The sequence below is a fragment of the Streptosporangiales bacterium genome (assembly GCA_009379955.1).
Lineage (GTDB): Bacteria > Actinomycetota > Actinomycetes > Streptosporangiales > WHST01 > WHST01.
Map to the genome: position 1 here is coordinate 1 of WHST01000009.1, position 56,550 is coordinate 56,550.

The following is a 56,550-nucleotide window of genomic DNA, read 5'->3' on the forward strand; positions in this document are numbered from 1 at the left end:
CGCGAGGCACCGCCCGCAGCGACGCACCACCATCCACCCACGACCAAGCTCAGCGGCATCCAGCCGGTGAGCCAGCCCACCATGCCCAAGCTCACCTCAAGCCCGGACTTGACTTCGACCTCATAGGTTGGTCAGGCGGCGTCGGAGCGTTCGCCGAGCCAGGGCTCGAACCCGTCGTCCGTGGCGGACCAGTACCGCTGCCCCCGCGCGACCTCGGTGTCGGTCAGCACGCAGTCGGCGAACGCGGCACGCACCGGCACGGCGTCGTCGAGCCCGGTGATCACCAGCCGGGTGCTCGGCGCCGTGCCACCCCAGCCACCGGCGGTGCCGATGCTCAACTGGCCGCCCGCGCCGTCCCACTGGCACACCGATCCCGGCCTGGTGGGGAGCCAGAACCGTCCCCGGCCGCGCAGGCGACCCATCGCCAGCGCGGACAGGTTCGTCCGCAACCGGTCGGGGTGCAGCGGCCGGTCCGACCGCAGGTCGAGGGTCCACGGTGGACGGGTCGCCTCCCCCGGCGCCGCCGGTCGCACCCTGGGGTGGACCCGGCGCGGGTCGATCCGCGCCGCCGCGACCGCCGGGTCGTGCCTGCGGCGGAAGAGTGCCCCGACGTCGTACGACTCGACCCCCGCCGACACGGTCATGCGGTCACCGGCCAGATGGGCGATCACGTCGACCGAGCCGGGGCCGGCGCCGGGGCTCAGGACCGCCGCCACCACGTCGGCGTGGTCGAGCTGTCCGGCCAGCGTCTCGCCGACCGATCTCCTGTCGGTGGTCGCGAGGTGCAGCCCGCGGTCGGCCAGCAGGTCGTCGCCGAACACGTCGTCGAGGAGGGTGGCCGCGTCGACGACGCCGAGCACACAGGCCACGACCGTCGCGTCACCGGCGGAGGCGATGCCGCCGACCGCGACGGACGGGTCGGTCGCGAGCGGCAGGGCGAGCACGATGCCGCGCCACCTGCCGCTCCTCGCGAGGCGACGCAGGGAAGGGACGATGTCCTCGCGCAGGGCGCAGGTCAGGCACGGATGGTCGAGATGGACGACCTCGTCCTCGACGAGGCCGGCCGCGGAGTAGGCAGTGCGCCGCATCTCACCCGTCGCGGCCGCTCGCGTGAGGTCGTGGCTCAGCACGACGACGTCGGGGCTCTCACAGGTGGCGCAGAACGACACCGCGTCGCGGAGCACGGGGTCGACGGCCGCGACGACGACCACGGGAACCTGCCTCACACCGAACCTCCTACCACCGGTCACATCGGGTTCGTCCCGGTGACCGATCCTCTCATAAGTTTGACAACCGTTTCCATTAGCGGGAGGCTTTTCGACGTCGCTCTGTTCGTGTCACTCCCCGAGGAGGACCTGTGCCCGGTCCGCATCGCCGCCGCCTCCAGCAAGCTGCCGTGCTCGCGTCGGCCCTTGTCATGGCGCTGCCGTTCGCGGCGGCGTGCGGATCGGGCCAGTCCGCCACCACCGACACCGGCGGCAGGCTGCGCGTCGTCGCCACAACGACCCAAGTGGCCGACTTCGCCCGCAACGTCGGCGGCGACCGCGTCCATGTCACGCAGCTGCTCAAGCCGAACGTCGACCCGCACGACTTCGAGCCCGCGCCCGCCGACCTGCAGGCCATCAGCAAGGCCGAACTCGTGATCGAGAACGGCGTCGGCCTGGAGGAGTGGCTCCACGAGACCATCGAGTCCGCCGGCTTCGACGGCGCCACGGTCGACGCGAGCAAGGGCGTGACCCTGCACGAGGGCGGCGCGGAGCACGAGGAGGGAACGCAGGAGCATGAGGAGGGCGGCGAGGAAGCCGAGCACGAGCACGGCGAGGAGGACCCGCACATCTGGCAGGACCCGCGCAACGCGAAGAAGATGTCGGCGACGATCGCCGCGGCCCTGGAGAAGGCGGACCCGTCGCACAAGGCCGAGTACCAGGCCGACCTCGAGTCGTACGAGGACAGGCTGGACCGGCTCGACGCCGACATCGCGAAGCAGATCTCGTCCATCCCGAAGGACCAGCGCAGGCTGGTGACGAACCACGACGCCTTCGGGTACTACGTCGAGCGCTACGACCTCACGTTCGTCGGCTCGATCATCCCGAGCTTCGACACCTCCGCCGAGCTCTCCGGCAAGGAACTCGACACGCTCGTCGGCAAGATCAAGGCCCAGCACGTCAAGGCGGTGTTCTCCGAGGCGAGCCTGCCGCCGAAGACCGCGGAGACGATCGGCACCCGCGCGGGCGTCACCGTCGTGGCGGGCGAGGACGCCCTCTACGGCGACACCCTGGGACCTGCGGGCTCCGACGCCGCCACGTACATTGCGATGATGGAGCACAACACCAAGACGATCGTCGGAGCGTTGCGTGGCTGAGGCCGAGACCGCACTGTCGCTCGACGACGCGTACCTGGCGTACGGAGCCACCCCCGTCGTCGAGCGCGTGCACGGCCGGATCGGCGTGGGCGAGTCGGTCGCCCTCATCGGTCCGAACGGTGCCGGCAAGTCCACCCTGCTCAAGGGCATCCTCGGCCTGGTACCTCTCGTCAGCGGCAGCATCACCGTTCTCGGCACGACCCCGGCCAGGGCCCGCGGGCGGGTCGGATACGTCCCGCAGGCGGACACGCTCGACGCGGAGTTCCCCGTCACGGCCGCACAGGTGGTCCTGATGGGCAGGTACCGGTCGATCGGCTGGCTGCGCAGGCCCGGACGGCGCGACCGTGCCCTCGCACTCGACGCTCTCGACCGCGTCGGGCTGCGCGACCGTGCCGCCGACCGGTTCGGCTCACTGTCCGGTGGCCAGCGCCAACGGGTGCTCCTCGCCCGCGCCATCGTCGGCCGGCCCCGGCTGCTGCTGCTCGACGAGCCGACCGGCGGGCTCGACGCCGTCAGCCAGGCGGCCCTGCTCGACGCGCTCGCCGAGCTGAAGGACGACGGCGTCACGGTCGTCGTCTCCACCCATGACCTGTCGCTCGCCCACCTCGCCTGCGACGAGGTCTGCCTGCTCAACAAGCACCAGTTCGCGTTCGGACCGGTGAAGTCGACCCTCACGCCCGACAACCTGCGCGCGACGTACGGCGGTCACGCCCTCGAGCTGCGCGGTGACCAGGTCATCGTGGCGCAGGGCGGCTGAGCGTTGCCGCACCGATGAACCCCGGCCTGCTCTACCAGACCCTCATCGAACCGTTCCAGCTGCCGTACATGGCACGGGCGCTCGTCGAGCTCGTCCTGCTCGGCGTGCTGGCCGGCACCGTCGGGGTGTTCGTGCTCGTCCGCCGTCTCGCGTTCGTGTCCGACGCGCTGACGCACACCGTCTTCCCCGGCGTGGTGATCGGCTACCTGCTCGCCGGCGACAACGGCATCTTCGTCGGCGCGCTCGTCGCCGGCGCCGCCACCGCGGTCGCGCTCACGCTGCTCACCCGGAACCGCAGGGTGACCGAGGACGCGGCGATCGCCGTCCTGCTGACGAGCATGTTCAGCATCGGCGTCGTCGTGGTCTCGCGACGCAGCTCGTACACCGCCGACCTCACCGCGTTCCTCTTCGGCCGGCTGCTCACCGTCTCGGTCACGGAGATCGTGCAGACGGCCGTCGTCGGCGTGGTCGTGGCCGCCGCCCTCCTGGTCGCCGGCAAGGAGCTTGTCCTCCGCGCGTTCGACCCGGAGGGGGCCCGCGCCCAGGGGTACCGCGTCGGCGTGCTCGACCTCGTGCTCAACGTCCTCGTCGCGCTCGTCGTCGTCGCGGCCGTCCGCGCCGTCGGGTCGGTCCTCGTCATCGCGCTCCTCATCGTGCCCGCTGCCGCGGCCAGGCTCCTCACCCACCGGCTCGGCGTCCTCGGCCTCCTCGCGGCCGTCATCGGGGCGGTCGGCGGGTGGCTGGGCCTCGTCGCCAGCTGGAACGCCTCGATCTACGGCGGGGTGCGGCTGGGCTCGGGAGCCACGGTCGTGGTCGCGATCGTCGCGATCTACCTGGTGATCCTCGGCATCTCCCTGGTCGGCCGTCGGGTGCTGCGCCGCCGTTCGGTGACCCGCGCCGACGAGCCCGTCGCGGCCCCGCTGGTGGGGGCGGGGAGGTAGCCGGTGCTCGACAGTTCGCTCACCTACCCGGTCGTCGAGGTCGTCCTCGTGGCACTGCTCGCATCGGCCGTCGGCGTCCACGTGGTGCTGCGTCGCCGGGCGTTCTTCACCATGGCGATGACGCACGCGACGTTCCCCGGCGTGGTCCTCGCGTCGATGCTCGGGCTCAACCTGTACCTCGGCGGGGGCCTGTTCGGCCTGCTCGTCGTCGCAGGCATCGCCGCGCTCGACCGGCGCAGGGATCAGGACTCGACCGCGACGACGGGGGTCGTCCTCTCGGCCGGCTTCGCCCTGGGCGTCCTGCTCGTCTCGACCCAGCCGGGGTTCACCAGGGACCTGTCCGGCTACCTCGTCGGCTCGATCCTGACCGTGCAGGCGTCCGATGTCGTCATCACGTCGGTCATCTGCGTCGCGGTGCTCGGGACGCTCGCTGCAACCGGCCGGGTGCTGCTGTTCGCGGCGTTCGACCCGCTGGGCGCCACGGCCGCCGGCTACCGGGTCGGGCTGCTCGACGCCGTGTTCCTCGTCGTGGTCGAGCTGACCGTCGTGACCTCGGTGCCCGCCGTGGGCACGATGCTGGCGGTCGCCCTGATCGTCGGGCCCGCTGCGGCGGCGCGGCTGTGGACCACCAGCACGCTGACCATGACCCTCAGCGCCGCCGTCATCGGCGTAGGGTCGGGACTCACGGGCCTGCTGCTCTCCGAGTACGTTCGGGTGCCGGCGGGCGCCGCGATCACCCTCATCGCCACGGGCGCGCTCGGCGTCTCCCTGCTCGCGGCGGGGGCGCGCCGAGTCCTGGGTCGTCCGCGACCGGCGGCGACGGTCGAGAGATAGTGGGAGCCGCACGACTATGAGCTATGGGAGGACGGCCGTGCCAACAGCATCGCGGAACGCCGACCCCGAGTCGCGCACCCGCCGCAGGACCCGGCAGGGCTCGCTCGTCACCGAGGCCCTCGGCAGGGCCGACGAGTTCCAGAGCGCGCAGGAGGTCTTCGCCACGCTGCGCGCCAACGGGCACAACATCGGCCTGACGACGGTGTACCGCCACCTCACCGACCTCGCGGAACGCGGAGCGGTCGACGTCCTGCGGTCGGCGGACGGCGAGAACTGGTACCGCCAGTGCGAGATCGAGGCCCACCACCATCACCTCGTCTGCCGGTCATGCGGCCGTACGGTCGAGATCAAGTCGAGCTCGGTCGAGAAGTGGGCCCAGCGGGTCGCCGAGGCCGAGGGCTTCTCCGAGGTCAGCCACACGGTCGAGGTCTTCGGCCTGTGCAGCGCCTGCAGCCGATGACGACAGGCGTCGTACGACACGTCGGCTATTGACAACGAATCTCGATCTCTATACTGACGCGGGTGTCGACACGCACGCTGCCCGAGGAACGGGTCACCACCACCCGCCGCTGGCCGGTCGTCCTGGCCGCGGCAGTGGTCCTCGTCGCGGTCGTCGTCCGTCTCACCGGCACGAAGGTCGGCTTCCTCGATGTCCCGGCCGTGCAGGCGTGGACGACGGTGTTCGTCGCGATCGTCATCCAGGCGACACCCTTCCTCGTGTTCGGGGTGATGGTGAGCGCGCTGATCGCGGTCCTGGTCCCACCGAGCTTCTTCACCTACGCGCTGCCGCGCAACCAGGCGCTCGCGGTCCCCGTCGCCAGCCTCGCGGGCGCGGTCCTGCCCGGCTGCGAGTGCGCGTCGGTCCCGATCGCCCGTCGCCTCGTCTCCCGAGGAGTTCCGCCGGCGGCGGCACTGGCATTCCTCCTGTCGGCTCCGGCGATCAATCCCATCGTCATCGTGGCGACGGCCGTGGCCTTCCCCGGTCGACCCGAGATGGTGCTCGCCAGGCTCGTGGCGTCGGTGGCCGTGTCGATGACCGTCGGATTCATCTGGATCAAGCTGGGCCGCCCCGCGTGGACGATGGTCAAGCAGCGCCCGGAATCGGTCGGACGCACCCGGCTGGAACGGTTCGCGTACGAGACCAGACACGACTTCCTCCAGGCCGGCGGGTTCCTCGTGATCGGGGCGATGGCCGCCGCCGCGCTCAACGTCCTCGTACCCCAGAGCATCCTGACCTCCATCGCCTCCTCACCGTGGCTCAGCGTCCTGGCGTTGGGCCTCCTCGCGGTGCTGCTCGCGGTGTGCTCAGAGGCCGACGCGTTCATCGCCGCGAGCCTCACCTCGTTCTCCCCCACCGCCCAGCTCGCCTTCATGGTCGTCGGACCGATGGTCGACGTGAAGCTGATCGCCATGCAGGCGGGCACCTTCGGCCGCGCCTTCGCCCTGCGGTTCGCGCCGCTGGTGTTCGTGACGGGGATGGTCGCCACCGCGGTGGTCGGCCTGGTGCTGCTGTGAACGGGAGGACGTCGTGAACCGCAACGCGCAGAGCCTGCTGCTCGTCGCCGCCGGCGGGGTGCTCATCTGGATCACCGTCGACGGCACGTACGTGCGCTACGTCAGGGAGTCGGCGCTCCCGTGGATCCTCTCGTCGGCGATCGCCCTCGTCGTGATCGGGCTCGTGCTGCTGTGGGCCGACAACGAGGCGAAGCTGGCGGCCAGGGTCCTCGGCGAGGCTGAGCTGGCGAGACGCGCCGCACCGGTACACGAGCACGCCGACGACGACCACGGGCACGGCCGGATGAGCGGCATGGTCCCGTGGTTGCTCGTCGTCCCGCTGCTCGCCCTGTTCCTCGTGCAGCCGCGCGAGCTCGGCGCGTACACCGCGGAGCGCACCAGCAGCAAGAGCGTCGAGAAGCCCGCCGACGAGTACGCGTACGGGCCGCTCGTGGGCAACGACCCGGTCGAGGTCCCGCTGATCGAGCTCAACCAGCGTGCCGTCTACGGCGGGGAGAAGACTCTCACCGGCCGCACCCTCCTGGTCAGCGGCTTCGTCACGAAGCGAGCGGACAGCGAGACCGGCGAGTTCTACGTCAACCGGCTGTTCATCGCGTGCTGCGCCGCCGATGCCCTCCCGGTGCGCGTGCACATCACCGGAGCGCCGCAGGCGTACAAGACGGAGACCTGGGTCCAGATCACCGGCCGCTACGTCGGCAACGAGTCGTTCCCCGACCCAAACCTCGACCCGTTGCCCACGATCGAGGTCGACAGCATCAAGCGCATCGCCGTGCCGGACGAGCCGTACGCGACCTGAGCAGCTTCGGAGAAGGCAACGGCCACGACCGCTGCGACACTGAACCGATGGACATCAAGAAGCTGCGGGCCTGGTGGGCGCACCGGCAGGGACTCGACGGCACCCTCCTCGGCGCTGATCCGGGCGAGGTGCTCGCCCGGACGGGATGGGCGCGGTCGGTCGGCGGCGTCAATCCATACCTCACCCTGTTCAGCCGCGCCGGCACCGGCCGCGACGACGTCGACCGAGCCGTAGCCGATCTCGCCGTCCACGAGCTCCCGCGGCCCGCGGCTGTACGTACGTCGTCCCGGCGGCGCACTTCGCCCTCGCGCTCACGGCGGGTGCCGGCTTCGCCGGTGTCGACGTGGCCAAGGTGGAGAAGCTCGGCGTGCCGCGCGAGGAGATCGACCGGCTCTGCGACGCGGTGGTCCGCGCGCTCACCGGCGAAGGCCCGCTCGACCCGCGCGGGCTGCGCGAGGTGCTCGGCGACGCCGTCCGCAGCCTCGGTGACGAGGGGAGGAAGAAGGGCGTCACGACGACGCTGCCCGTCGCCCTCGGCCTGCTCCAGGCGCACGGCGATATCAGGCGCGTCCCGCTCGAGGGGCGCCTCGACCGGCAACGGTTCGCCTACGCGCACTGGTCGCCGTCCCCGCGCGCCGACTTCACGCTCTCCGCGGCGGAGGCGCGCACCGAGCTCGCCCGCCTCTACTGGACGTGGACGGGTGGCGCGACGCTGAAGCAGTTCCGCTGGTTCTCCGCCTACACCGCGGCCTTCGTCCAGGCGGCCGTCGGGCCGCTCGGTCTCGTCCCGCTCGTCGACACCGACGTGCTCGCCCTCCCCGACGATGCAAAGGCGTACGAGGAGTTCACGCCACCGGCGACGCCGCACTACGCGGTGGTCGCCTGGATCGACGGCATCTCGCTGCTGCGTCGCGACCTCGCCTCGCTGCTCGACGAGGGCGACACCGCGCGCGACCTCGGCTCGATCGACAAGCGAGCGCTCGGCGCGCTGTCCGACCTACCCGCACAGGGCATCGTCGACCGCGGACGCCTGGTCGGCCTGTGGGACTTCGATCCCGACACCGGCGAGATCGCCTGGACGTCGTTCGCTCCCGCCGACGACTCCCTGCGTGCCGAGGTCGCGCGCACCGAGGCGTACGTGCGCGACCAGCTGGGCGACGCCCGCGGCGGCAGCCTCGACACGCCGTCGTCGCGGCGGCCCCGCCTCGACGCCCTGCGCGCGATGGGGCACTGACCGGCTCAGTACACCGGCACCTGCACGGCGGCGCCACCCGCGAGTGCGGACCGGTGCGCGCAGATCCCCGGTGCCGTCCAGCGGGCCGCGGTGCGCGCGTCGACCAGGGGCGCCCGGTCCTCGACGATGCTGCGGACGAACTCGTGCGCCAGGAACGGGTGGGAGCCACCGTGGGCCGCGCCGACGCTCGCCGGTGCGGGCATGCCGGCGAGCTGGACCTCGCACGGCCGGGTGAACCGGGTGAGCGGTGCGGGCAGCCGGTCGGGACGGTCGGGCGGGTCGAGCTCCCGGGCCGCTACCTGGTTGCCCCTGCTCCCCTCCGCCGGGCCGGTCATGTCGTACAGGGTCAGGGGCCCTTCGTTGTCCGGCGGCCACTCGACGCCGAGGTGCTCGCCGTAGAGGGCGAAACCCTCGACGTAGCTGCGCGCGGTCTGGAAGAACGACATCGTGACGTCGACGAGGACGTCGCTGTCGCGCAGGCTGAACAACCCGACCTCGGTGGGGTACGGGTTGTCGAACCCGCCCGTCGCGCGGCGCTCGGCGAGGCGGCCGGCGCCCTGGCAGCGCACCGACTCCACGCTCGTTCCCAGCAACGCCAGCACGGGCGAGAGCGCGTGGGTGACGTAGTGCATCGGCGGGAAACCCTGCCAGTAGGCGGGGAAGCCGTCGAGGTTCTGGATGTGGAAGCCGCGGTACAACGTCAGCGAGCCGAAGTCACCGCGGCGATACATGTCCTCGACCGCGAGGTACTCGCGTGCGAAGACGGTGGTCTCCATCATCATGTAGTGCCGCCCGCTGGCCCGCTGCGCCGCGATGACCCGGTCGCAGTCGTCCAGGCTGGTCGCCATCGGCACCGCGCTGGCGACGTGCTTGCCGGCGCTCAGCGCCGCGACGACCATGTCGGCGTGCAGGTGGACGGGCGCCAGGACGTGCACCGCGTCGACCGCCGCGTCCGCGAGCACACCGGCCAGGTCCGCGTGCCCGTCCGCGAGTCCGTAACGCCGGGCCACCGTGCGTCGCCGCGCCTCGTCGGGCTCGACGAGCACCACCTCGGCGACGTCCGGGTGGGACAGGTAGAGGGGGACGAAGTCCTCGCCGAAGCCGAGGCCGACGACGGCGATCGTGAGGCCACCGGTCATGGGTCGACCTCCGAAACGAGCATCGCAGCGAGAACGGAACCCGGCAGCGGCGAGCCGACCGCACGTGAGCGAGGAGCGGAGCGGAGGAGGTCGGCGGGACACAGCGTCATGACAGGGGCACCTCTTCCTCCTCACCGGACAGGAACTCGACGGTGCCGGTGACGAACTTGTCGAGGTCCGCCCGGGCGGCCTCGCCCTCGGGCGAGGCGAGGATCGCGTCCATGGCGGCACGCGACTCCGCGTACAGCTCGGCGACCAGCAGGTAGGGACCTGGGTCGTCCCCGTCCCTGTCGATCCAGGACAGGTTCCACCCGGTGAGCCCGCGCATCCTGCGCGCCAGCGGGATGTGCACGCGGGAGTAGTAGTCGCGGAAGTGCTCCGGGTCGTGGGGCATGCCGTAGAGGATCGTCAGGCGGTACACGGGGTCTCCTAGTGTCGCGGGGGGACGGCGATGCGGGTGTACGAGGACATGTGCTCGACCATGGCGACCTCGGTGGGGAGCCGTTCCATGCTGGACGCTCCGAGGAAGCCGTCCAGTCCCGGCACGTCGGCGATGACCTGCGCCGCCTCCTCGGGACCGAAGATCGGACCGCCGTGGCACACGACCATTACGTCGGGGTTCACGTCGCGCGCGGCCGTCGCGAGCTCGGCGCACTTCGTCTTCGCCTCCGCCAGGGAGAGGGCGGTCTGCGCACCGATCATCCCCGCCGTCGTGAGACCCATGTGCGGGACGACGATGTCGGCTCCGGCGCCGGCCATGGCGGCGGCCTCGTCGGGGTTGGCGACGTAGGTGGCGGTGAACAGGTCGAGCTCGTGGGCCGCCGCGATCATCGCGACCTCCTTGTCGAACCCGAGACCGGTCTCCTCGAGGTTCGCGCGGATGATGCCGTCGAACAGGCAGACCGTCGGGTAGTTTTGGACGCCGGCGAAGCCCGCGTCGCGGACCCCGCGCAGGAACGCCGGCATGAGCCGGAACGGGTCCGTGCCGCAGACGCCCGCCAGCACGGGGATGCGGTCGGCGACCGGCAGGATCTCCGCCCCCATCTCCATCACGATGGCGTTGGCGTCGCCGTAGGGCATGAGCCCGGCCATCGAGCTGCGGCCCGCCATGCGGTAACGGCCGGAGTTGTACACGACGATGAAGTCGAGGCCGGCGGCCTGCGAGCACTTCGCGGACAGGCCGGTGCCCGCGCCGCCCCCGATGATCGCGTGTCCGCCCCCGGCCTTCGCCCGCAGGCGCGCCACCATGTCGGATCGAGATTCCATGCTCATGTCCTCTTCCGGCTGTCCAGTGCACGGTTCAGTGCGCGGGTGATGGCGTGGGCGAACGCGGGATCGTTGATGCCGCGGTCGTGGACGTGCAGCGGGACGCGCGGGTCGAGCGCCGAGCGCAGTGCGTCGACGAGCGCCCGGTCCGCCTCGGGATCGTGGAAGGGACCGCCGGGCGTCGAGATCTGGGAGAAACCCCGCGCCGGGACGTGGACCTCGGTGAACGCCGTCGCCTCGTTGAGCCTGGTCGCGATGATGCTCCCCAGCTCGGCGCACTCCGTGGGACTGGTGCGCATGAGGGTGACGGCGGGGTTGTGCTCGAGGAACCTGCGACCGGCGAACCGCTCGGGGACGGTGTCGCGTGGCCCGAAGTTGACCATGTCCAGCGCCCCGACGCTGACCACCTGGGGCACGCCGCAGGCGGCGGCCGCGGTGAGCCGGTCCCGACCCGCCGAACAGACGCCGCCGACGAGCTCGTCGGCCAGCTCGGTGGTGGTCACGTCGGCGACCGCGGCGACGTCGCCGGAGCGGATCAGGCGTTCCAGCGTCCGGCCGCCGGTGCCGTTCGCGTGGAACACGTGCACCTCGACGCCGTCCTCCGCCAGCCCCCGCTGGATCGACGTGACGCAGGGCGTCGTCACGCCGAACATCGAGCAGCCCACCGAGCGCACACCGGGCGGAGGAGCAGGCACGGGCGGTGCCGCCACGATGCCGGCCATCGCGTCGGCCGCCCTGGAGAGCACCGGTCGGCTGATCGAGTCGAGACCGGCGAGGTCGACGACCGGGTACATCATGATCAGGTCCGACGCCTGCAGGTACGGGCGCGTGTCGCCCGCCACGATGGTGGAGACCAGCAGCTTCGGAAAGCCGATCGGCAGTGCCGTGGCGAGCACGCTCATCACGAACCCGGCGTTGGACCCGCCGAGCACCATGACCCCCGACACCTCCCGGTCGCGGTGCATGCGCCGCACGATGCCCGCCGCTCCGGTGGCCATGACCGTCATCGCGTCACCGCGATCGCCGGCCGCGACCAGGGCGTCCAGGTCGGCGTCGCCGGCGCGGGCGACGGTGCGGCGGTCCACGTCCGCCAGGACACCGGCGTCTCCCAGTACCCCGGTGTCGATCAGCAGGGCCGGCACGCCGTGCGTCGCGAGCCGGTCGCGGACGAAGGCGTACTCCTCGTGCTTGGTGTCCAGCGCGCCGACGAGCGCGACCGGAGTGGTTGTCAGCTCCACCATGGCCTACTTGACCGCGCCCAGGGAGAGGCCGTTGATGAGCCGCTTCTGCGAGACGACGAACACGACCAGCAACGGCAGGGCGGTCAGCACGGCCAGTGCCATCAGGGTGTTCCAGTTGGCCGCGTAGGTGGCGTTCTGCGAGGCGAGCAGGGCGCTGACGGGGAGGACGACATCCTGCGGGAGGAAGTTGATCGCGTAGACGAACTCGCCCCAGGCGGTGATGAAGATGACGCTCATCACGGTGAAGATGCCGTTCGACAGCATGGGCACGGTGATGGACCAGAACGCCCGCAGCCGGCTGGCGCCGTCGAGCGCCGCAGCCTCGTACAGCACCGAGGGGATCGCCAGCACGAACGGGCGCAGCAGCATCACGGCGAACGGCAGCAGCAGCGCGATGTCGACCAGGATCAGGGCGGGGAGCGTGCCGAGGATGCGCCACCTGGCGAGGACGCTGTAGAGGGGGATGACCGTCATCGGCTGCGGGATCATCTGCAGCACCAGGAACGCGGCGAGCACGACGGCGATCACCCGGCTCCACCCGACCGAGAGCCTGCGCCCGAGCGCGAACGCCGCGGGCACCGCGAGGACGAGGACCACCGCCGTGACCAGCACGGCGATCTGCACCGACGTCAGGATGGCCCCGACGCCGGACCTGATGACCTCCGCGTAGGTGGCCAGGGTGGGCGTGAACACCAGCGCGTTCGGGTCGCGCAGCACCTGGGCGTTGGTCTTCAGCGAGGTGAGCACGATCCAGGCCAGCGGCAGCAGGTAGACCAGGCCGAGGACCACGGTCAGCACCGCGAACAGCCATCGCGTCGAGCGCCCGATCATTCGTTCGCCTCCCGTCGGAGCGCGCGGATGTACGGGACGCTGAGCACGACGACGATCGCCATCGACACCACGGCGACGGTCGCGCCGGTGCTCATGTCGAAGTTCGAGAAGGCCGTGTAGTACGACAGTACGGGCAGCGTGTTGGTCGTGGTGCCGGGACCGCCCTGGGTCATGACGTAGAAGAAGTCGAAGCTCTTGAACGCGTAGAGCACGGTGAGGATGCCGAGGATCCACATGGTGCTGCGTAGCAGGGGCAGCACGATCGACACCTGGGTGCGCCAGTAGCCGGCCCCGTCGATGGCGGCGGCCTCGATCAGGTCACGGGGAACGGCGAGCATGCCACCGCGCAGGATGAGCGCGGAGAACGGCAGCGCGGCCCACGCGATGACCGCGGTGACGGTCCACAGCGCCAGGGTCGGCGAGCTCAGCCACGAGACCGGCGGGAGACCGACCGCCTGGAGCATCGCGTTGACGCCACCGGAGTCGTCCAGCAGGAACTTCCAGACGCTGCCGCTGACCAGCGGCGGCAGTGCCCAGACGAACGTCAGCAGTCCGAGCACGACGCCGGTGAGCCTGCCCCGCGTCGACAGGATCGACGCCACGACGAACCCCACCACCAGGTTGGACGCGAGCAACGCCCCGCTGACGCCGACGGTGCGACCGACCGCCGCCCACAGAGCGGGGTTCGCGAATACCTCGGCGAAGTTCCGCCAGCCGACGAAGTGCCAGTCCCCGACGATGTTGCTCGGACCCACGTCGCTGAACGCCATCTCGAACAGCACGACCACCGGGTAGGCGGCGAAGACGCCCAGCAGCACCACCGCAGGCAGGAGGTAGCCGACCGGGCTCCGAGAGAGGAACCCCCGCGCAGACGCGCCTCCGGGCGACGCCCGGCGAACCGCGGACCGTGCGGGCGCGGAGACCGACATCAGCAGTCCCCGCCGCCCTTCTTCCGCGCCGCGGCGATGTCGTCTGTCGCCTTCTTCGCGCCCTCGCTCGCCGTGTCCTGGCCGGAGATCACCGCGCTCACGGCCTTGCCGAGCGATGTCTGCATGTTCGCCGTGTTCGGGTTGTTCGGCCAGTTGGCCGAGTCCTGCGCGGCGGCGACGAACGGCTGCACGAACTCGTCGTCCTTGATCTCCTGTGCGTCGGCCACGTCCGCGCGTACCGGGATCGACCCCGCCGTGGTGTACACGCTCTTGCCGCCCTCGGGTGACAGCACCGCCTGCTCCAGGAACTTCCACGCCAGGTCCGGGTGCTCCGACTTCGACCCGATGGCGAACCCCTCGCCGCCCGGGTAGACCTGACTCTCGCCTCCCGGCGGCGCGGGGAACCGCTCGGTCCCGTACTCGAACGAGGCCTCCTTGACGTTGCCCAGCTGCCAGTTGCCGTTGAACGCGAACGCGTACTTCCCCGTCATGAACTGCTGCCAGGCGGCGTTCTGGTCCCAGGTCGCCGCGGCCTTGGGGATGTAGCCCTTACCCGCCCACTCACCCAGCCGCTCGTACGCCGTGGACACCTTGTCCTGCGAGCCCGCCCAGTTGCAGTAGTCCACGCCCTGGCCGAGCAGCTGGGGCGCGAACAGCCACGCCCCCTCGACGGTGGGTGCGCCGGACAGGGCCAGGCCCTTGTACCTGCCGCCGGCCTCGACCTTCGCCATCGCCTTCCCCAACGCGTCCAGCGTGGTGGGCGGCTCGATGCCGTACTGCTTCAGGATGTCCTCGTTGTAGTACATGCCCAGCAGGTTGGTGTACGACATGAGGTTGTGGACCCTGCCGTCGGTCTTCCAGACGGCGCTCTCCGGGAACTGGCCCTTGTCGGCGTAGTCGTTCCAGTACGGGGTGAGGTCCAACATCGCCTTGCCGCCGACCAGCGTCGGGTAGTCGACGACGATGTTGTTGATGAACAGGTCGGGCGTCTTCCCGGTCGCCACCGACGCGAGCAGCTTCTGGTCCTGCTGCGAGCCGACGACCTGCACCAGGTTGATCTCGACGTCCGGGTTGTCCTTCTCGAACGCCGCCACCCGGCTCTTGAGCCACGTCAGCTGCGTGCCCGAGTAGTACTGCCAGAAGGTCAGCGTGACCTTGCCGCCGTCCGTCGAGGACTCCGAGATCGTGCAGCCGCAGATCACCAGGAGGAGCGCGACGGCGAGTGCGAGGATCCTCGGGCGCCCGGTGCGGTTCGTCATGGCTCCTGCGCTCCTCGACGTCGGGGAAGCTTGGCACGGTGAGGCTAGACGAATTAACGTCGACGGTCAACGTATTACTGGAACCCGATCGAACAAAAGCGGTACCATGGCCCCGCACGGGTTCGGGAAGAGGAGGTACGGGTGACGCAGGCCGGCAGGATCGACGCGGCCCGCTCCCCCGGCGTCGTCGAGGGGGCCGGTGAGATCCTGCAGCTCATCCGTGCCGACCGGGCGCGGACCACGTCCGGCCTGGCCACGACCATGGGCGTCGCCCGCTCCACCGTGATCCAGCGCCTGGACTTCCTCACCGCGCACGACCTGATCGCCAGCGAGACCGTCACCAACGGCGGCCGCGGCCGCCCGGCCGCCCGCTACGCGTTCAACCCGCGGTCGGCGATCGTCCTCGCCGCCCATGTCGGTCTCACCGGCTGCCGCCTCGCCGTCACCGACCTCGACGGCGAGGTGCTGGCGGAGGGCTTCCTCGACGTCGACCTGGCCACCGGAGCCGACGGACTGCTGACCGGTCTCCAGGACAGCTTCGACCGCCTCGTGGTCGAGGCCGGCGCGGACCCCGGCCGGGTCGCCGGCGTCGGCGTCGGGGTGCCGCGCGGCGTCGAGCTGCTCGGCTACCTGCGTTCCCTCGGGCTGAGCGGCAAGGACTGGGACCGCAGCCACTTCCACCGGTCCCTGCTGGCCCGGTACGGCGCCCCGGTCTTCATCGACACCGATGTCAACCTGCTCGCTCTGGCGGAACGGCGCAAGTCCTGGCCTGACGCCGAGGTCTTCGTCTGCGCCAAGCTCGGCACGCTGATCGACGCCGCTCTGGTCGTGAACGGCGTTCCCGTCCGCGGAGCGAGCCGGCTCGCCGGCGAGCTCGGTCACGTCAAGGTCAGTGGTCCGCCCGAGCCGTGCACGTGTGGCAGTGTCGGCTGCCTCGATGCGGTGGCGAGCGGTTCGGCCCTGGTACGGCAGCTGACGGCCGCGGGCTTCGACGTCCACCACGTCTCCCAGGTCGTGCAGTGGGCGGGCGACGGCGTTCCTGAGGCGGTCCGGGCGTTGCGCGAGGCCGGCCGTTACATCGGTGAGGCGCTGTCGGCGGTGGTGAACCTGCTGAACCCGGACGCGATCGCGGTGTGGGGATACCTCGCCGAGGCCGAGGCGCTGCTGTTCTCCGGGATCCGCGAGGGCCTGTACTCGGGTGCGCTGCCGGGATCGAGCGAGCCGCTCACCCTGGTCAGCGCCTCCCTCGGCGACCTCGCCGGCGTCCACGGCGCCGCGATGCTCGTCATCGACGAGGTCCTCGCGCCCGCCTCGCTCGACCGGATGATCGTCGCCGGCTCGTGGGCGCCGGTCCCGTCCGCCGGCACGTAGTCAGGAAGGGTGCAGCACGGTGGGATCTGTCATCGTCGGCGGGGCGCGTACCCCGATCGGGAAGCTGCTCGGCGTCTTCGCCTCGCTCACCGCCGTCGACCTCGGCGCGATCGCCGTCGACGCCGCGTTGCGCCGGGCCCGGATCGCCCCTGACCAGGTCGACCAGGTCGTGCTCGGTCACGTACTGCCGGCCGGCTGCGGTCAGCTCCCCGCCCGGCAGGCCGCCGCGCAGGCGGGAATCCCGCTCACCGTCCCGGCAATGGCCGTCAGCAAGGTGTGCCTGGCCGGGCTCAACGCGGTCGCGACGGCCGACATGATGATCGGCTCGGGCCTGGCCGACGTGGTGGTGGCCGGCGGCATGGAGTCGATGACCCAGGCCCCGCATCTCCTGCGCGGCTCGCGGCAGGGCACCAGGTTCGGCGACGCCACCATGATCGACCACGTCGCCCACGACGCCCTGTGGGACGCGTTCACCGATCAGTCGATGGGTGCCCTCACCGAGCACCACGACACGGGCGACGCCGCGGTGAGCCGTGCCGACGCGGACGCGTTCTCGGTGCGCTCCCATCGGCTCGCCGCGTCGTCCTCCGACATACTCGGCGCGGAGATCGTGCCGGTCACGGTGCCGCACCAGCACGGCGACGACCGTGAGATCGGCACCGACGAGGGCATCCGCGCCGACACCACCGTCGAGGCGCTGGGCCGGCTGCGTCCGGCCTTCACCACCGGCGGCGGCATCACGGCCGGGTCGTCCAGTCAGCTCTCCGACGGCGCCGCGGCCATGGTGGTCATGAGTGAGGACGCCGCGGTCCGGCACGGCTGCACGCCGCTCGCCCGCATCGGCGCGTACGGCACTGTCGCCGGTCCTGACTCCTCGCTGCAACTGCAGCCGGCCCGGGCGATCCTGGCGGCCTGCCGGCGCGCGCACCTCGACCCCGCGGAGCTGGATCTGATCGAGATCAACGAGGCGTTCGCCTCCGTCGCCCTCGCCAGCGCGCGGCAGCTCGGGCTGACCAGGCACCAGATCGAGGAGCGGGTCAACATCCACGGCGGCGCCATCGCGCTCGGCCACCCGCCCGGCATGTCCGGCGCCAGGCTGGTGCTGCACCTGGCGCTGGAGCTGCACCGCCGTGGCCGCGGCACCGGCGTGGCGAGCCTGTGCGGCGGAGGAGGGCAGGGCGACGCACTCGTGCTCGAAGCCGTCTGACCGGTGAAATGACCGGGCACGCCCCGACGTTGTGCTGACCATGACGACTCAGCGTTTCGATCCCAGCCTCTCCGATGTCATGGCCGGGCAACATCTCGGCGTGCTCGCCACGATCAAGCGGGACGGCCGGCCCCAGCTCTCGGTGCTCAGCTACACCTTCGACCCCGACACCGCGCTGCTGCGGGTGTCCACGATCGAGAGCCTGGCCAAGGTGGCCAACCTGCGACGCGACCCGCGCGCGTCGTTCCAGGTCACCAACGAGAAGGCGTGGGGCTATGTCGTGGCGGAGGGTGAGGCGGAGCTGAGCGCGGTCTCGGAGAGCCCCGACGACGCGACGGTCGAGGAGCTCGTCGAGGTGTACCGCGCGATCCAAGGCGAGCACCCCGACTGGGAGGACTACCGTGCGGTCATGGTCAAGGACCGCAGGCTGGTGCTGCGCGTACGAGTCGACCGTCTCTACGGCGCCGTGGCCTGACCCGAGTACCTCCGGAGGCTCAGGAGCGCTTGATCTCCTGGAGCGACCAGCCGTTGCCGTCGGGGTCGGCGAAGAAGGCGAATCGCGAGCCCGGGGCGCCTTCGGGTCCCAGCTGCTGTACCGGGGTGATCTCGACTCCGCGGCCCGCGAGCAGCTCCCGCGCCGCATCGATGTCGTCGACGACGAGCTGGGGGCCCTTCGTCGTGCCGGGGTCGCCGAGCGGCATGCCCTCGCCGATCACCACGGAACACGGCGAGCCGGGCGGCGTCATCTGCACGACGCGCATGCCGGGACCGGGGCTGATGTCGTGGTCGAGGACGAACCCGACCTGCTCGGTGTAGAACGCCTTCGCGGTGTCGACGCTCGACACCGGGATGCCGATGACTTCGAGCTTGAAATCCATGCCGCCTCTTCCCGCACAGAACAGAGCCGTCGCACGAAGTATGCGGCCGGGAAGGGCCCCTGGACGCGCAGACCCAGGATCCTTGACGATACCGGAACAGAGTTCGACTGCCTCCTCAGGTAACGCTGCGCCTGAGGATCTGCTCGTAGATCGACGGATCGTCCTGGACGATCCGTGGATATCCCACGCCCCAGTCGCCTTCCCACTCCACGCGCATGCCGGGGTTGGGGTAATCGGTACCGTCGGGCAGGAACACGTGAGGGCTGCAGATGACCTCGTCGCTCCTGGATGCGCGCGTCTGCTCGGCGACGGCCGCTCTGGCGGTACCGGTCTCGAGAGCCTCGGCGATCGCGGCGACGTCCACGCCGGGGGTGTTGGCCGCGACGTCGAGGATTACCGCGCGGTTGGTGATGCAGCGGGACTCGACCCAGAAGGCTCGCCGCAGGCCGAGATCGAGGGACTCGCTCGCCCTGGTCGACTGTGCCTTCGCCGCCTGGACGGCCTCCAGCGCCGGCAGTGTGGAGCTCGGATAGAGCCAGTCCTTGTCCTGCCACAACTGCCACCCGGCCGCCGGCTCGCAGTTGCCGACACTGGGGACCTCGCTGTCTGAACCCGGGCGGGACCCCGGGTTCCCGTTGAGGAGCTCCATCGGAAAGGCCCGGTGATCCAAGGTGACCTGGTCCTCCAACCCGAGTCGTCGACGAGCCTGGTGGAGCCGGAAGACGGCGACGTGGCCAAAGGCGCACCACGTGTCGCTGAAGACCACGATCGTCCCGGGGGCGGGGGTGAGTGCGGATGCCATCGTCACGCTCTCGTCGTCGCGGATTGCGGTGAGCCGGTGTGGAGCTCGGCCGGTGAGGCCCCCACGGGCAGGTGGTCGAAGGAACCGCCGCCCACCATCACGCGGGCCCAGTCCTGGACCTGTCCGTAGGCGGACATCGCCAGCTGCGGTCCCGAGCTGATGCGACGTGCGCCGAGCGCCGCGAGCTCGGCGACGGGGCGCGAGCCCGCGCCGACCATGATGTTGAGCGGAGCATCGATGCCGGCGGCGAGCGCCCGGATCGTGTCCGGATCCGTCACCCCGGGGACGAACACGCCGTGCGCATCCGCCGCCACGTAGGCGCGTGCTCGCTCGACTGTGTCCGCCAGGAGCGCGGGTGAGGACTCTGAGCCGTCCGCGAGCAGGAAGGTGTCGACGCGGGCATTGACGAACAGGGAAACCGACGAGTCTGCGAGCCGGGCTGTCACGGTCCGGAGCACGTCCGCGTGCGCTTCGACAGGGAGCAACCTTCCCGCACGGGAATCCTCGATGTTGACTCCGACGGCTCCGGCGCTGATGACCGCGTCTATGGTCGCTGCCACCCCTCCTGGGCCATCGACGTACCCGTCCTCGATGTCGACTGTGACGGGGATCGACACCGACGACACGATACGAGCCACGGCGTCGAGCGCCGTGGCTCGGTCCAGTCCTCCCGCGTCGGCCACACCACGACTCCACGCGACTCCCGCGCTCGTGGTCGCGACTGCCGAGGCGCCGGCTCGTTCGATCATCCGGGCGCTGGGTGGGTCCCAGGCGTTGGGCAGGACGAGCAGCTCGTCGTGGAGGTGGTGAAACTGCTGTGCACGGGCTTGCTGGTTGCTGGGCGTACTCACGTTCGGTGTCTCCTGCGGGACGGAATCGGTGGCAGCCCCGACTCTCGACGACCGGACGAGCCGGCGCACAATGGTTCGGAATTCTCCGAACCCACGTCTCGAGGTGGCCCATCACGCGCACCATCGGCTTCACGTCACGAGACGCAGCCCAGGTGCGCTTCGGGCTGTCGTGCCTGTGGGAGGTGCTGGCCAGCCTTCGGGTACTCCGCGAGCCCTCGAGCCATAGCGTGCATCTGCCCTGGGTCCGCCAGGTCCGGCCGCAGGTCGAGGTGCACCTGGCCGGGGCGGCCGATGCAGAGGTCAGGAGAGCATTCAACCTGCTCGGCGATCTCGTGGGCTCAGGAGTGCACGGCCACTACGCGCCCGACCTGCTGACCCCGCCCCCCACCTCGCTCGAACCGTCGATCGAGACGGAGCTGCACGCCCTGATCCAGACACCCTCCGACGTTGTCCACGAGCAGCTTGCCCATCTGCGAGACCGTTGGACCCCACGACTCCAGGAGTTCGCCGACGATCCCGCTCGCCGACTGGAGAGGCTCGCGGACGTCATCGCGCGGTATTGGCACACCTGCCTCGTGCCGTACTGGCCGCGGATCATCGCGATGGCGGACGCCGAGGTCTTTCTGCGAAGCCAGCAGCAGGCGGTGGACGGGACTGCGGCCCTCCTCAACGATCTCCACGACCGGGTGCGCTGGAACGGCGAGAGCCTTACGGTGGCGGGAACGGCGTGCCTGGGCGCGCACGACCTCGAAGGCGGCGGCCTGTGCCTGGTCCCCAGTGTGTTCGTCTGGCCCTCGGTACTGGTGGTCGCCGACTCCCCTACCGCACAGGTAGCCTTTCCCTGCCGCGGTGTCGGCACGCTCTGGCATGGCGGCTCGCCGACTCCACGCGCGCTCGAGCGGGTGATCGGTCGTTCGAAGGCCAGGCTGCTCACAGTCCTGCACACACCGTTGTCGACGACGGACGCCGCGGCCCGACTGGGCCTGTCCGTGAGCGCGACGTCCGAACACCTGACCGCCCTCAGAGCTGCGGGGTTGGTGCAAACGCGCCGGTCTGGTCGCCTCAGCCTCAATGTCAGGACGGCCGTGGCCGATGCCCTCGTCGCCGGATCCGGGTAGTGTCTCCCGGCTGAGCCGCGACCCCTCAGACAGGGGCCATGTCGACGAAGCGGCTGTAGTGACCCTGGAACGCGACAGTGACCGTCTTGGTGGGGCCGTTGCGGTGCTTGGCGACGATGACGTCGGCCTCGCCGGCGCGGGGCGACTCGCGCTCGTAGAGATCCTCTCGGTGCAACAACAGGACCATGTCGGCGTCCTGTTCGAGTGAACCGCTTTCGCGGAGGTCGGAGAGCTGGGGCTTCTTGTCGTTGCGCTGCTCGGGCCCGCGGTTGAGCTGGCTGAGCGCGATGACCGGGACGTCGAGCTCCTTGGCCAGCAGCTTCATCGACCGGGAGATCTCGGAGACCTCCTGCTGGCGGCTCTCCACCCGGCGCGGGCTCTGCATGAGCTGCATGTAGTCGACGATGACCATGCGCAGGTCGTGCTGCTGCTTGAGCCGCCGCGCCTTCGCCCGGATCTCCATCATGGTGAGGTTGGGCGAGTCGTCGATGTAGAGCGGCGCCTCGCTCACCTCGCTCATCCGCCTGGCGAGGCGGGTCCAGTCGTCGTCGGACAGCGTGCCGGATCGCATCGAGTGCAGCGCGACCTTGGCCTCCGCGGACAGCAGGCGCATGGTGATCTCGCTGCGGCTCATCTCCAGGCTGAACACGACGGCGGCCAGGCCGTTCTTGACCGCGGCCGCGCGGGCGAAATCCAGCGCGATGGTCGATTTGCCCACCGCCGGTCTGGCCGCGACGATGATCATCTGCCCCGGGTGCAGGCCGTTGGTGAGCTGGTCGAGCTCGGAGAAGCCGGTGGGCACGCCGAAGATCGCGCCGCCGCGACTGCCGATCGCCTCGATCTCGTCGAGCGTCGTCGGGAGCACCTCGCCGAGCCTGAGGTAGTCGTCGCCGGTGCGCCGCTCGGTGACCGCGTAGACCTCGGCCTGCGCGCGGTCGACGATGTCGTCGACCTCGGCGTCGGCCGCGTAGCCCATCTGCGTGATGCGGCTGCCGGCCTCGACGAGCCGGCGCAGGATCGCGCGCTCGTGGACGATGCGAGCGTAGAAGCCTGCGTTTGCCGCGACCGGGACCAGGGACATCAGCGTGTGCAGGTAGTCGGCGCCGCCCACCCGGGCGATCTCGCCGCGCTTGGTGAGCTCGGCGGCGACCGTCACGGCGTCGGCGGGCTCGCCCCGGCCGTAGAGGTCGATGACGACGTCGAAGAGGACCTGGTGGGCGGGGCGGTAGAAGTCACCGGGGCGGAGCACCTCGACGACGTCGGCGATCGCGTCCTTGCTCAGCAACATGCCGCCGACCACGCACTGCTCCGCGTAGAGATCCTGCGGCGGCGTGCGGCCGAAGTCGGCGTTGTTGCCGACGGGCTGCAACTCCGCGACGCTCACGTTCCCCCTCACCCAGACAGCGCTTGCGATGCGACCCTACGGTCACTCGTATAGCACGCGGTGCTGACAGCGCCGCGTGCCACGAACTCGTCGAGATCTCCCCTGCCCGGCTCCGCCGAACGCCGGAACGGACGACACTAGGCCCTGGTGGTGCGCCAGGAGAAGCTCGCCGTCCACAGGTGTTGTGCACAGCTGTGTGGACGGGGCGTCGTGTCGCTGTGCACGACCTGGGGACGACCAGGGGCGAACGGACGGGTTCGCCGACACCATTGGGTGAACGGTGCAGGCCACGGGCAGATCCGGCTGTCCACCCGCTGTGGACGGAAGGTTTTTCCGCCGATCCCACGGCCGCGCATGCCAGCTCGCGCGGTGTCATGCGCCCACTGGATCCGTGACGGGAGGCGACCGTCCGACGCAGGACACTAGGGTCCTGCGGACACTAGGGTCGAGGCGTGCCCCGCGGTTCGGTTCGGTCCCGTCTACCGGAGCTGCGACACCGTCACGATCGTGAGATCCTCCGGCTCGCCGTTCCCGCGCTGGGCGCCCTCGTGGCGGAGCCACTGTTCCTGCTCGGCGACTCCGCTGTCGTCGGACGCCTCGGCACCGCACCGCTCGGCGGACTGGGCGCCGCCGGCAGTCTCCTCACCACGGTCGTCAGCCTCTGCGTGTTCCTCGCGTACGGCACCACCGCCGCCGTGTCCCGACGGATGGGCGCGGGCGACGCCGCCGGAGCCGTCCGCCAGGGCGTCGACGGGCTCTGGCTCGCCGTCGGCCTCGGCGTCCTGCTCGCCGTGGTGGGTCAGCCACTCGTCCCGTTCGCCGTCGACGCGCTCGGCGCCACCGCGGACGTCGCGCCGTACGCGGTCACGTACCTGCGCATCGGCCTGCTCGGCCTCCCGGGGATGCTCGTCGTCCTCGCCGGCACCGGGGTACTGCGCGGCCTGCTCGACACGCGCACGCCGCTCGTCGTGGCCGTCACGGCGGCCGTGGCCAACCTCGGGCTCAACGTCGTCCTGGTCCTCGGCCTCGGGCTGGGCATCGCCGGGTCCGCGGTCGGCACGGTGCTCGCGCAGACGGGCTCCGCCGTGGTGTATGTCATCGTCGTCGTGCGGGGAGCCCGCAGGCACGGGGTGCCGCTGTCGCCCGATCGGCGAGGGATCGCCACGTCCGCGACGGCTGGCTTCGGCCTGCTCGTCCGGACGGCCCTGCTGCGGGTCACCCTGCTCGCCGCGACCACCGTCGCCGCGCGGCTCGGCACGGAGTCCCTCGCGGCGTACCAGGTGTCGTACGTGGTCTGGTCGCTGCTCGCCCTGGCGCTCGACGCGATCGCCATCGCGGGACAGGCCCTCACCGGCAGGTTCCTCGGCGCGGGCGATGTCGCGGGCGCCCGCGACGCCACCCACCGGATGGTCGAGTGGGGTCTCGCGGTCGGCGTGACGGTCGGCCTGCTGGTACTGGCCGTGCACACCGTGCTGCCCCACGGCTTCAGCGCCGACCCGTCGGTCCGGGGGCTCATCGCGGTGTCGCTGCTCGTCGTCGCGGCGCAGCAGCCGCTCGCCGGAGTCGTCTTCGCCCTCGACGGCATCCTCATCGGCGCGGGCGACAACACCTACCTGGCGCTCGCGAGCCTGCTGACGACCGCCGTCTTCCTCCCCGCGGCCGCCGCCGTCCTGCTCACCGAGGCCACGCTGCCCTGGCTGTGGGGGGCGATCGCCGTGTGGATGGTGGCACGGTGCGTCACGCTCGTCGTACGGGTCCGTGGCGACCGGTGGCTCGTCACCGGCGCCACCCGCTGACGTCACCGACCTCCTAGGATCGCTCGCGATGGGCACACAAGCGAGGTCGCGGCTCTCCCGGCTGCTCGATGATCTCGGTCGCACGCTGCTCGACGTCGTCGCGTCCCCCGGTGACCTCGACGGCAAGGTCACCGGCGTGGCGATCTACGACCCGGTCGACGAGCTCACGATCGAGCCGGGCGAACTGGTGCTCGGCGTCGGGGTGCACGGCACAGCGGCGATCCTCGACCTGCTGCGGCGGCTCGGCGCCGCCCGCGCCGTGGGCCTCGTCGTCAAGCACCCGGTGACGCCCGACCCGGCGGTCGTCGCCGCGGTCGCGGACACCGGCGTGGCGCTGCTCGGCCTCACCCGCGCCGCCTCCTGGTCGCACGTGGCGACGATCCTCCGCGCATCGCCCCTCGCGAGCCGTGACGTCGCCGGCGGGACGGACGACCTCGCCGGCGCCCCCGCGGGAGACCTGTTCGCGCTCGCGAACGCGGTGGGCGCCCTGCTCGACGCACCGGTCACGATCGAGGACCTCGCGTCGCGGGTGCTCGCGTTCTCCGGGCGGCAGGACGAGACCGACTCCGGACGGGTCGAGACCATCCTCGGCCGGCAGGTACCCGACCGGCACCTGCAGATGCTCGAGGAGCGCGGGGCGTTCCGGCGGATCTTCCAGGGGGACGCGCCGGTGTACCTCGAGCCGCTCACCGAGGAGATGCTGCCGCGCGTCGCGATCGCCGTCCGCGCGGGGGACGAGCTGCTCGGGTCGATGTGGGCCGCGGTACGGGGGCCGCTGTCCGCCGAACGGATGGCGGCGTTCGCCGACTCGGCCAAGGTCGTGGCGTTGCACATGCTGCGTGCCAGGGCGGGAGCCGACGTGGAGCGCCGGCTGAGTGCCGACCTGCTGGCGACCGTCCTGGAGGGCGGTCCTGGTGCGGCCGAGGCGGCGAACCGGCTCGGGCTCGCCGACGGCCGGCACTGCGTGATGGCGGCGCAGGTCGTCGCGGGCGACGTCGCCGGCACCGAGGCGGCGACCCAACGGCTGCGCGACGCCCTCGCCCTGCACTTCGCCGCGGTGCATCCGCGCTCGGCCGCCGCCCTCGTCGGTGGCGTCACCTACGTCGTGCTGTCCGTGGGCGCCGGCGACGAGGACGGCACCAGGACCGTCATCCGGCTGGCCGAGGACTTCCTCGCCCGCGTGGGCCCGCGCACCGACGCGGTCATCGGCGTGGGACGGGTCACCAGCGCCCTCGCCGACGTCGCGCACTCGCGCCGCGACGCCGACCGGGCGCTGCGGGTGCTTCAGTCGCAAGACCGCCGGAGGCAGCTGGCACAGTCGCAAGACCGCCGGAGGCAGCTGGCACCGGCCGACCGTCGCGACCGCCGCATCGCGTGCTTCGGCGACGTCCAGGTCGAGTCGCTGCTGCTCCGCCTCGCCGACCTCGTCGTCGACGACGGAGAGCTGTACCTCGGCCGGCTCGGCGCGCTCGTGGAGTACGACGACAAGCACGACATCGGCTTCGTCGACACCCTGCTCGCCTACCTCGACGCGTTCGGCAACGTCGCCGACGCGGCCGCCGCGGTGCACGTGCACCCCAACACGTTCCGGTACCGGCTGCGCCGGCTGTGCGAGATCAGCGGCCTCGACCTCGACGACCCGGACGCCCGGCTCGCGGCCACCCTGCAGCTCCGCCTGCACCGCCTCGCCGGGCCCCGCTGAGCCGGGACCAGCACCACCGCTGGGGACCCCGGTAGGGGCCAGGACCACCGCCGGGGACCCCGGCAGGGGCCAGGACCACCGCTGGGGACCCCAGGCGTTAGGGGAACGGGATCCACTCCTTGGCGGTGGTGATCTCGTCGAGGAACTCGAGGTCGACGTCCACGCCGAGGCCGGGGCCCGTGGGCACGGCGACGTGGCCGCCGTCGAGGACGAACGGCGCGGTGACGTCGCGGGCGTAGTAGCGGGCCGACGCGCTGGTGTCGCCCGGCAGGGTGAAGCCGGGCAGCGCCGCCAGCGCGACGTTCGCGGCTCGACCGATGCCGGTCTCGAGCATGCCGCCGCACCAGACGGGTACGCCGTGTGCGGCGCAGACGTCGTGGACGCGCCTGGCCTCCAGGTAGCCGCCGACGCGTCCCGGCTTGACGTTCACGATCGAGCAGGCGCCCAGGGCGATCGCGTCGGCGGCCGAGCGGGCCGAGGTGATCGACTCGTCGAGGCAGACCGGGGTCTCGATGAGCTCGGCGAGGACCGCGTGGCCGCGGACGTCGTCCTCGGGCAGCGGCTGCTCGATGAGGACGAGGTCGAAGTCGTCGAGTCGCGCCAGGTGCCTGGCGTCCCCGACCCGGTACGCGGTGTTGGCGTCGACCTGCAGCAGCAGGTCGTCGCCGAAGCGCTCCCGCACCGCCCGCACCGGCTCGATGTCCCAGCCCGGCTTGATCTTCAGCTTGATGCGCACGTAGCCCTCGGCCAGGTACGCACCGACCGCGTCGAGCAGCTCACCGGTCGACGCCATGATGCCGACCGACACGCCCGCGGGGACCGACGGTGCCACCGCACCCAGGTAGCCGCCGAACGACATGCCCGCCGCGCGCAGCTCGGCGTCGAGCACCGCCATCTCCAGCGCCGCCTTGGCCATCGGGTGCCCGTGGAACGGCGCGAGCACCTCGGCGACCTGCGGCGCGTCGACGGGTCCCGCCGCGGCGAGCGCGGGGAGCAGGAAGCGGCGCAGCACGTCGACGGCCCCCTCGACGTACTCCGGCGAGTACACCGGCTCCGACAACGCCACGCACTCGCCCCACCCCTCGCCCTCGGTGGTGGCGACGCGCAGCAGCAGGATGTCGCGGTCGGTCTGGCTGCCGAACGACGTCTCGAACGGGGCGACCAGCGGCAGCCCCACCCGTCGCAGCTCCACGCCGGTGATCTTCATCGCGACTCCCTCTTCGTGGTCAGCACGTACCATCCGGCACGCGTCATGCCGGCGACCCGGCGGCCGTCCGCCAGTGCGCCGAGGAACACCTCGCGCACCGCGTACCGCCACTCCTGGGCAGCTGCGGGATCGGTACGGCGGAGCCCTTCGATGTCCGCGGGCGCCGCGCACAGCACGGTGTCCGACGGTGCCGGCGAGTGCGGCCGCGGCCGCCCGTCCTGGTCGGTGTCGAGAAGCACCGCGCCACCCGCGACGCGGACGTCCGGCGGGTCCACGGGACGCCCGGCCGCCGCCGCGACCACGTGCGGGGCGCGCAGCGGCCAGCTGACCAGCAGGCGGTCGCTGCCCTGGCCCGCGTTGACCCCGTCTTCCATGTCGCCGTAGAAGTCGACGAGGTACGACGCGACGTGGGCGCCGAGCTTGGTGAGGTTGAAATACGCGTTGCGGCGCACGAGCGGGTCGAACGTCCACGCGATCGTGTCGATGCCGCGCTCCAGTGCCCACGCCCGCTGGTGCAGCTTCAGCGCCGACCCCACCCGCCGACCCTGGACCCGCGGCGCGACGCCGGTGATGTGCGAGTGCAGCTCGGCCCAGGCCCCGCCGCCCGGGTGGTGGGCGAGGAAGGCGGCGGTGACCCCCACGAGACCGCCGTCGAGGAACGCGCCCGCGACGTACGCGCCCGCATGGGCGAGGGCACGTAGCACGTCGCCGGAGACCGGTGGGCTGCTCGGATCGGTGCGCCACACGTGGCTGAGCAGCCGTTCGGCCTCGCGGTGCTCGGGCGGCTCGGTCAGCTCCCTGACGGTGAGACCGCCGGCACGCGCGACGGCGTCGGCCGCGGCGTGCGCCTCGGCGAGCTCGGGCCGGGTCAGCGTCGGGTCCTGCGCCGTGCCGCTCATCCGCGCCCGCCTCCGACGATCCGGTCGGCGAGCCGTGACACCAGGCGCATCCGCTCGCCCAGCTCGGCGACATCGGCCCACTCGTGGTGCGTATGCGCGCCGTCGCCGACGGCACCGAGGCCGTCGAGCGTGTCGACGCCGAGCGCGGCGGTGAAGTTGCCGTCGGAACCGCCACCGACGTGTGCACCTTCGAGCGGCGGTGCTCCGAGCTCCGTGGCCACCTCCTGAGCGAGGGCGAACAGCCGCGCGGACGCCTCGGCGGCGAGCGGCGGGCGGTTGATCCCGCCGAGCAGCTCGACGCCGACGCCGGGGACGGCGCTCGGCAACGCGCGCATCGCGGCGTCGACGCGTTCCTGCTCCGCGACCGTCGCCGCCCTGGCGTCGACCAGCAGCGACGCCCGGTCGGGAACGGTGTTGGACGTCGTGCCCGCGGAGGCGACCGTCGGCGTGACCGTGGTGCCCGCGCCCGGGTCGGCGAGCGCGGCGACCGCGATCACGGCGTGGGCGAGGCCGAGGCACGCGTTGGCGCCCTTCTCCGGTTCCAGGCCCGCGTGGGCGGCACGACCGGTGAGCACCAGCTCGTAGTTCGAGACGCCCTTGCGCACGGTCTTGAGCCGGCCCTCACTGCTCGCCTCGAGCACGAGGACGGCCGCGGCACCGCGTGCGGCGTCCTCGATGACGGGCCGGCTGCCGGGCGAGCCGAGCTCCTCGTCGGAGGTGACGAGCAGGCCGATCCGGCCGCGGTGCTCCGCGCCCGCCATCGCGTGGAGCGCCTGCACGAGGCCGGCCTTCATGTCGAACACGCCTGGCCCGTACACGCGTCCGCCGTCGACGCGGTACGGCACCGCCGCCAGCGTGCCCAGCGGGTGGACGGTGTCGAGGTGGCCGAGCAGCAGCACGACGGGGTCGGGCGGCCCGAACCGCAGCACCGGCTTGCCGCCGACCTCGCTGCGCGACGGCGCCGCGCCCAGCCGCGCCGTACCGATCTCGGCCAGCACGTCGGCGCACCGGTGGAGTGTCTCGACGTCCGAGGACGGCGACTCGCAGCAGATCAGCCGTTCGAGGTCTTCGAGCATCCCCCTGAGGTCTGTCATGACTCGCCCAGCAGTCCCCACTGCTCGGTGTTGTACGTCGGGAACGACAGGCTGTTGTCGCGGATGTTGCCGAGCTTCGCATCGTACGCGAGGAACGACCTGTTCTGGTACAGCGGCAGCACCGCGTAGTCGGAGGAGACGATGTCGTCGGCCTCCTGCAGGCTCTTCGCCGCCGCCTCGGCGGTGGGGGCGGACAGTGCCGCGTTGAGCAGGTCGTCGACCTTCGGGTTGCCGTAGTTGCCGAGGTTGAACCGGCAGAAGGTCACGCCCTTCGGGCAGCCCAGGTAGTACGGGACGTTGGTGGTCGCGGCGAACGGCGACGACGTGATCGTGCCGACGGTGATCGCCCAGTTGCCCTCCTGCACGGCGTCGACCGTGTTGGCGACCGTGGCGATCTGCACGTCGACGCCTACCGGCGCGAGCGCTGCCTTGACCAGCTGTGCCTCGCTCGTCCGCAGCTTGTCGCCCGCCTGCACCGCGAAGCGCAGTGTCGGCACGGCCTTGCCGTCCGGGTCGACGACCTTCTCACCGACCCCTGTGTACCCGGCGTCGGTCAGGGTCTGCTTGGCCTTCTCGACGTCGCCGATGCCGTACTCGTACTTGCTCACCGCGTCCTCGTATCCGGGCGCGCCGGGCAGGAACATGTGGCCCTTCAACGGTTTCGCGCTCTCGTCGAACTGGCCGATCGTCTTGTCGATGACCTGCGGGACGCTCACGGCCTGGAAGATCGCCTTGCGCAGCGCCTTGTCCTTCATCGGTGCCGCGTTGAGGTTCAGCCAGATGTTGTGGACCGACGCGCCGGGCGTGACCTGGTACTTGACGTTCGGCAGCTCCTCGATCTGCTCGACGATGTCGACCTGTGGGTGCGGGTAGATGGCGTCGACCTCCTGGTTGGCCAGGGAGGTCGGCTGCTGCGCCACGTCGGTGATCAGGCGGAAGACGAGCTTCTCCAGATGCGGCTTCGCGCCGTACCACTTCTCGTTGCGCACCATCACGACCGACCCGTCGGAGGTGTACTCCTTGATCCGGAACGGGCCACCGGAGACCTTGGGGACGTTCTTGGCGAAGCCCTCGTTGAAGCTCTTCTCCAGACCCGCTGCGGTGTCGGTCGGCCCGTACTTCTCAGCGACGTGCGCCGGGAGGATGGGCGTGAACAACGCCTGCCAGTCGACGTACGGCTTGTCGAACTCGACGGTGACGGTCCTGCCCTCGTCCGTGCCCTTCACCGACGCGATGCGGTCGTAGCCGGCGGTGTTGGACGCCTGGCACTTCGGGCACTCGCGCGGGTCGAGGGCGCGCCAGGTGTAGGTGAAGTCGTCTGCCGTGATCGGCTCGCCGTCTGACCAGGTCGCCTTCGGGTCGATGGTGTATCGCAACGTCTGCGGAGAGTCGCCCACCTTCTTCGCGCTGGTCACGAGGGTGGAGTTGAGCTTCGGCGTGTTGTCGGGCTCGATCGGGAAGACGCTGGGCAGCAGGACGCTCGCGATGTCGAGGACGGAGTACGTCGAGCCGCCGGTGTTCAGCACGTTCCAGTTCGAGATCGGGTAGGTGATGGTGTACGTCGCCGTCCCGCCCTCGCCGACCTCCTTCACCGTGTTCGCCGTGTTCACGTCGCCGGTGACCTTGCCGTCGTCGGACGTCGCACCACCACCGGCGCAGCCGGCGAGCAGCAGGCCTGTCGTGCACACGAGGCTGACCGTCAAGGTCAGTCCGGTCTTGAAGCGTCGGGCCATGGTCGGGCTCCAGTGGTGTCGGTCGTCGGAAGTCGAAGGGGTCACGGACGTTCGCCGCGCAGCTGCGCGACGGCCTGCGCCGCCGCCCAGCCGATCACCGCGTCGAGGTGCGGGGCGTTGGGTGCGGGGTCGTCGGCCCTGGTGAAGACGCCGACGGCGTACCGGCCGCCGTCGGGGTACTCGACCACGCCGACCTCGTTGCGGACCAGCGGCAGGGTTCCGGTCTTGCCACTCACCACCACGTCGTCACCGGGGAACCCGCTCGTGAGCCGGTGCGGCCAGATCTGGTTGCCCATCCAGTGCCGTACCAGCGCGCACGCCTCGGGCGGCGCCGCCTCGTCGCGCCAGATGAGCGCCAGCAGCCGGGTGATCTCCTCGGGCGTGGTGCGGCAGGTGTCGTCGGGGTTCAGTGCCCGGAGCGCCCGCAGACGGGCGAGCGGGACGGCGGCGAGCTCCCGCTCGTCGTCGCGGTAGCTGATGTCGAGGTCGTCCTCGATGCTGCCGAGGATCTCGCTGCAGTTCTGCGGAACGGCGGTCGCGACGAGCCCGAGCTCCGCGAGGAGTGACGCGACCCGGTCCTTGCCGACCCTGCCAAGGACGAGGTCGGTCGCCACGTTGTCACTGATGACCATCATCAGCAGGGCGAGGTCGCGGTACGACATCACGACGTCGTCGCGGTGCGGGGCGAGGCCGAACGGCGACGGTACCTCGTCGTCCTCGCCGACGGTGATCCGCTCGGTCAGGTCGACGTCGCCGGCCACCGACTGCCGAGCCAGCTCGACGGCGACGGGCACCTTGAACACCGACGCCGTCACCACGGGCGTGGACTCGCCGACGCCGACCGCCTTGCCGCTGTCGACGTCGCGCGCGTGCAGCCAGATCTCGACGCCGAGCTCGCTCACGCGCTCGCGGATCTCCCCGGGTGTCGACGCGGTGGCGGAGGCGAGCACCCGCCTGCGGGCGAGCGAGTCGAACGGGCCGGCCGACCGCACGTGGTCGACGGCGAGCCTGGCCACTGTCCCGATGCATGCGTCGACGTCGGGCCTGCGGTACTCGTGGTCGGCGGTACGCAGGAACACCGCGACCGCGTAGCGGCCGGTGCTGTCCTCGACGACGCCGACCTCGTTGCGCCAGAACGGCAGCGTGCCGGTCTTGCCGGACACCCGCACCCCGGTCTCGGTGAAGCCGCTGCGCAGCCGGTGCGGCCACGCCTGCAGGCCGAGGACGCGGCGCATGTCCGCACACGCCCGCGGAGCCGCGGCCGTGTCGTCCCAGATCGCGGCCAGCAGGCGGGTGATCTCGCGCGGGGTGCCGGCCTGCAGGGTGCGCTCCGGGTCGATCGCCCGGGCGTCGCGCAGCCGCGCGAGGTCGACGTCGCCGCCCTCGCCGTCCGGCGCGTCCTCGGCGAGCATCCGGTAGATGTCGTCACAGGTGCCGTCGACCCGTGTCGTGGTCAGGCCGAGCTCGCGGAGGGTGGCGTTGATCGCGTCGGTGCCGAGGAGGTCGACGAGCACGTCGGTGGCGGCGTTGTCGCTGACGCTCATCATCCAGTACGCGAGGTCGCGCAGCGACAGCTCGACGGGGTCGGCCATGACCGACAGGCCGGTCGGGCCATCGGAGCGCCCCTCGACGGGCACGTCGATACGCGTGGCAGGGTCAAGGCGCCCGTCACCGAACCGGCGGAACAGCTCGACGAGCACCGGGATCTTGAACACGCTGGCGAGCACGACGAGCCCGTCGTCGCCATAACCGACCTCGGTGCCGGCGTCGAGGTCGACCGCGTGCACCCAGCCCTGCGCACCGACAGCGTCGAGCGCCTCCTCGACGGCGGCCGCGAACGGCGCGGCCTCGGTGACGGATCCCGAAGGGGCTGCCACGGCTACCTCCCACGTTTCAACGCACGACCGGCCAACCGGCCGGTCGGCGTACCGTCGGCGAACGCGGTCTCGCCGTTGACCACCACGTGCCGGACGCCGGACGCGTATCGGTGCGCGTTCTCGTACGTCGCGTGGTCGGCGATCGTGTCGGGGTCGAACACGACGACGTCGGCGAGCTTGCCCGGCGCGAGCAGGCCGCGGTCGCGCAGGCCGAGGTTGCCGGCGGGCAGGCTCGTCATCCTGCGTACCGCCTCGCCGAGGGAGAGCACGGACTGCTCGCGCACGTACCTGCCGAGGATGCGGGCGAACGTGCCGTACGTCCGCGGGTGCGCGGCGGCGTCGGTGTACGGCTCCTCGGCGGCCAGGGAGGCGGCGTCGGACCCGACCGAGACCCACGGGTTGCGCAGCGCGGTGCGCAGCACGTCCTCGTCCATCATGAAGTACATCGCGTCGATCGACGGCTCCTGCTCCACCAGCTCGAGGAGCGTCTCCACCGGATCGGCGCCGTTCCCGTCGGCCACGGACTGCAGGCTGCGGCCGCGGTGCGCGGCCGCGGGCCCGTTCGGGTCGGGGAGCAGCAGCACGCCCCCGGCGCCCCCCGAGGCGAGGAACAGGTTCTCCCAGCGCTCGGACGGGGTGACCACGGCCTCGCGGATCCGCGCCCGTTCGGCCGGGTCGCGTAGCCGGGCCGCGAGCGCCGCGTAGCCGCCCTCGTGGAAGTCCGGCGGGATCGAGGCGGCCAGACCGGTCTGGCCGGCGATGTACGGGTAGACGTCGGCGGTCACGACCTGGCCGGTGGCCCGTGCGGCCTCGACGCGCGCGACCGCCTTCTCCATCTTGGGCCAGTTCTGCCGTCCCGCGGCCTTGAGGTGGTAGATCTCCGCGTGCAACCCGGCCCGCCGACCGATCTCGATCAGCTCGTCGACCGCGTCGAGGAAGTGGTCGCCCTCGCTGCGCATGTGCGAGATGTACATGCCGTCGTGCCTCGCCACGACCTCGCACAGCGCGACGAGCTCGTCGGTGGACGCGAAGCAGCCCGGCGGGTAGATGAGGGCCGAGCCGAGCCCGAGCGCACCGTCGGCCATCTCCTCGTCGAGGATGCCGCGGACGCGCGACAGCTCGGCGTCGGTCATCGGCCTGTTGTCCGCTCCCGCGCCGAGCATGCGCATGTTGTGCGCACCGACGAAGCTCGCCACGTTCTGCGCGACGCCCTTGCCCGCCAGGTGGGACAGGAAGTCCGTAAGGCGATCCCAGTCCAGCGACGGGTGGTCGGCGTCGAGGCCGGGTTCGAGCAGCGCCCTCGTCTCGTCGGTGAACGGCCCGATCGAGGTGCCCTCGCCGAAGACCTCGGTGGTGACGCCCTGGTAGAGGTCCGACAGGCCGCGGCCGTCGCGCTCCAGGCTGAAGTACGCGTGGCTCAGCACGTTGACGAACCCGGGCGCGACCACCAGCCCCGTCGCGTCGAGCACCGCCGCGTCGTGCACGTCGTCGCCGGGACCGACGGCGGTGATCCGGTCGCCGTCGACGAGCACGTCGGCCACGCGGCCGTCCCCGCCGCCGCCGTCATGGACCGTTCCACCGCGGATCACCAGGGTCGTCGACATGAGAGCATCATGGGGCCGCCGGGGTCGGTCCGCTTCGGCCGTCCGCACAACTGGGCGGCCGGTTCTTCGTGTGAGACGCCGACGACGTGACGGTCACGCTCGCGCACGCTGCCGGTACGACTGTGCACGCTGGTACAACGGTGCACGCTGCCGGTAACAGCGACGGGAGACCAGGTGGAGAGCACCCCCACAATGCGCACCCTGCTGAAGGCGTCGCTCGCCGGCGTGACCGGCGCCGCCGCGGTGAGGGAGATCTGGTAGCCGACCCGTGCTCACCTTCACGCTGCGCCGACTCCTCGTCGCCATCCCGGTCATCGTGGCGTCGACGTTCGTCGTCTTCCTCCTGGTGACGCTGTCCGGTGACCCGCTCGCCAACCTCAAGGGCCGCAACCCGCCGCCGTCGCCGCAGGTGATCAGGGTCGAGGAGCACCGCCTCCACCTCGACGAGCCGCTGCTGCAGCGCTACTGGACCTGGATCACCGGCGTCGTGCGAGGCGACTTCGGTCCCTCGGTGCGCACCAACCTGGACATCGGCCACGAGATCACCACCAGGTTCGGCGTCACCATCCGGCTGATCGCCCTCGCCATCGTGCTGGCACTGGTGCTCGCCGTCGTCGTCGGCGTCGTCAGCGCGGTGAAGCAGTACTCGGGCGTCGACTACGGATTCACGTTCGCCGCGTTCCTCTTCCTGTCGATGCCGTCGTTCTGGTTCGCGATCCTGCTCAAACAGGCGGGGATCTCACTCAACTCCCTCCTCGGCGACCAGGTCGTGTACACGATCGGGGAGAAGTCCGTCCTCGTCGAGGGCGGCCCGTGGGCTCATCTCGTCGACGCGCTTGGCCACATGGTGCTGCCGACGATCTCGCTGGCGCTGATCTCCTTCGGGGCGTGGAGCAGGTTCCAGCGCGCGTCGATGCTCGAGGTCCTGAACAGCGACTACGTCCTGTTCGCCAGGGCCAAGGGCCTCTCCAGGAGCCGCGTGATCGTGAAGCACGCGCTGCGCACCGCGCTGATCCCGATGACCACCGTGACGGCACTCGACTTCGCGACGCTGATCTCGGGCGCGGTGATCACCGAGACCGTGTTCCAGTGGCGCGGGCTCGGCGACTTCCTCGTCACGTCGGTCGAGCAGCGCGACGTCTACGCGGTGCTCGGTTGGCTGCTCGTCGTCGCCGTCGCCGTCATCGTGTTCAACCTGATCGCCGACCTGCTGTACGCCCTGCTCGACCCGCGGATCCGCTATGACTGACCGCACCGAGGCGGTGGCCGGCCGTACACCACGACCGGCCGCGCGAGAGACAGGTGTACGCCAGCGCAGTCAGGGCGAGCTGGTGCTGCGGCGCTTCCTGCGGCACAAGGCGGCGGTGGTCAGCCTCGTGCTCTTCCTCGCCGTCGTCCTGCTCGCGTTCGTCGGCGGGGCGCTCTGGCGCTACGACTACACCGACATCACGTCCGCGGCCTCGGTGCCGCCGTCGCCGCAGCACCCGTTCGGCACCGACAACCTCGGCCACGACACGTTCGCCCAGGTGCTCCGCGGCACCCAACGGTCGATCGAGATCGCCCTGCTCATCGCGCTCCTCGCCGGGTTCGTCGGCACGCTGTGGGGCGCGGTCTCCGGCTACTACCGCGGCATCACCGACAGCGTGATGATGCGGATCGCCGACCTCGTCCTCACCCTGCCGCTGCTCGCCGTCGCCGCCGTGCTGACCCGCGCCACGTCGGGCTCGTGGTGGTTCGTCGCGCTGGTCATCGCGGCGCTGCAGTGGGCGTACGTGTCCCGCGTGGTGCGCGGCGTCGTGCTGTCGCTGCGGGAGAAGGAGTTCGTCGAGGCGTGCCGTGCCCTCGGCGCCACCGACCGCTGGATCATCTTCCGGCACCTGATCCCGAACGCGCTCGGTCCGATCATCGTCAACGTCACGATCCTCGTGGCCGTCGCCATCCTGGTCGAGACCGCGTTGTCGTTCCTCGGCCTCGGCGTCCAGCCGCCCGACACGTCGCTCGGCCTGCTGGTCAGCGAGGCCGACACCGCGGTGAGTACTCGCCCGTGGCTGTTCTACTTCCCCGGCGCGTTCATCGTCGTGATCGCGCTGACCATCAACTTCATCGGCGACGGCCTGCGCGACGCGTTCGACCCGACCCAGACGAAGGTGCGCGCATGAGCACCGACCCTGTCCTGGAGGTGACCGACCTCACCGTCTCGTTCCCGACCGAGGACGGGCTCGTCCGTGCCGTCCGCGGTGTCAGCTACGACCTGCGGCAGGGCGAGGTGCTCGGGATCGTCGGGGAGTCCGGCTCCGGCAAGTCGGTCACGTCCATGGCGGTCATGGGGCTGCTGCCGGCGTCGGCGAAGGTCGGCGGGTCGGTACGGTTTCGCGGCCGGGAGCTGCTCGGTGCGTCCGACCGGGAGATGCGGAGCGTCAGGGGCGGCCGGATCGCGATGGTCTTCCAGGACCCGATGACCTCGCTCAACCCGGTCTACCCGGTCGGCGACCAGATCGCCGAGGCCGTGCGGGCGCACAACGACATCAGCGCCGCGGCCGCACGCGAGCGCGCGGTCGAGCTGCTCGCGATGATGCAGATTCCCCGTCCCAGGGAACGCGCGCGCGACTACCCGCACGAGTTCTCCGGCGGCATGCGGCAGCGGGTCGTCATCGCCACCGCGATGGCCAACGACCCCGACGTCATCATCGCCGACGAGCCGACCACCGCGCTCGACGTCACGGTGCAGGCGCAGGTGCTGCAGGCACTGGAGACCGCACGGAGCGAGACCGACGCCGCCATGGTGCTGATCACCCACGACCTCGGCGTCGTCGCCGGCTCCGCCGACCGCGTGCTCGTCATGTACGCAGGCCGGCCGGTCGAGCTCGGCGCCGTCGACGACATCTACTACGAGCCCCGGATGCCGTACACGCTCGGGCTGATCGGCAGCCTCCCCCGGCTCGACCGGCGAGGCGACCGGCTCGTCCCGATCACCGGCTCGCCGCCGTCGCTGCTCGACCTGCCGCCCGGCTGCCCGTTCGCGCCGCGCTGCCCGATGCGGCAGGACGTCTGCGACGACGAGCCCGAGCTGCGTCCCACGGCGTCCGACGGCCACCTCGCGGCCTGCCACTTCTCCGCCGACCTGGCAGGTCGGCGACCCGACGAGGTGTTCGCCGTGACGTCCGTCGACGACGACACGGGAGGCGCGCCGTGACCGAGCCCGTCGCGCCGCTGCTGTCGGTACGCCACCTCGTCAAGCACTTCCCCGTCCGCGGCAAGGGCCTGCTCAGGCAGACCACCGGCGACGTCCACGCCGTGTGCGGGGTCTCGTTCGACCTGCACGCCGGCGAGACCCTCGGACTGGTCGGCGAGTCCGGCTGCGGCAAGACGACCACCGGACGCGCCGTGCTCAACCTGCAGCGGCCGACGTCCGGCCAGGTGCTGTTCCAGGGCCACGAGCTCGGTGCCACCGGTGCCAGGGACATGCGCCGGATGCGGCAGCGGATGCAGATCGTGTTCCAGGACCCGTACGCCTCCCTCGACCCCCGGGTGACGGTCACCAACGCGATCGCCGAACCGTTGCGCATCCACGGCACGTACGCGCAGGGCGGGCAGGACCGGGTGCGCGAGCTGCTGCGCACCGTCGGGCTCAACCCCGAGCACGGCAACAGGTACCCCGCACGAGTTCTCCGGCGGCCAGCGGCAGCGCGTCGGCGTCGCCCGCGCGCTCGCGCTGCGCCCTGAGCTCGTCGTGCTGGACGAGCCGGTGTCGGCGCTCGACGTGTCGATCCAGGCGGGCGTCGTCAACCTGCTCGAAGACCTCCAGGAGCAACTCGGCCTCGCCTACCTGTTCGTCGCCCACGACCTCTCCGTCGTCCGGCACATCGCGCACCGGGTCGCGGTGATGTACCTCGGCCGGATCGTCGAGATCGGCGACCGCGACGAGCTGTTCGACCGGCCCGCACACCCGTACACCCAGGCCCTGATCTCGGCCATCCCGGTGCCCGACCCCCGGCGCGAGCGGGCCAGGGCGCGGCAGCGGATCGTGATCGGCGGCGACGTGCCCAACCCGGTCAGGCCGCCGAGCGGTTGCCGGTTCCGCACCAGGTGCCCGAAGTTCGGGCAGCTCACCGAGGACGAGCAGCAGGCGTGCGTCGAGGAGGTACCCGAGCTCGTGGACCGCGGGCAGGGCCACCCGTCGGCTTGCCACTACGCGGAGGTCGTCCCCGTCATCTGACGTAGACCTATCATTACCTACTAAGACACTCGGATTTATCTTGAATGACCGCCGTCGCGCTGTTACGCTCGGTGGCGTGCTGGTTCTGGTGACGCGTCGACTACATGCGGCTCAGCAGCATGGTCTGTCCCTCTCTCACTGAGCCACCGGCCATCGGGCCATCAGCCCGGGCTCGTTCGATACCCCGCGGCGCCGACCGTTCCGCTGCCGGGACGCCGCGATGCACCACGTCCTCCCCTTGCCCTGCTCCACGTGAAAGGCACCCCGTGAAGAAGCACCTCCTGACGGCCCCGGTCGCCGGCCTGTTCCTCGCCGGTCTGACCGCGGTCCTTGCGGCACCAGCCGCCTCCGCCCACCCAGGTCATGAGCACCCGAGCACGCCCGCCACCCCGGTGGACGGTCTGGTCAGCGCGCTGCCGAAGGACCCGTCCGCGATCGTGACGGGCGCGGTCCCCGACCCGGCCGGCCTCCTCGCCGGACAGATTCCCGACTCCCCGACCGGCGTGCCCCAGCACGGCGAGGGCGGGGTGCCCGTGCCACCCGCCGACCCCACGGCGGCGCCGTCGTTCTTCCTGGCCCACCTCGACACCTACCACGTCGGCCAGCCGCTGCTCGGCTTCGTCGCACCGCTGGAGAACCCGCAGGGCTGGGCCGACAAGCACCTCATCCCCACGGTGCTCGAGACCGGAGCGAGGGCGGTGAAGCCGGTGAACCCGGCGCCGCCGGTCGACGGCGACACCTGGCAGGACAACAGCGCGAACCCCGGTCCGATCGGCGGTGAGGTCCCGCACGGGGACAGCAGCCTGACGCTGGTACCCGTCGAGCCGACCGCCGGCGCGGAGTTCTTCGTCCGGCACCTGAACACCTACCACTTCGGCAAGCCGCTGGTGGGCTTCGGGCCCGCGATCAACGACCCGCAGACCTGGGCCGACAAGCACCTCATCCCGACCGCGCTCGAGGTGGGCTACCGCACGCTGAAGCCGGTCAACCCCGCGCCGACCGTGCGCGCGGACCCGCTCTACCCGGACGCGCAGTCGCCCGGCGGCCACGACGGCGGCAGCACTCACCGATCGCAGGCGACGAGCGCGAAGCATGCCGACGCCGACGCGACGTCCGCACGAACCGGGTCCGTGGCGGACGCGGCAGACACCACGCGGGCCGTGCAGGAGACTGCAACCGCGTCCTCGACGGCGACCAAGGTGACGGGGGACACCGCCGAGCGGTCGGAGCCCCGGGATCAGGCCACGACCGGAGCGTCCGACCCGCTCGGCGATGCGACGAGGACCCTGAAGGACCTCACGCAGCTGCCGATCGGACCCGCGGAGTCCGGGCAGGGCGGCGAGTAGCCCCCGGAGTCCACACGGCACCTTGCGAGCCGACGCCGTGTACGCGCCACGCACCCCGGCGCGTGCACGGCGTCTTCGCGTCCGGCGTCAGGCGCGGGACGCCTCGGCCAGGCCACGCAGCAGGTCGAGCTCCTTCTCCCTGCTGAGCCCCGCGCGACGCTCCCTGGTCAGGCCGCGCTCACGTTCGAAGGCCAACGCGTCGACGAGCGTCTCCACCAGCGGGCGACGCCGCAGCCCCGCGGCCACCGCGGCAGCGTCGGACCGCGCGCTGTGGCCGGCGTACTCGGCGCCGTGCAGCCACAGCGGCAGGGACTCCGGCCCCATGTAGAAGTCGACGCCCTGGTCGACCAGCCAGTCGGGGTCGGCGAGGACAAGGCCACCGTCGTGTCCGGCGACCTTGCGCGCCGCGGCGAGCACCTCGCCGAACGGCGTCTTCTCCCCGCTGACGTTGAACGTGCCGGTCAGGCCGTTCTCCGCGCCCGTGACGAGCCACTCGGCGAAGTCCCTGACGTCCGTCGACTGGGTGGGCTGCTCGGGGACGTCGGGGGCGAGCACGGCGGCCTCGAGGTCGGCGCCCGCGCCGGACTCGGCCGCGAGAGCGAAGCGTCCCGGCCAGTACCCGAACCGGTCGCTACGGTCTCCCGGCCCGGAGAGCAGCCCGACGCGGGAGACGTGCAGCTTCTCGCCGACGGCCTCCGCGCACGCCCGCTCGCAGGCGGACTTCGCCTGGCCGTAGACCGTCCAGTCGGCGACGTCACCATCGAGCGGCTCGTGCGGCTCGGCGCTCTCGTCGGCACCGGGGACGTCGTCACGCGCGTAGACCGAGCACGACGAGACGTACGTCCAGTGCCGGGTGCGCTCGCCCAGCGCGTCGAGCGCCGACCGCACCAGGCCCGGCTGCCACGAGACGTCGACGACCTCGTCCCACGACTCGTCGCGGACGTCGTCGTACGCCGCGGACTCGCCCCGGTCCGCCGACACCCACCGCACGCCGGGCGGCGGGTCGCCGCTCTCGCCGCGCGCGAGGCACGTGACCTCGTGTCCGTGGGCACGCGCCGTCTTCGCCAGCTCGCCACCCAGCCACGCCGTTCCGCCGAGCACCAGGACTCTCATGCCGGCGAGCCAACCAGGAGTCGGGGAGCGTTGTCAGCGGCTTTCGCGGAGAGCGGAGCGTCCGAGCGGCCGCCCTGTCAGAACGTCAGGGGTCATGGCCCGCTGAGGATCTGCCGGGTCAGCAGGCGAGCTCGGCGCGGCCGAGTTCTGCCCCGACGCCAGGGTGGCGGCGGCCGAGGTGGAGCTCCACGCCGGCCGCCCGCACACCTGGCTCGACCGCCTGCCGTCGCTGCTCGCCGCACAGGAGGCCGCCGAGGTGGCCGAGGCCGAGCGCCGACTGGGCTCATGACGCTCGCTTAAGCGAGCCGCAAGCGAGCCGCAAGCGGCCCCGGGTTGACTCGCCTTCGTGCCACCGGCGCGGCAACATCCCGCCCAGTCGCAATGGTGGTGCACCGGGTGCCCGCGGTACCTCTCGCACGCACGAGGGGCCGCGGGCATACCCGTTTCCGGAGGCGACGCAGCTGGCTCGCATGGCATGATCACGGCGTGGACATCAGACACGCGTCCTCGGTCGAGGAGATCGTCGCGGCCGAGCACCTGCTCGACGGACCGGCCGAGCCGGCCGCCACGGAACGCTTCGTCGCCGACCCCCTCCACCACATGCTCATCGCCTACGTCGACGACCGGCCGGCCGGCATGGTGACCGGCGTCGAGATGACCCACCCGGACAAGGGCACCGAGATGTTCCTGTACGAGCTCGGCGTCGACGAGGCGTACCGGCGCAAGGGCATCGGCTCGGCCCTCGCCGCGGAGCTGGCGCAGCTCGCCCGCGACCGTGGCTGCTACTTCCAATGGGTGCTCGTCGACAACGACAACGAGGCCGCCCTCGCCACCTACCGCCGCGCCGGCGTGACGGAGGAGGCACCCCAGACGATGCTGGGCTGGGACTTCGCCGGTCAGGGGTAGTCGCGCAGGATCGTCACGCGTCCGTCGGGGCCCGAGCCCCAGCACGCGCGGTCGGCCGTGCACTGCACGCCGTCGAGGCTGCCCTCGTCGAACGTCCGCCAGGTGCGGCCGCCGTCGACGCTGACGTCGCTGCCGGTGGGTCCGACGGCGAACGCCACCCGCGCGCCGAGCCAGGCCGCGCCCGAGCGGTACTCGGTGGGTGCGCCCGCGCCGACCAGCTCGAACGACCGGCCACCGTCGCGGGTCGTGGCGAACGCGTCGGGTGCCGACTCCGGTGTCGTGTAGTCGCCGCCGACGGCGAGGCCGTGACGGCGGCCGCGGAACGCCAGCGCGTAGATGCCCGCGCTGGGACCGCTGGGCACCGGGGTGTCGGTCACCGACCAGGTGCGACCGCGGTCGCGGGTGTGGAACACGCGCGAGCGCTCGCCGCCGCCGGTCGCGATCCACGCGTCCCGCGGTCCCGACGAGACCAGGCAGGTGCCGCTCGCCGCGAACCCGAACTCCCCCGGCAGGGCGTCGGGCATGCCAGCCGGGTCGGCCACGCGCCAGGAGCGCCCGCCGTCCGAGGTGCGGATGAGCCGGATCCTGCCGTCGACCGGGTCGCTCATCGCGAGACCGTGCCGCTCGTCGAAGAACGTCATGCAGTCGTAGAACGCGGCCGGGTCGTCGTTGACGAAGCTCTCCTGCCAGTGCCGCCCGCCGTCGCGCGTGACGTACACCCGCGACGCGTCCCCCTCACCGATCGTGAGCGCCACCGCGTGCCTGGCGCCGAACGCCTCGATGTCGCGGAACTCGAGCTCCTCCGCCCCCAGCGGCGAGACGTCCTCCCAGTGCCGGCCGCCGTCGAAGGTGCGCAGCACCGTACCGCCGCTGCCGGCGACCCAGCCCACGTACCTGTTGACCGCGGCGAGACCGCGGAACTGCTCGGTGGTGCCGGTCGGCCGTTCCTGCCAGCTCGGCAGCGCGGGCGCGGCCTGGGCCGCGGAGCCCGTCCCGACCGTCGTGGCGAGGACCATCGCGGCGGCCGCCAGGCCCAGGGCTCGTCGTCTCATGACGGTGCACGGTAGCGCCGAAGCGTACGCACGGGGAAGGCCGAAGCGTAAGCACAGGAAGGCAGTGGCACGCCGGGAAACGGGTCACGGTGTGCGACCGTGGTCGCGTGCACCGGATACTCCTCGACGGGCGGTCCCTGCGCGTCCCCGACGTCGAACGCCTCGCCCGGCGCGACGCCGAGGCCGAGGTGGCGCCCGAGTCCCGCGCGCTCGTCGCGTCCGCGCGGGCGACCGTCCTCGCGGTGGCGCGGCAGCGACCCGTCTACGGCCTGTCGACCGGCGTCGGCGCCAACCGCGAGGTCGAGGTCGACACCGACGACATCGGCGGTCACGGCATGCGGGTGCTCCGCAGCCATGCCGCCTGCACCGGACCGACGGAGGCCGACGACGTCGTCCGCGCCACGCTCGCCATCAGGCTCAACCAGATCCTCGCCGGCGGGTCGGGCATCCGTCCCGAGGTCGTGGACGCGCTCGCCACCGCGCTGGCGACCGACTCGCTCCCGGTCCTGCACCGCTACGGCGCGCTCGGCACCGGCGACCTCTCGCCTCTCGCGGAGCTCGGGCTCACGCTGGCCGGTGAGCTGCCCTGGCGTACCGGCGGAGTGCCGCCGCTGCGGTTCGTCGCGGGCGAGGCGCTCGCCTTCATGAGCAGCAGCGCTCTTACCCTCGCCACCGCGGTACTGGCCAGTGGCATGGCCGCGCGTCTCATTCGGGCGGGCCACGTCGTCGCCGCCCTGTCGTTCCTCGCCCTCCAGGGCAACGCGGAGGCGTACGCACCCGCCGTGCACGAGGCCCGGCCGCACCGCGGATCGGTCGAGGTGGCGGCGGAGCTGCGGCGGCTGCTCGGCCCGCCGCGCGAGAGCAGCCGCATCCAGGACCCGTTCGCGCTGCGCGCCATCCCGCAGGTCAACGGCGCCGCGGTCGAGACTCTCGACCGGGTACGCGAGGTGCTCGACGTCGAGATCAACTCCGCAGTCGAGAACCCACTCGTCGTCGCCGCGGACGGCGTGCCGGCCGAGGTGCTCCACCACGGTCAGTTCCACGCCACCGAGGTCGCGTCCGCGCTCGACTCCGCCCGCCTCGCGATCGCGGCCACGTGCGCGCTGTCCACCGGCCGGCTCGGCGCGCTGCTCGAACCCGACCTCACCGGCCTGAGCGTCTTCCTCTCCTCGGGACCCGCGGGCAGCTCGGGCCTGCTCGTGCTCGAGTACGTGGCCCACGACGTGCTCGCCGAGATCCAGCACGAGGCCATGCCGGTCACGACCGGCACCGCCGTCATCTCCCGCGGGCTGGAGGACCACGCGAGTTTCGCCACGCAGGCCGCCCGCTACACCGCCGCCCTCGCCGAGCACGTGCCAACGGTGCTCGGCTGCGAGCTGGTGGCGGCGGTCCGCGCGCTGCGCTCGGCGCCGGAACGCGTGTCCGGCGCTCCCGTGCAGGAGGCGTACGCGATCGCCGACGCCGCCCTGCCCGCGGGTGCCGCCGACCGGCCGCCGGGCGACGACATCGCCGCCGCCGTCGCCCTGCTCCCCCGCCTGGCTGCGGCCGTCGGGTGAGCCGGGCAGACTGATCCCCATGCATCTCGTCGCCGCGCCGGACAAGTTCCGCGGGACGGCCACGGCCGCGCAGGTGGCGGCGGCCATGTGCGCCGCCGCGGTCGACGCAGGCTGGACCTGCGCCGACCTGCCGCTGGCCGACGGCGGTGAGGGCACCGTCGACGCCTTCGGCGGACCCGACCGCGAGACCACCGTCACCGGCCCGCTCGGCCGTCCGGTCGTCGCGTCCTGGCGGTACGGCGACGGCACCGCCGTGGTCGAGATGGCCGTGGCGTCCGGGCTCCAGCTGGCGGGCGGCCGCGAGCACAACGACCCCCTCGCCGCCACGACCCGCGGCACCGGCGAGCTGATCGCCGCGGCGCTCGACGCCGGCGCGCACCGCGTGATCGTCGGCATCGGCGGGTCGGCGACGACCGACGGCGGACTCGGTGCGGTCGAGGTGCTTGCGCCGTACGCACCGCTCGACGGCAGTGCCGGGGCGGCGGTGCTCGTGGCCTGCGACGTGACCACGACGTTCGCCGACGCCGCCCCCATCTTCGGCCCGCAGAAGGGCGCGGACGGGCAGCAGATCATCGTCCTGCACGAACGTCTCGAGCGGCTCGCCGAGCGATACCTGGCGGAGTACGGCGTCGACGTCCGTGCGTTGCCCGGCGCCGGCGGCGCAGGCGGGCTCGGCGGCGGCCTGGCCGCGCTCGGCGCTCGGCTCGCCCCCGGCTTCGACCTGATCTCGCAGGAGCGCGGGTTGCCCGGTGCCGCGGCCGCGGCCGACCTGGTCGTCACGGGCGAGGGCCTCCTCGACGCGCAGTCGCTCGCCGGCAAGGTCGTCGGCGGCGTGGCCGAGGTGGCCGGGATCGACCGCACCGCGGCCGTCGTCGGTGACCGCGTCGACGGCGTGCCGGTGCCGTTCCCCGTGCTGAGCCTGGTCGAGACCTACGGACGCGAGCGCGCGTTCGCCGACACCCTCGCCTGCGTGCACGACGCGACCGCCCACCTGCTGGAGGAGCGGACCGCATGACCGACACCGCGACAGAGGCATTCGCCACGCATCGCGGCATCCTCGTCGGCGTCGCCTACCGCGTGCTCGGCCGGATCGCCGACGCCGAGGACGTCGTGCAGGAGGCCTGGCTGCGGTGGAGTCGCGTCGACCACGACGCGGTCGACGACCCGCGTGGCTACCTCGTCACGGTGGTGACGAGGCTCGCGATCGACCGGCTGCGCCAGGTCCAGGCACGACGGGAGACGTACGTCGGCGAGTGGCTGCCCGAGCCACTGGAGACCCAGCCGCTCGAGACCGACGCGGCCGTGGGCGTCGAGCGGCAGGAGTCGATCTCGCTCGCGCTGCTCCTGGTGCTGGAGACGCTGTCACCGCTGGAACGCGTCGTGTTCGTGCTGCGGGAGGCGTTCCACTACCCGTACGCCGAGATCGCCGAGATCGTGGAGCGCGGCGAGCCGGCGGTCCGGCAGCTCGCGAACCGCGCCCGCGACCACGTCGAGGCACGCAGGCCCAGGTTCGACAGCGAGCGCCAGGTGCGGCAGCGCGCGACCGAACGGTTCGTCGCCGCTGCCGGCGGCGGCGACGTCACGGCGCTGCTGCAGCTGCTGGCACCCGAGGTCGCGCTGCACAGCGACGGCGGCGGCCGCGCGAAGGCGCCGCTGCCCACGATCGTCGGTGCCGACAAGGTCGCCCGCTTCCTCTCGGCGATCGCGGCCGATCCCCCGTACGACGACCTCGAGATGCGCCTCGCCGACGTCAACGGCGGCCCCGCCATCGTCGCGTCGAGCGGCGGTGAGCCCGTCACGGTCTTCGCCCTCGACGTCACCGACGGGCTCATCCGCACCGTCTACCTGATGGCCAAACCCGGACAAGCTCACCGGCGTTCGCCCCTCCTGACCAGCGTGACCGGGGTCACGCCGGCTCCATGTCACAGCCGTCCCGGCGAGCCCGTCGTTCAGGCGATCGGACACGGAGGGAACTGGCATGTCGGACATCACGGTGGTAGGCGGCGGGCTCGCGGGTCTGGTCGCGGCGATCACGGCGGCCGAGGCAGGAGCGGGCGTGCGGCTGTACGAGTCGCACGGCACGCTGGGCGGACGGGCGCGCTCGCTCGACGGGTCGTACGTCGCCAACGACGGCACCCGGGTCTTCTACGCCGACGGCCCGCACTGGGCCTGGCTGCAGGAGCGGGGGCTCGCCGGCCCCGCGGCGCAGCTCGGCCTCGCGGAGTTCCGGCGGAGCGCCTTCCGGTACGGGGGCGGCATGGTCAAGGTGCCGCCGATGGCTCTGCTGCGGGCGGCGGCGAGGCGCCGGCTACGGGCGCCGGTCGACCGCGACTTCCACGGCTGGGCGTGCGAGCACTTCGGCGAGCGCTCCGCCCGCGCGGTCGAGGCGTTCCTCGGCGTGGTGACGTACGACGCCGACCCGGGACGGCTGTCGGCGGCGTTCGCGTGGGAGCGGTTCCTCCGGGTGACGACGCCCGGCCTGCCGTTGCCGCGGTACGTCATCGGCGGCTGGCAGTCGGTCGTCGACCGACTCGCCGCCCATGCGACGCGGCTCGGCGTGCGTATCGAGGTCGGCACCAGGGTCGACACCCTCCCCGAACCGCCCGTGGTGATCGCGACGCAGCTCGTCTCGGCCCGGCAGCTGCTCGGTGACGACGACCTCGCGTGGGAGAGCGGGCACAGCGCTCTGCTCGACGTCGGTCTCGTCGCCGACCGGAAGGACCCGTTCCTCGTCTGGGACCTCGACGAGGGCGGCTTCGTCGAGCGCTACTCCAGCCCCGACCCGTCGCTCGCGCCGCCGGGGCACTCGCTGGTGCAGGCGCAGCTGCCGGTACGTCCCGGCGAACGCAACGCCGACGCGCACGCCAGGCTCGAGCGCCTCTTCGACCAGGCGTACGCGGGGTGGCGGGAGCGGACGACCTGGCGCAGGGACGCCACGGCGCGGGGCCGTACCGGCGCGCTCGACCTCCCCGGACGCACCTGGCGCGACCGGCCGGCGGTCGACAGGGGCGACGGCGTGTTCGTCGCCGGCGACCAGATGGCTGCGCCCGGCCTGCTCAGCGAGGTGTCGTTCACCAGTGCCGTCGAGGCGGCCCGTGGCGCGGCCGCGCTCGTCGTGTCTACCCCTGGAGCGCGGCCACGAGCGCCTCGGTCCGCCCGGTGACCCGGGCGAGCGTGAGCGGGTCCATGTAGTCGCGGTACGACACGATCTCACCGTCGCGCACGCGCATCACGCCCACGGCGGTGACGCGGTAGGGGCCGTTCGTCGCGTGCGAGGTGCCGCGGTGCTCGATCTCGACCACGACGACCTCCGGGTCGGTGGTCTCGTGCAGCTCCATCGTGACCTCGTCGATCTCCAGCCGACCCCGGGTGGCCGCCGCGGCGGCGTAGAACTCGCGGATCGCGTCGCGCCCCTCCAGGCGCTCGGGCATGCCGGGCATGGCGAACGGGTACTCCAGGACCCCGTCCGCCGCGAACATGTCGACGAAGGTGCTCCCGGAGGCGCCCTCCACCATGCGGCGCACCTGCTCCGCGACCTCGCGGGGGGTGCGAGTCGTGATCGTCTCCTGCGTGGGCATGCGGGGACCTCCTCGGTCGTGGCGGGACGGGCCTAGAATCGGAACGCTGGACCCGTTTGAACGATACGGAACGCACGCCCCCGTTTGTCTACCCGTCCGAGGGAGCCGACGTGACCGACCGGCCGCTGCGCGCCGACGCCAGGCGCAACCGCGCGCGGGTGCTGGCGGCGGCGGAGGAGGCGTTCGCCGCCGAGGGGGCAACGGTGCCGCTCGACGAGATCGCGCGGCGCGCGGGCGTCGGCGCGGGCACCGTCTACCGCCACTTCCCCACGAAGGAGGCGCTGTTCGAGGCGGTGATCCTGCACCGCGTGCAGGATCTCACCGAGCACGCTCGCGCGGACGCCGCGGCCGAGGAGGCGGGCACGGCGTTCTTCTCGTTCCTGCGCCGGCTGGCCGAGACCGCCGCCGCCAAGCACGACGTGACCGACGCGCTGACCGGCGCGGGCTTCGACGTCACCTCCGTGCTCGCGAAGGCACAGGCGGACATGCGCGACGCCCTGGGTGCACTGCTCGACCGCGCGCAGCGTGCCGGCGACGTTCGCGACGACATCGCCATCGACGACCTGATGATCCTGCTGAAGGGCAGCCTGCTGGCGCTGCGCGGCAGCGACGCCGACGACGCCGCGCGTGACCGTGTCTACGCCGTCCTGGCCGACGGCCTGCGCACCAGGCCATGACCACGACGTGTGGCCTTGAACCCGGCCGGCGGACGCGGCATCGGATCCCGCGAATCATCACCGTCGCCGAGGAGGACCGATGACCACCGGGCCCGCGCCCCACGGAGCGCCACCGTACGGCCAGCCGCCAACTCCCTACGCGCACTGGGGGCTGCGCGTCGCGTCGCTCGCCATCGACGTCGCCCTCTTCTACGTCCCGATGCTCCTGCTGGTCCTCCTCTTCGGAGTGCTGGGCCTGATCGACGAGAACGGCGACCCGGCAGGCGTCGTCGCGAACGGCCTCGTGAGCGTCGTCGGCCTGCTGACGCTCGGGTTCGCCGTGGTCAACAGGCTCGTCCTCGACGGCCGCAACGGCCAGTCGATCGGTCGGCGGATCACCAGGACCCGACTCGTCTCGCTGCAGACCGGCCGGCCGATCGGGGTCGGGCGTGCGCTGCTGCGCCAGCTCTGCCACCTCGTCGACACCGCGACGTTCTACGTCGGCTACCTGCTCCCGCTGTTCACCAGGGAACGGCAGACGATCGCGGACATGGTGCTGAAGACCGTCGTCGTGCGTACGACCGCCGGAGGCAGGTGACACCGTGGACGCACGTGGCCGGCTCGACGACGACCCGTTCGACTACCAGGTGACCAAGACCGGGCAGGTACTTGTCAGCCGCGGTGGCCGGCGGATCGCGGTGATCGCGGGTGCGAAGGCGGCGAAGCTCGTCGCGCAACTCGACCGTGGCGACGACCGTGCGAGGCAGCTCGCCCTGGCCAAGGCGACCGGCAACTACCGGCACGGCAACGAGCGGCGTTGACGCGAAGGCCTGCACGAGTGCTCACGGGCGGGGCGACGTACCCCGCAGCCGGAGCCGCCGGTACGCGAGCGCGGCGAGGCTCACGCTGACGGGGAACAGCAGGTGCCAGCCGGTCGCCAGCAGGAGCACGACGACCAGGCCGAGTGCCAGGAACGCCATGCGCCTGCCGGCCGAGCGCCGGGGGAGCAACCGGATCGCCGCGAGCGTTCCCGCCGAGTAGATCGTCGCCAGGCAGGCCGCGCCGAGATGCACGATGCGCTCGACACCAGCACCGGTCACCGCCAGACCGGCGAAGCAGACCAGCCCGCCGACGGTCAGCACGGCGAGGCTGCGACGCGGTATCTCTCCCGAGCGGCTGCCCACCGCGAGCGCCCGCGGGAGCGCGCCGTCGCGTCCGAGCGCCGCCCCGAGCTTCGCCCCGCCCGCGAGGTACGCGTTCATCATCCCGCAGGTCAGGACCACGGCGACGGCGGCCGCGGCGGGTGGCGCGACGCCGTCGACCGCCACGGCGAGCAGCCGGGAGAGTGGTGCCTCCGACGATCCCGCACCCGCGCCGAGCACGAGGACGACGGTCGTCGCGGTGCCGAGGTAGAGCACGCCGACGACGACCACTGCCACGACGGTCGCGCGACGGATGTCCACGGCGGGGTCGTGGAACTCCCCGGCGAGGTGCGTGACCGCCTCCCACCCGGCGAAGGCCCAGAGCAGCAGCGAGCCGGCGACGACCACGGCCCACCAGCCATGCGGCGCGAACGGGGTGAGGTGGGCCGCGCTCGCGTGCGGGGCGGCGAGCACCAGCACGGCCACCAGCGCCACCGCGAGGACGGCCATGAGCCACAGTTGCACCCGGCCCGACACCCGCAGCCCGAACGCGTTGGTCCCCGCGACCGCCACGAACAGGGCCGCCGAGGCGAGCAGCACCGTCGTGCGACCACCACCCAGGACCTCCTCGACGTACGCGCCTGCGAACAGTGCGGCCCCCGGCACCCCGAGCGGCAGTGCGAGGTAGAACAGCCAGCCCGTCATGGCGTAGGCATCGGGACCGAACGCCCTGCCCACGTAGGTCGCCACGCCGCCGGCGTCCGGATGGCGCGCGGCGAGCGCGGCGAACGTGCCGGCGAGCGGCACCGACAGGACCACCATGCCCACCCACGCGATCAGCGACGCCGGGCCGGCCGTGCGCGCCGCGAGGCTGGGCAGCGCGATGACGCCTGTGCCGAGGACGGCACCGACGTAGAGCGCCGCCCCCTGGGTGACGGTGACCCGCCCCCGCGGAGCCGGGTCGGGGGCGACATCTCGCACGGCGTTCACCACCGCACGATGTCACCTGGCTGAGACAGGTCATCAGCGATAGCCGATCGATACAGGACCAGTCGGGTCGCCGACCATCATGCGAGGAGACCGGCTTCGAAATGGTTCGACGAGGATGTCGAGATCGGTGACGGTCCGTTCGACGCATGAGTAACCGACCGCTTCACCCGACCGGTCCCGCCCGAGAGGAAGACCCATGACAGCTACGCAGGACGACCGAGCCGTCCCGACCGCCGCACCGGCCACGCGGGCCGTCCACGTGACCCGCTCACTGCTGGGCTACGGCGTGATCGCCGGCCCGATCTACCTCGTCACGTACCTCGTCCAGGGCCTCACCAGGGACGGGTTCGACTTCGGCCTGCACGCCGCGAGCCTGCTCACGGCCGGCAGCCTCGGCTGGATCCAGGTCGTGAACTTCGTCCTCACCGGCGCGATGATCGTCGCCGCGGCCGTGGGGCTGCGCCGCGCGATGCCCACCGGCCGCGGCCGCATCTGGGGCCCGTTGCTGCTCGGCCTGTACGGACTCGGCATGGTCGCCGCCGGCGTCTTCCCGGCCGACCCGGCGTTCGGCTTCCTCGCGGGTACACCCGACGGCCCCGGGACCGTGAGCTGGCACAGCCTCGCGCACCTGTCCGCGGGCGGTGTCGGGTTCCTCGGCCTCGTCGCGGCGTGCCTGGTCCTCGCCCGCCGCTTCGCCGGCCTCGGCGAGCGCGGCATGGCGGTGTTCTCGGTGGTCACCGGCGTGGTCTTCCTCGCCGCGTTCGCCGGCATCGCCTCGGGATCCGCAGGCCCGGTGACCACCCTGCCGTTCGTCGGCGCCGTGGCGCTCTCGTTCGTCTGGCTCGCCACCGTGTCGGGCCGCCTGTACCGCAGGCTCGCCGCGGACTGCTGACCGACAGGCGGCTCAGCCCGGACCGGTCACGCCGGTCCGGGCTGTTCGCCGGGTCACCGGTGCTGTCCGCGCAGCACTCCGAACCGGTCGAGCAGGAACAGCGTCAGCGCGATGCCGATCAGCGGGATCACGAAGAACGGGAAGAACCCGTGCGCGATCGCGCACACGCTGAAGATCGCCGCGAGCACGAGGAACGGCACCGGCAGCCAGCGCAGTCCCTTCCCGCCGCGAAACGGCGGCCTGCCGCCCTTCTGCGCGCCCCAGGCCGCGGCCCACGGCGGCGCACCCTGCTGCGCCCACGGCGGCTTTCCGCCCTGCGCCCAGGGCGGACCCCACGGGGTGCCCTCCTGGCTGTCGTCCTGCTGGCCGCCGGGCAGGTCGGCGAACAGCGCGTCGACGTCCGCCTTCGTGCGGGCCTCGTACGCCTGCTGGCTGCGCTCGGCGTGCTCCTCCTCCGTGAGCCGGCCCGCGGCGTAGTGCTCGCCGAGCCGGTTGACGGCCTCCTCACGCTCGGCGTCGCCGATGCGTATGCCCGGGCGTCCCGGCTGTTCTGAGTTCTCGGTCATGACGATCTCCTCGATGTCTGGTCTCACTCGACATCTCGATCGTCTGCCGGATCGGGGCTCGCGTCGTCGGACGGCGGGCGGCATCGCGTGTACGCCGTTCGACGCAGTGCCGCTGAAAGACCTACGACCAGCCGGGGCGGACCAGGCCCGTCTCGTACGCCATGACGACGAGCTGGGCGCGGTCGCGGGCGTGCAGCTTCACCATCGCCCGGCTCACGTGGGTCTTCGCCGTCGCCGGGCTCAGCACCAGCCGCCCGGCGATCTCCTCGTTGGACAGGCCCTCGCCGACGAGGGCGACGACCTCGCGTTCGCGGTCGGTGAGGACGTCGAGCTCCCTCGTCTTCGTGGGCTCCTTGGCGCGCGCCGCGAACTCCGCGATGAGCCGGCGCGTGATCCCGGGCGACAGCAACGCGTCGCCCTCTGCGACGGCGTGGATCGCGTAGATGAGCTCGGTCGGCTCGGTGTGCTTGACCAGGAAGCCACTCGCGCCGACCCGCAGCGCCTCGAACACGTACTCGTCGAGGTCGAACGTGGTGAGGATGACGACCCTGGTGCCGGACAGCCGGGGATCGGACACGATCGCCTGCGTCGCCTCGAGCCCGTCCATGCCCGGCATGCGGATGTCCATCAGGACGACGTCGGGCGCGTGCTCGCGGACGAGCCGGACGGCCTCCTTGCCGTCGGCGGCCTCGGCGACGACCTCGACGTCGGCCTGCGCGTCGAGCAGCGCCCGGAAGCCGCCGCGCACCAGAGCCTGGTCGTCCGCGATGATCACGCGGATCATCCGCGTCCCCCTTCACCGGCCGGCGCCGGGTCGACCGGGATGGTCGCCTGGACGCGGAACCCGTCGCCGTCGACGGGACCGGCCTCGAACGAGCCGCCGAGGGCCGACACCCGGCGACGCATGCCCTCGATGCCGCTCCCCGTCCCCGGCAGCCTCGAGAACCCGCGGCCCACGCCGTCGTCGGCGATCGTCACTGTCAGCACGCGGTCACCGTAGCCGATCCCGATGGACACGGCCGACGCCTCGGCGTGCTTCAGCACGTTGGTCAGCGACTCCTGGACGATCCGGAACACCGCGAGCTCGACCGCCGCGGACAGCTCGCGCTGCCGTCCCTCGTACGCGATCCTCGCGTCGAGTCCCGCGACGACCGCGCGGTCGACGAGCAGCTGCAGGCCACCGATCCGCGGCGTCGGGGACCGCGGCGCGGCGTCCCCGACCCGCAGCACGTCGAGGACCGACCGCAGCACGTCGAGGACCGACCGCAGCTCGCCGAGCGCCTCCGCGCTCGCCTGCTTGATCGCGGCGAGCGCGGACCTCGCCTGTTCGGGCCTCTCGTCCATCAGGTGCAGGCCGACGCCCGCCTGGACGTTGATCATCGAGATGTTGTGGGCGAGGACGTCGTGCAGCTCCTGGGCGATCACCAGGCGCTGCTCCGTCGCGCGCCTGCGCTGCGCCTCCTCCCGTGTGCGGACGGACTCGATCCCGCGCTCGCGCCTGATCCTCATCACCTCGGCCACGCCGAGCGCGAAGAGCGTCCAGACGACGTGGGTGGTGACGGCCGTGAGGGACGGCGGGGCGCCCGGGTCGCGCAGGTAGGCGATCAGCAGGAACGCCGTCACCCCCACGGTCGCGCCGACCCACCCGACCAGCCGGTGCCCGGCGTTGACGGCGACGACCAGCGCGACGAAGAAGAACAGGAAGACCGGACCCACGTAGCCGAACGCCGAGAACGCCAGGGTCGCGACGAGTGTCACGGCCAGACCGGCGACCGGGAGACGGCGCCGGACGATCGGGAACGGCCCGGTGAGGGCCAGCAGGACGGGCCCCGCCAGCAACAGCACCAGGCCGAGCGGATCCATGTCCCTGGCGAACGGCGCGTGGAAGCCCGCGCCGAACGACGCGCCCGTCGACACGACGGTGAGCAGCACGAGGAAGACCCACCACCGCGCCGGCCGTGCCCAGGTCGATCCGCGGTGCCGGTCGAGCTCGTCCTCGTGCGCGAACAACACAGCCGAACCGTACGGCCAAAGGCGCACCGCCGTCATCGACACCCGAGGGGCTTCCCGTCTACTCCCCTGGTGGTATGCGGGGTGGAGCGCATGATGGGAGCCGTGCAGCAGCGGAACACGACCCTCGCCGGCGCGCTCGTCGCCGCCGCCGCGGTCGGCTACGCGGCTCTCGCGTCCGGTCTGACCGTCCGCACCTGGCCCGCGGAGGTCGCCGTGCTCGTGCCCGCGGCGGTCATCACCGCACTCGCGCTCGCCCGTCCACCTGGCTCCGTCTCCGTGGCCGAGCCCGTTCGCCGGGCGGCGGTCGTCTGGGGCGTGCTGGTCGGTGCGGGGCTGCTGTGGGAGGCGTGGGCGTTCTTCCACCAGCCCGCCTGGAACGTCGCGTCGATCACGCACCCGTCGCTCTCGTCGCTCCTCGAGCCCGCGCTCGATGTCCGGCCCGGTCGGTTCGTCGCGTGGCTGCTGTGGCTCGCCGCGGGCTGGGGACTGACACGACGAAGCGGGCAGGGCCGATGATCTGGCGACCGATCATGATCAGCGGCTTCGTGGTGCTCTTCGCGCTCGCCGCCATCGCCGTTGTCGTGGCGTGGCGACGACGCGACCGGTTGGCGACGCTGCCCACCGTGCTGCGTGCGGCGATGTCACGGCACCTGGTCGTCCGCGTCGTGGTCGTGCTGGCGTGGGCGTGGCTCGGCTGGCACTTCCTCGCCCGCACCGGCTGAGCGTTCCCGGTGGACGGCGACGGCGACCACCACGAGGAGGATCCCCACCACCTCCTGCGGCGTGGGGATCTGCGCGAGGACGACTGCGCCGATCACCGCCGCGGTCGCCGGCAGCAGGCTCAGCAGCAGCGCGAACGTCGACCGCGGCAGCCTGGCCATCGCCAGCTGGTCGAAGACGTACGGGATCACCGACGACGTCACGCCGACCGCGACACCGGCCGCGAGCAGCCAGGGCGAGGTGAACGCCGACAGCGCACCGGAGAGACCCACCGGCGTGATCGCCACCGCCGCGACCGCCATCGACGCGGCGAGCCTGTCGACCCCGCCGCTCGCGCCACCGGCGGCGGCGCGATGGCCGAGCACCACGTACCCGGCGAACAGCGCGCAGTTGGTGAACCCGAACACGAAGCCCAGCGGAGCGTCGACAAGGCGCACGTCGGCGAGGAGGACCACCCCGAGCACCGCCACGACGAGGGCGAGCAGGTTGCGACGCGTGCGCACGCCCACCGCCGCGAGGGCGATCGGGCCGAGGAACTCCAGCGCTCCCACGGTGCCGAGCGGGAGCCTGGCGATCGCCAGGTAGAAGCAGGCGTTCATCGCGGCCAGGGTGGTCCCGAGCCCGAGGACGAGCAGGCGCCCGCGCGGCGACATCGCCCGTACCGTCCGCCACGGCCGGCGCCACGCGGCGAGGACGACCGCGGCGGTCGCGACCCGCAGCCACGCGACGCCCAGCTCGTCGACCGCCGCGAACAGCAGCACGGCGAACGACGGGCCGAGGTAGTGGAAGACGGCGCTGCCGACGAAGTACGCGTGCGGCGGCACCCGGCGCGGGCGCGTGGATGACACGCGACCATGCTTGCCAAGGCCATAACCTTTCGGAACGGCAGATCGACGGCATCGGAGGAGAGATGGCGAAGGATCGACGACGCAGCGAGGCATCGGTCCGTGACATCGACGGTTCGCTGCTCGACAACGATGTCAACGTCCGGCTGCTCGAGGCGCTGCACGCCGACCCGCGCATCGCGATGTCCGCGCTGGGGCGTGCGGTCGGGCTGTCCCCGCCCGCCGTGACCGAGCGGGTGCAGCGGCTCGTCAGGGCCGGCGTGATCGCCGGGTTCTCGATGGAGGTCGACCCGGCCGCGGTCGGGCTGCCGGTCGCCGCGTACGTCCGCGTC

53 protein-coding genes and 5 pseudogenes (1 of these 58 only partly in view) are annotated in these 56,550 nt (G+C 72.0%); 31 read left to right on the forward strand and 27 right to left on the reverse strand.

Annotated features, from left to right (window positions below):
* Positions 1-131 precede the first annotated feature (131 nt).
* Positions 132-1,226 (reverse strand): cobalamin biosynthesis protein CobW, encoded by a 1,095-nt coding sequence (locus GEV10_04265; protein ID MQA77687.1) that lies wholly within the window; start codon positions 1,224-1,226, stop codon positions 132-134.
* A gap of 191 nt (positions 1,227-1,417) precedes the next feature.
* Between GEV10_04265 and GEV10_04270 the strand changes: the two genes are divergently transcribed.
* From GEV10_04270 to GEV10_04305, 8 genes and pseudogenes are all read left to right on the forward strand, one after another.
* Entirely contained in the window at positions 1,418-2,362 is a 945-nt protein-coding gene (locus GEV10_04270; protein MQA77688.1) for a zinc ABC transporter substrate-binding protein, read from the forward strand.
* The gene (locus GEV10_04275; protein ID MQA77689.1) at positions 2,355-3,119 is read left to right on the forward strand and encodes an ATP-binding cassette domain-containing protein; all 765 of its coding nucleotides are present in this window, start codon (positions 2,355-2,357) and stop codon (positions 3,117-3,119) included. Before GEV10_04270 ends, GEV10_04275 begins: the two co-directional genes overlap by 8 nt.
* Before the next feature lie 14 nt (positions 3,120-3,133).
* Positions 3,134-4,060 (forward strand): metal ABC transporter permease, encoded by a 927-nt coding sequence (locus GEV10_04280; GenBank protein ID MQA77690.1) that lies wholly within the window; start codon positions 3,134-3,136, stop codon positions 4,058-4,060.
* 3 nt (positions 4,061-4,063) lie between these two features.
* Positions 4,064-4,894, forward strand: a complete 831-nt coding sequence (locus GEV10_04285) for an iron chelate uptake ABC transporter family permease subunit (GenBank protein ID MQA77691.1) — start codon at positions 4,064-4,066, stop codon at positions 4,892-4,894.
* Positions 4,895-4,910: 16 nt separating this feature from the next.
* On the forward strand, positions 4,911-5,354 hold the full coding sequence (locus GEV10_04290; protein ID MQA77692.1) for a transcriptional repressor: 444 nt from the start codon (positions 4,911-4,913) through the stop codon (positions 5,352-5,354).
* 38 nt (positions 5,355-5,392) lie between these two features.
* Positions 5,393-6,409: a permease gene (locus GEV10_04295; protein ID MQA77693.1), complete on the forward strand. Its 1,017-nt coding sequence runs from the start codon at positions 5,393-5,395 to the stop codon at positions 6,407-6,409.
* A 13-nt stretch (positions 6,410-6,422) separates the two neighbouring features.
* Positions 6,423-7,205, forward strand: coding sequence for a TIGR03943 family protein (locus tag GEV10_04300; protein MQA77694.1), 783 nt, complete (start codon positions 6,423-6,425; stop codon positions 7,203-7,205).
* A 47-nt stretch (positions 7,206-7,252) separates the two neighbouring features.
* Positions 7,253-8,439 (forward strand): annotated as a pseudogene (locus tag GEV10_04305) (hypothetical protein).
* Positions 8,440-8,444: 5 nt separating this feature from the next.
* Here the strand turns inward: GEV10_04305 and GEV10_04310 are convergent.
* The 7 genes from GEV10_04310 to GEV10_04340 form a co-directional block, all read right to left on the reverse strand.
* Positions 8,445-9,578 (reverse strand): gfo/Idh/MocA family oxidoreductase, encoded by a 1,134-nt coding sequence (locus tag GEV10_04310; GenBank protein MQA77695.1) that lies wholly within the window; start codon positions 9,576-9,578, stop codon positions 8,445-8,447.
* Positions 9,579-9,684: 106 nt separating this feature from the next.
* The gene (locus GEV10_04315; GenBank protein ID MQA77696.1) at positions 9,685-9,999 is read right to left on the reverse strand and encodes an EthD family reductase; all 315 of its coding nucleotides are present in this window, start codon (positions 9,997-9,999) and stop codon (positions 9,685-9,687) included.
* A gap of 8 nt (positions 10,000-10,007) precedes the next feature.
* Complete coding sequence (locus GEV10_04320; GenBank protein ID MQA77697.1) at positions 10,008-10,844, reverse strand: phosphoenolpyruvate hydrolase family protein; 837 nt, start codon at positions 10,842-10,844, stop codon at positions 10,008-10,010.
* A gap of 2 nt (positions 10,845-10,846) precedes the next feature.
* A complete protein-coding gene (locus tag GEV10_04325) occupies positions 10,847-12,085 on the reverse strand; it encodes a UPF0261 family protein (protein ID MQA77698.1) in 1,239 nt (412 codons plus the stop codon).
* A gap of 3 nt (positions 12,086-12,088) precedes the next feature.
* A complete protein-coding gene (locus GEV10_04330; GenBank protein MQA77699.1) occupies positions 12,089-12,916 on the reverse strand; it encodes an ABC transporter permease subunit in 828 nt (275 codons plus the stop codon).
* Positions 12,913-13,845: an ABC transporter permease subunit gene (locus GEV10_04335; protein MQA77700.1), complete on the reverse strand. Its 933-nt coding sequence runs from the start codon at positions 13,843-13,845 to the stop codon at positions 12,913-12,915. Before GEV10_04335 ends, GEV10_04330 begins: the two co-directional genes overlap by 4 nt.
* Positions 13,845-15,104 (reverse strand): extracellular solute-binding protein, encoded by a 1,260-nt coding sequence (locus GEV10_04340; GenBank protein MQA77701.1) that lies wholly within the window; start codon positions 15,102-15,104, stop codon positions 13,845-13,847. The genes GEV10_04335 and GEV10_04340 overlap by 1 nt, the downstream gene beginning before the upstream one ends.
* 141 nt (positions 15,105-15,245) lie before the next feature.
* Here GEV10_04340 and GEV10_04345 point away from each other — a divergent pair, with 141 nt between their 5' ends.
* Genes GEV10_04345 through GEV10_04355 form a run of 3 tightly spaced genes read left to right on the forward strand, consistent with a single transcriptional unit; the run spans position 15,246 to position 18,157 of the window.
* Positions 15,246-16,475, forward strand: a complete 1,230-nt coding sequence (locus GEV10_04345; GenBank protein MQA77702.1) for an ROK family protein — start codon at positions 15,246-15,248, stop codon at positions 16,473-16,475.
* Positions 16,476-16,494: 19 nt separating this feature from the next.
* The gene (locus GEV10_04350; protein MQA77703.1) at positions 16,495-17,682 is read left to right on the forward strand and encodes an acetyl-CoA C-acyltransferase; all 1,188 of its coding nucleotides are present in this window, start codon (positions 16,495-16,497) and stop codon (positions 17,680-17,682) included.
* A gap of 40 nt (positions 17,683-17,722) precedes the next feature.
* Complete coding sequence (locus tag GEV10_04355) at positions 17,723-18,157, forward strand: TIGR03618 family F420-dependent PPOX class oxidoreductase (GenBank protein MQA77704.1); 435 nt, start codon at positions 17,723-17,725, stop codon at positions 18,155-18,157.
* Positions 18,158-18,176: 19 nt separating this feature from the next.
* On the opposite strand, the gene GEV10_04360 is transcribed toward GEV10_04355, so the two are convergent.
* The 3 genes from GEV10_04360 to GEV10_04370 form a co-directional block, all read right to left on the reverse strand.
* A complete protein-coding gene (locus tag GEV10_04360; protein MQA77705.1) occupies positions 18,177-18,560 on the reverse strand; it encodes a glyoxalase in 384 nt (127 codons plus the stop codon).
* A 115-nt stretch (positions 18,561-18,675) separates the two neighbouring features.
* A complete protein-coding gene (locus GEV10_04365) occupies positions 18,676-19,362 on the reverse strand; it encodes a hypothetical protein (protein ID MQA77706.1) in 687 nt (228 codons plus the stop codon).
* Positions 19,363-19,364: 2 nt separating this feature from the next.
* A complete protein-coding gene (locus GEV10_04370) occupies positions 19,365-20,213 on the reverse strand; it encodes an isocitrate lyase/phosphoenolpyruvate mutase family protein (protein ID MQA77707.1) in 849 nt (282 codons plus the stop codon).
* A 110-nt stretch (positions 20,214-20,323) separates the two neighbouring features.
* On the opposite strand from GEV10_04370, the gene GEV10_04375 reads away from it, so the two are divergent.
* Positions 20,324-21,331, forward strand: a complete 1,008-nt coding sequence (locus tag GEV10_04375; GenBank protein ID MQA77708.1) for a helix-turn-helix domain-containing protein — start codon at positions 20,324-20,326, stop codon at positions 21,329-21,331.
* Between the two features lie 25 nt (positions 21,332-21,356).
* On the opposite strand, the gene dnaB is transcribed toward GEV10_04375, so the two are convergent.
* Complete coding sequence (gene dnaB, locus GEV10_04380) at positions 21,357-22,745, reverse strand: replicative DNA helicase (GenBank protein ID MQA77709.1); 1,389 nt, start codon at positions 22,743-22,745, stop codon at positions 21,357-21,359.
* 422 nt (positions 22,746-23,167) lie between these two features.
* On the opposite strand from dnaB, the gene GEV10_04385 reads away from it, so the two are divergent.
* A complete protein-coding gene (locus GEV10_04385) occupies positions 23,168-24,511 on the forward strand; it encodes an MATE family efflux transporter (GenBank protein MQA77710.1) in 1,344 nt (447 codons plus the stop codon).
* 28 nt (positions 24,512-24,539) lie between these two features.
* A complete protein-coding gene (locus GEV10_04390) occupies positions 24,540-26,213 on the forward strand; it encodes a PucR family transcriptional regulator (GenBank protein MQA77711.1) in 1,674 nt (557 codons plus the stop codon).
* Between the two features lie 97 nt (positions 26,214-26,310).
* On the opposite strand, the gene menC is transcribed toward GEV10_04390, so the two are convergent.
* The 7 genes and pseudogenes from menC to GEV10_04425 all read right to left on the reverse strand — a co-directional run bounded on the left by menC (position 26,311) and on the right by GEV10_04425 (position 34,627).
* Positions 26,311-27,420 (reverse strand): o-succinylbenzoate synthase, encoded by a 1,110-nt coding sequence (gene menC, locus GEV10_04395; protein MQA77712.1) that lies wholly within the window; start codon positions 27,418-27,420, stop codon positions 26,311-26,313.
* On the reverse strand, positions 27,417-28,319 hold the full coding sequence (locus tag GEV10_04400; protein ID MQA77713.1) for a GNAT family N-acetyltransferase: 903 nt from the start codon (positions 28,317-28,319) through the stop codon (positions 27,417-27,419). The genes menC and GEV10_04400 overlap by 4 nt, the downstream gene beginning before the upstream one ends.
* Positions 28,316-29,413, reverse strand: coding sequence for a M20/M25/M40 family metallo-hydrolase (locus GEV10_04405; protein MQA77714.1), 1,098 nt, complete (start codon positions 29,411-29,413; stop codon positions 28,316-28,318). Before GEV10_04405 ends, GEV10_04400 begins: the two co-directional genes overlap by 4 nt.
* Positions 29,410-31,146, reverse strand: a complete 1,737-nt coding sequence (locus tag GEV10_04410; protein ID MQA77715.1) for an ABC transporter family substrate-binding protein — start codon at positions 31,144-31,146, stop codon at positions 29,410-29,412. Before GEV10_04410 ends, GEV10_04405 begins: the two co-directional genes overlap by 4 nt.
* A 41-nt stretch (positions 31,147-31,187) precedes the next feature.
* Entirely contained in the window at positions 31,188-32,096 is a 909-nt protein-coding gene (locus tag GEV10_04415) for a serine hydrolase (protein ID MQA77716.1), read from the reverse strand.
* A 33-nt stretch (positions 32,097-32,129) separates the two neighbouring features.
* Positions 32,130-33,023 (reverse strand): annotated as a pseudogene (locus GEV10_04420) (serine hydrolase).
* A gap of 2 nt (positions 33,024-33,025) precedes the next feature.
* The gene (locus tag GEV10_04425; GenBank protein MQA77717.1) at positions 33,026-34,627 is read right to left on the reverse strand and encodes an amidohydrolase family protein; all 1,602 of its coding nucleotides are present in this window, start codon (positions 34,625-34,627) and stop codon (positions 33,026-33,028) included.
* 268 nt (positions 34,628-34,895) lie between these two features.
* On the opposite strand from GEV10_04425, the gene GEV10_04430 reads away from it, so the two are divergent.
* The 5 genes and pseudogenes from GEV10_04430 (at position 34,896) to GEV10_04450 (ending at position 40,189) form a co-directional block, all read left to right on the forward strand.
* Positions 34,896-35,876: an ABC transporter permease subunit gene (locus GEV10_04430; protein MQA77718.1), complete on the forward strand. Its 981-nt coding sequence runs from the start codon at positions 34,896-34,898 to the stop codon at positions 35,874-35,876.
* Complete coding sequence (locus GEV10_04435) at positions 35,869-36,786, forward strand: ABC transporter permease subunit (GenBank protein ID MQA77719.1); 918 nt, start codon at positions 35,869-35,871, stop codon at positions 36,784-36,786. Before GEV10_04430 ends, GEV10_04435 begins: the two co-directional genes overlap by 8 nt.
* Positions 36,783-37,820 (forward strand): ATP-binding cassette domain-containing protein, encoded by a 1,038-nt coding sequence (locus GEV10_04440; protein MQA77720.1) that lies wholly within the window; start codon positions 36,783-36,785, stop codon positions 37,818-37,820. The genes GEV10_04435 and GEV10_04440 overlap by 4 nt, the downstream gene beginning before the upstream one ends.
* A pseudogene (locus GEV10_04445) lies at positions 37,817-38,843 on the forward strand (ATP-binding cassette domain-containing protein). Before GEV10_04440 ends, GEV10_04445 begins: the two are co-directional and overlap by 4 nt.
* Positions 38,844-39,109: 266 nt before the next feature.
* Positions 39,110-40,189: a hypothetical protein gene (locus tag GEV10_04450; GenBank protein MQA77721.1), complete on the forward strand. Its 1,080-nt coding sequence runs from the start codon at positions 39,110-39,112 to the stop codon at positions 40,187-40,189.
* An 87-nt stretch (positions 40,190-40,276) separates the two neighbouring features.
* Here GEV10_04450 and GEV10_04455 read toward each other — a convergent pair whose 3' ends face one another.
* Positions 40,277-41,302 carry an oxidoreductase gene (locus tag GEV10_04455; protein ID MQA77722.1) on the reverse strand — a complete coding sequence of 342 codons (1,026 nt, stop codon included), beginning with the start codon at positions 41,300-41,302 and terminating at the stop codon, positions 40,277-40,279.
* Positions 41,303-41,683: 381 nt separating this feature from the next.
* Here GEV10_04455 and GEV10_04460 point away from each other — a divergent pair, with 381 nt between their 5' ends.
* A complete protein-coding gene (locus GEV10_04460) occupies positions 41,684-42,208 on the forward strand; it encodes a GNAT family N-acetyltransferase (protein ID MQA77723.1) in 525 nt (174 codons plus the stop codon).
* Here the strand turns inward: GEV10_04460 and GEV10_04465 are convergent.
* A complete protein-coding gene (locus tag GEV10_04465; GenBank protein ID MQA77724.1) occupies positions 42,199-43,224 on the reverse strand; it encodes an oxidoreductase in 1,026 nt (341 codons plus the stop codon). The two genes, GEV10_04460 and GEV10_04465, sit on opposite strands and share 10 nt — an antisense overlap.
* A 152-nt stretch (positions 43,225-43,376) precedes the next feature.
* Here GEV10_04465 and GEV10_04470 point away from each other — a divergent pair, with 152 nt between their 5' ends.
* The 4 genes and pseudogenes from GEV10_04470 to GEV10_04485 all read left to right on the forward strand — a co-directional run bounded on the left by GEV10_04470 (position 43,377) and on the right by GEV10_04485 (position 47,979).
* Positions 43,377-44,816: a histidine ammonia-lyase gene (locus tag GEV10_04470; GenBank protein MQA77725.1), complete on the forward strand. Its 1,440-nt coding sequence runs from the start codon at positions 43,377-43,379 to the stop codon at positions 44,814-44,816.
* Positions 44,817-44,835: 19 nt separating this feature from the next.
* Positions 44,836-45,831: a glycerate kinase gene (locus GEV10_04475; GenBank protein MQA77726.1), complete on the forward strand. Its 996-nt coding sequence runs from the start codon at positions 44,836-44,838 to the stop codon at positions 45,829-45,831.
* Positions 45,828-46,667: pseudogene (locus GEV10_04480) on the forward strand (sigma-70 family RNA polymerase sigma factor). Before GEV10_04475 ends, GEV10_04480 begins: the two are co-directional and overlap by 4 nt.
* Positions 46,668-46,794: 127 nt before the next feature.
* Positions 46,795-47,979 (forward strand): NAD(P)-binding protein, encoded by a 1,185-nt coding sequence (locus tag GEV10_04485; protein MQA77727.1) that lies wholly within the window; start codon positions 46,795-46,797, stop codon positions 47,977-47,979.
* Here the strand turns inward: GEV10_04485 and GEV10_04490 are convergent.
* Positions 47,936-48,394: a nuclear transport factor 2 family protein gene (locus tag GEV10_04490; protein MQA77728.1), complete on the reverse strand. Its 459-nt coding sequence runs from the start codon at positions 48,392-48,394 to the stop codon at positions 47,936-47,938. The genes GEV10_04485 and GEV10_04490 overlap by 44 nt on opposite strands.
* A 110-nt stretch (positions 48,395-48,504) precedes the next feature.
* Here GEV10_04490 and GEV10_04495 point away from each other — a divergent pair, with 110 nt between their 5' ends.
* From GEV10_04495 to GEV10_04505, 3 genes are all read left to right on the forward strand, one after another.
* Positions 48,505-49,071: a TetR family transcriptional regulator gene (locus tag GEV10_04495; GenBank protein ID MQA77729.1), complete on the forward strand. Its 567-nt coding sequence runs from the start codon at positions 48,505-48,507 to the stop codon at positions 49,069-49,071.
* Between the two features lie 79 nt (positions 49,072-49,150).
* Positions 49,151-49,648: an RDD family protein gene (locus GEV10_04500; GenBank protein MQA77730.1), complete on the forward strand. Its 498-nt coding sequence runs from the start codon at positions 49,151-49,153 to the stop codon at positions 49,646-49,648.
* A gap of 4 nt (positions 49,649-49,652) precedes the next feature.
* Positions 49,653-49,871, forward strand: coding sequence for a hypothetical protein (locus tag GEV10_04505; protein ID MQA77731.1), 219 nt, complete (start codon positions 49,653-49,655; stop codon positions 49,869-49,871).
* Between the two features lie 21 nt (positions 49,872-49,892).
* On the opposite strand, the gene GEV10_04510 is transcribed toward GEV10_04505, so the two are convergent.
* Positions 49,893-51,173, reverse strand: a complete 1,281-nt coding sequence (locus GEV10_04510) for an amino acid permease (GenBank protein MQA77732.1) — start codon at positions 51,171-51,173, stop codon at positions 49,893-49,895.
* A 205-nt stretch (positions 51,174-51,378) separates the two neighbouring features.
* Between GEV10_04510 and GEV10_04515 the strand changes: the two genes are divergently transcribed.
* Positions 51,379-52,074 (forward strand): DUF998 domain-containing protein, encoded by a 696-nt coding sequence (locus tag GEV10_04515; GenBank protein ID MQA77733.1) that lies wholly within the window; start codon positions 51,379-51,381, stop codon positions 52,072-52,074.
* 53 nt (positions 52,075-52,127) lie between these two features.
* On the opposite strand, the gene GEV10_04520 is transcribed toward GEV10_04515, so the two are convergent.
* The 3 genes from GEV10_04520 to GEV10_04530 all read right to left on the reverse strand — a co-directional run bounded on the left by GEV10_04520 (position 52,128) and on the right by GEV10_04530 (position 54,653).
* On the reverse strand, positions 52,128-52,640 hold the full coding sequence (locus tag GEV10_04520) for a DUF1707 domain-containing protein (protein MQA77734.1): 513 nt from the start codon (positions 52,638-52,640) through the stop codon (positions 52,128-52,130).
* A gap of 121 nt (positions 52,641-52,761) precedes the next feature.
* Positions 52,762-53,424, reverse strand: a complete 663-nt coding sequence (locus GEV10_04525) for a response regulator (protein MQA77735.1) — start codon at positions 53,422-53,424, stop codon at positions 52,762-52,764.
* Positions 53,421-54,653, reverse strand: coding sequence for a sensor histidine kinase (locus GEV10_04530; GenBank protein ID MQA77736.1), 1,233 nt, complete (start codon positions 54,651-54,653; stop codon positions 53,421-53,423). The genes GEV10_04525 and GEV10_04530 overlap by 4 nt, the downstream gene beginning before the upstream one ends.
* A 90-nt stretch (positions 54,654-54,743) precedes the next feature.
* Between GEV10_04530 and GEV10_04535 the strand changes: the two genes are divergently transcribed.
* Together GEV10_04535 and GEV10_04540 are read left to right on the forward strand one after the other, a co-directional pair.
* Entirely contained in the window at positions 54,744-55,169 is a 426-nt protein-coding gene (locus tag GEV10_04535; GenBank protein MQA77737.1) for a hypothetical protein, read from the forward strand.
* Positions 55,170-55,183: 14 nt separating this feature from the next.
* The gene (locus tag GEV10_04540; protein MQA77738.1) at positions 55,184-55,375 is read left to right on the forward strand and encodes a hypothetical protein; all 192 of its coding nucleotides are present in this window, start codon (positions 55,184-55,186) and stop codon (positions 55,373-55,375) included.
* Here the strand turns inward: GEV10_04540 and GEV10_04545 are convergent.
* A pseudogene (locus GEV10_04545) lies at positions 55,373-56,221 on the reverse strand (EamA family transporter). The gene GEV10_04540 and the pseudogene GEV10_04545 overlap by 3 nt on opposite strands.
* 62 nt (positions 56,222-56,283) lie before the next feature.
* Here GEV10_04545 and GEV10_04550 point away from each other — a divergent pair.
* Positions 56,284-56,550: the 5' portion of an AsnC family transcriptional regulator gene (locus GEV10_04550; GenBank protein MQA77739.1), read on the forward strand. The gene runs 264 nt beyond the window's last position; 267 of the gene's 531 nt are visible here — the first part of the coding sequence; its start codon is at positions 56,284-56,286; its stop codon lies beyond the right edge, outside the window.

Coding starts and splice junctions, on each gene's coding strand:
- GEV10_04270 (MQA77688.1), top strand. CDS start 1,418: ATGGCGCTGCCGTTCGCGGCGGCGTGCGGATCGGGCCAGTCCGCCACC.
- GEV10_04280 (MQA77690.1), top strand. CDS start 3,134: ATGAACCCCGGCCTGCTCTACCAGACCCTCATCGAACCGTTCCAGCTG.
- GEV10_04290 (MQA77692.1), top strand. CDS start 4,911: ATGAGCTATGGGAGGACGGCCGTGCCAACAGCATCGCGGAACGCCGAC.
- GEV10_04310 (MQA77695.1), bottom strand. CDS start 9,578: ATGACCGGTGGCCTCACGATCGCCGTCGTCGGCCTCGGCTTCGGCGAG.
- GEV10_04320 (MQA77697.1), bottom strand. CDS start 10,844: ATGGAATCTCGATCCGACATGGTGGCGCGCCTGCGGGCGAAGGCCGGG.
- GEV10_04325 (MQA77698.1), bottom strand. CDS start 12,085: ATGGTGGAGCTGACAACCACTCCGGTCGCGCTCGTCGGCGCGCTGGAC.
- GEV10_04330 (MQA77699.1), bottom strand. CDS start 12,916: ATGATCGGGCGCTCGACGCGATGGCTGTTCGCGGTGCTGACCGTGGTC.
- GEV10_04335 (MQA77700.1), bottom strand. CDS start 13,845: ATGTCGGTCTCCGCGCCCGCACGGTCCGCGGTTCGCCGGGCGTCGCCC.
- GEV10_04340 (MQA77701.1), bottom strand. CDS start 15,104: ATGACGAACCGCACCGGGCGCCCGAGGATCCTCGCACTCGCCGTCGCG.
- GEV10_04355 (MQA77704.1), top strand. CDS start 17,723: ATGACGACTCAGCGTTTCGATCCCAGCCTCTCCGATGTCATGGCCGGG.
- GEV10_04360 (MQA77705.1), bottom strand. CDS start 18,560: ATGGATTTCAAGCTCGAAGTCATCGGCATCCCGGTGTCGAGCGTCGAC.
- GEV10_04365 (MQA77706.1), bottom strand. CDS start 19,362: ATGGCATCCGCACTCACCCCCGCCCCCGGGACGATCGTGGTCTTCAGC.
- GEV10_04390 (MQA77711.1), top strand. CDS start 24,540: ATGGGCACACAAGCGAGGTCGCGGCTCTCCCGGCTGCTCGATGATCTC.
- menC (MQA77712.1), bottom strand. CDS start 27,420: ATGAAGATCACCGGCGTGGAGCTGCGACGGGTGGGGCTGCCGCTGGTC.
- GEV10_04400 (MQA77713.1), bottom strand. CDS start 28,319: ATGAGCGGCACGGCGCAGGACCCGACGCTGACCCGGCCCGAGCTCGCC.
- GEV10_04405 (MQA77714.1), bottom strand. CDS start 29,413: ATGACAGACCTCAGGGGGATGCTCGAAGACCTCGAACGGCTGATCTGC.
- GEV10_04410 (MQA77715.1), bottom strand. CDS start 31,146: ATGGCCCGACGCTTCAAGACCGGACTGACCTTGACGGTCAGCCTCGTG.
- GEV10_04425 (MQA77717.1), bottom strand. CDS start 34,627: ATGTCGACGACCCTGGTGATCCGCGGTGGAACGGTCCATGACGGCGGC.
- GEV10_04435 (MQA77719.1), top strand. CDS start 35,869: ATGACTGACCGCACCGAGGCGGTGGCCGGCCGTACACCACGACCGGCC.
- GEV10_04440 (MQA77720.1), top strand. CDS start 36,783: ATGAGCACCGACCCTGTCCTGGAGGTGACCGACCTCACCGTCTCGTTC.
- GEV10_04455 (MQA77722.1), bottom strand. CDS start 41,302: ATGAGAGTCCTGGTGCTCGGCGGAACGGCGTGGCTGGGTGGCGAGCTG.
- GEV10_04460 (MQA77723.1), top strand. CDS start 41,684: ATGGTGGTGCACCGGGTGCCCGCGGTACCTCTCGCACGCACGAGGGGC.
- GEV10_04465 (MQA77724.1), bottom strand. CDS start 43,224: ATGGTCCTCGCCACGACGGTCGGGACGGGCTCCGCGGCCCAGGCCGCG.
- GEV10_04475 (MQA77726.1), top strand. CDS start 44,836: ATGCATCTCGTCGCCGCGCCGGACAAGTTCCGCGGGACGGCCACGGCC.
- GEV10_04485 (MQA77727.1), top strand. CDS start 46,795: ATGTCGGACATCACGGTGGTAGGCGGCGGGCTCGCGGGTCTGGTCGCG.
- GEV10_04490 (MQA77728.1), bottom strand. CDS start 48,394: ATGCCCACGCAGGAGACGATCACGACTCGCACCCCCCGCGAGGTCGCG.
- GEV10_04500 (MQA77730.1), top strand. CDS start 49,151: ATGACCACCGGGCCCGCGCCCCACGGAGCGCCACCGTACGGCCAGCCG.
- GEV10_04515 (MQA77733.1), top strand. CDS start 51,379: ATGACAGCTACGCAGGACGACCGAGCCGTCCCGACCGCCGCACCGGCC.
- GEV10_04520 (MQA77734.1), bottom strand. CDS start 52,640: ATGACCGAGAACTCAGAACAGCCGGGACGCCCGGGCATACGCATCGGC.
- GEV10_04525 (MQA77735.1), bottom strand. CDS start 53,424: ATGATCCGCGTGATCATCGCGGACGACCAGGCTCTGGTGCGCGGCGGC.
- GEV10_04535 (MQA77737.1), top strand. CDS start 54,744: ATGATGGGAGCCGTGCAGCAGCGGAACACGACCCTCGCCGGCGCGCTC.
- GEV10_04540 (MQA77738.1), top strand. CDS start 55,184: ATGATCAGCGGCTTCGTGGTGCTCTTCGCGCTCGCCGCCATCGCCGTT.